Raw genomic sequence first — 57,671 nt, forward strand, 5'->3', positions numbered from 1 at the left:
ATGTAATGCGTGAAATTAGTGATTATCGAAATTTGTCAGCAGTAGGCGATTATGTTCAGCGACCCGCTACGCGACCGGTGACTAAATTTGAAAAGCGTGGCCAGCAGTTAGGCCATGGAGTATTTGATCTTATGTTTGAGAGGATAAAATAATGTCTAAACAGCGTAGCCTTCGTTTACGTAAAAAAAACTACATATAGACGAATTTCAAGAGGTTGGTTTCTCAGTAAATTGGTCTTTTCCCGCTAAAACGCCCGTTGATAAGATTGATAGTATGGTTGATACCTTTATTATAGAGCTTATTCAACCTAATGGTTTAGCGATGGACGCCAGTGGTTATTTAGATTGGGAAGGATTGATTTGTATGGAAAAAACTGGCAAATGTACAGAAGAGCATCGTAAATTAGTAGACGAATGGTTAAAAAATCACGGAATGAAAAAGGTGGTTACTTCTGAATTATTTGATATTTGGTGGGATTAATCAGCTTTAAATGTTATTAGACAGATTATTGTGACTAAGTGTTTTTGGCATGCTTTAATTTGTCTAAATGAAGAATCGATAGTTAAAGATTACTTTTTTGGTGTAAATAAGTCTATCAATAGATTTTTTTACTATAAAAACTGTATTTTTAGTTAATAATTAAAGAAAAATAAATGTATTTTATAACAATTTTAAATTTAGTTTTTATATCTTTTAATTGAAGATGGTTAATCAGCAAATTGGCAAATAATATGCTGTCTTATTTTTTTTAATTTTTCATACTAAATAAAGAGAAAATTAAATTCATATTAACTGATTGAGTAAAAAGAATAAATTATTATTCTAATATTTCAATTTTAAGTAATAGATATTGTTTTTTATTACAACAATATATTTTTAATAGCTTTATATCAATCAAACTGGTTGTCTACCATTCCATTTATTATACAAATATAAAAAATATTAATATATTTTTCAAATAGCTAATAGTAGTATGCTTATAATATTTGCTAAAACTAATATTAAATTAGTATTTAACTAGCTATCCATTTTTATATTGTATTCATTAAACTGTTTAAATATATTAATTTTAATTGATGCTTAATGTTGGGTGGTTATGTTTTATATAATAAGTTAAAATTTTATTATGTTTTTTATATTATAGTGAATGCTAGATTTTTTTGTCATTAACTTAACTAAGTGATATTTAGCTGTATAATAGGTACTTGATAATTATGAGTTTTGAAATTAATTCAATTTTTTAATCATCAATTGAATGAATTTTAAGCATAAATAGGAAATAGATAAAAATTATTCTAATTAATAGATTATATTTTTATCATGATAATTTATAGGAAATAAAAATAATATCGGATAGTATTAAGATATGAAAACTTTAAACACAACGCTTTCTAATACATTACTCATAGATATTTTACAACAGGTCCGTGCTCTGATTGGACAAGGAAAAGTAGCAAATTATATCCCAGCGTTAGCAGAAGTGCCGAATCATCATTTGGCAATGGCTGTTTGTACTGTCGAAGGAGAGATATTTTCAGCCGGTGATGCATATGAGCGTTTTTCTATTCAGTCAATTTCTAAAGTACTTGGTCTTACCTTAGCGATGACCCGTTACCGGGAAGATGAAATTTGGTGTCGGTTTGGTAAAGAGCCGTCAGGATTACCCTTTAATTCATTGGTACAATTAGAAATGGAAAAGGGGATACCGCGGAATCCTTTTATTAATGCCGGGGCTATTATTATTACTGATATGTTGCAGTTTCGGTTTAGCACAGCTAAGCAACGAATGCTGGAGTTTGTTCGTTCTCTTACCGGTCAAACGGATATTAGTTATGATAACCAAGTTGCGAAATCGGAAATGGGGCATGCGAGTCGCAATGCAGCAATTGCCTATTTAATGAAATCTTTTGGTAATTTCAAGAGCGATGTTTTAGCGGTATTAGTAACTTATTTTCATTATTGTTCGCTAAGTATGAATTGTGTGGAATTGGCTCAATGTTTTAATTATTTAGCCAACAATGGACGATTATTAAATAATGATCAGATCATCACACCAATTCAAGCCCGACAAATTAATGCCTTGATGATGACTGGTGGTATGTATGATGGTTCTGGTGAATTTGCTTTTCGTATTGGAATGCCGGGTAAATCAGGTGTTGGTGGTGGAATCATTTGTGTTGTGCCTAATGCTTTTACAGTAGCGGTATGGTCACCTGAATTGAATAAATCAGGGAACTCTTTGGCAGGTTGTGCTGCCTTAGAATTATTATCGCAACGAATAGGTCGCTCCGTTTTTTAGTATATGGCAATACAAAGCTGTGGGTTAAAGGAGAAAATATGTTACGTATTATACTAATTGTTTGCACATTATTGATGGCAGCTTTTGTCGTAGCGAAAGATCATCAATGTTCTGTAAATCTTAAAGATGACATTATTATTACCAAACAGCAGATACAAGTAAAAGGTGCCAGTGGGAATTTGCAGATCACACCTGATGGTGAAGTTACCTTTAATAATAAAGTATTGCCGTTAACCCCGATGCAAAGAGAACATGCTGTTGCTTATCAAAGCGTGGTTCGTGCAGATTTACCATGGATCAAACAGCATACTGAGCAGAAATTATTTGAAGCTAAGCAAATACTCGATAATCTGGTTATTCGGGTAATGGGACAGGACAGTCAAGTGAGAAATCGCTTAAATACACTAAAACAAAATTTGGATAAGCAGATTGATAAGGTTATTGAACAAAGCGCCGATAGCCTGATCTTTCATCATCAGCAGTTAAAAACGATTGAAGCTGACAGCCGTATTTTACTCAATGAAAGTTTAGGTGGAATATTGCAAGATAGTATTAATGAAATGGGGCGTAAACAATTATTGACGGGTGGTGATGCAAACCAGTCGCTGCAAAATTTGCTGGGTGGACTAAGCGGATTACAGCAGGATTTAGAATTAGAATGGAAAAAGCAGGAAGATAATTTTCGCCAGTTTGGTCAACAGGTTTGTCATACAATTGCCCATATGGAGCAGCTTCGTATTGATCTATTAAATAAGTTGAAATAATTTTTTAAACTATCACATATTTTATTTTAAGCGTGCAATTTAACCAAGTTATTACTAAATTAAGCGTTTAATTTGATCGAGTTTATCCAATCAATAAAGTTTAATCTGGTTTTTATCTGTTATTGTTGCAGATATTAGTCAGGTTAAGCTCAATATTCCCATTTTTCATTTTAGCTAAATTTAGCCTGACAAAATAATGTCGCTGTACTTGGGATATGAAAGTGACAAAAATCAGCGTAATACCCGATATAGCAATCCTAAAAATTAGTATAATTTGTAGGCATAATAATGCTTATCGTTAAATAAACGGTTTCGATAGTTATTAATTTCAACAAAAATAGAATATTAAGTATAAAAATTAATGATAAAACCTTTTATATGAAATAAATCACTGAAAAATTTATTTTTGATAGGAGTACAATGCATGTCTACCATATTGAATTTAGGCAATAATTACAATTATAACTTTAGTGAAAGTCGACTTAATCGCGTTATGAATGCAGAAACATTGGCTGAAGCGCAAATATGGGGTTATGGGATCGGATTAAAGACCTTTTTCACGGTGGCGTGAAGCGGCAAGCAATAGAGATATTATTTGATCATATTAATCAGCCGGCATGCCATGATACTTCACCAAATAAACAACTACTGAAATTTGAGCGATTGATTGATTTAGCCAAACCTGAACACAAAAAAGATTTTACCATTGATGCTGATCCACCTAATGTATATGGTAAATGGAATTATCGATTACAGATCGCAGAACATACTGTATATCAAGCTAATGAGATAGTTGATAGTTCAACCACTTCTTATGGAGCTTTTTGTGCAGTTATGACAGGTATGGCTTTTCGCCAATATATATCTGATGATCCTGATATTTTTGGTAGTGGAAATGATAGTAATGATGACTATATTAGGGCTAGTATCCAATGTATGAGTGATAATGAAAAAATACGCCAGCAGCTTGAAAAAGACCTAGACAACCCGAAGTATAGCCATAAAAATTTTTGTGCAATCGAAGAAGTTGCTGATTCAGCAAAATTTATTGCCCGCTTCAAAGAGGGGAGTTTAGAATTTTCTAATAGAGATAATTTACACGGTGAATTTAGAGATGCTCTTTTAAAGAATGCATTGCAAAGTGGAAATTATCACAATTTGAGAGAATTGTGCTTACAAGGTAATAATCGTACAGGGCAAAATACCATGCTAAAGTATGCAGTAGCTCCTCATATTGATATTTTCATTCAAAGTCTGACAAAGGGTAATCCCATTGATTGGCCGAATGGTAGGTATGATCCCATTAAGGTTTTAATTGAAAATAAAAGTCCTCTTATCAGTGCGGAAACTATTCAATCACTAAATGAACAGGTTATTGGTGATACGACATTAGGTAAATTATTTGGCATTCCTCAACCTGATATCGATGATGCAGATGGTAAGCATAGAAATACTATAGTGGATAAAAGAGTATAGTTGATTAGAAAAGTAGAATAATATACCGTCATTTACATCCCACCCTAAATGGGATGTAAATGGCTTTATAAAAATAGTGTTAACAAAGAATTAAGAAATAATTTGCCTTGTTCGGTGATCTGCCATCTCAATTTTGTTTCTGTGATATAACCTTGCTCCAGCGCGTTATCAAGTTGACGACGAATGATATTTTCCGCTAAACCGGTGTAATCAATAAAATCCTGTCTTGGTACTGTCTCAAGCAAGCGAAAACGATTCATAAAGAATTCAAAAGGCCTATCTGGTTGGTTTACTTCCTTTTGCTGATAGAGATAGTTCCCCGATAGATAGCCACGGGGATGTTTCGTTTTCATTGTTCGCAAAATACGACCATCGGCAAAAGAGATTTTTCCGTGTGCGCCACAGCCAATTCCTAGATAATCGCCAAAACGCCAATAATTTAAATTGTGCTGACACTGATAGCCAGGCTTGGCATAACCAGATATTTCATATTGTTGATATCCGGCTTTATTAAGTAGCTGATGTCCTTCTGAAAAAATCTCCCACAGCGCATCATCATTAGGTAATACTGGCGGGCAGGAGCCAAAATGGGTATTCGGTTCAATCGTTAATTGATACCAAGAAATGTGGGGCGGAGATAAATCAATTGCTTGTTGCAGATCAGAAAGTACCTGTTCAAGTGACTGATCAGGTAAACCATGCATTAGATCGAGATTAAAACTACGTAAATTTAATGTTGAAGCCAGACAAGCGGCTTGGATAGCTTCTTCTGGGCCATGTATTCTGCCTAATCTTGTGAGTTTATCGGCAGCAAAACTTTGCACTCCAATAGAAATCCGATTAATACCAGCTTGTTGGTATTGGCTAAAACGTTCAGCCTCAACGGTGCCAGGATTTGCCTCCATGGTGATTTCGGCATCAGCTGCCAGCGATAATCTTTGACGTATACCATCAAGCAAAGATTGCATTGCCTTAGCGTCGAGTAGGCTGGGTGTACCGCCACCAATAAAAATACTCTTAACTTGACGACCATTTATCAGTGCAAGGTCAGCCTGAAGATCGGTTAGTAGATGTGTGACATATTCTTGTTGGGGCAACTCACCTTTTAGTGCATGTGAATTAAAATCACAATAAGGGCATTTTTGCACGCACCAGGGAATATGCACATACAGACTCAATGGCGGTAATTTAAGCATTAGTTAAAAATCCTAATAACATTTTTAATGCTTGCCCACGATGCGATACTGCATTTTTTTGCACTTTGGTTAATTGAGCTGCGGTAAGTTTTAGTTTGCTGTCATAAAAAATCGGATCATAACCAAAACCGTTGCTACCTTTAGGTTCATGGGTTAGCACACCTTGCCATATACCGTGACATATAATCGGTGTTGGGTCGGCAAAATGGCGCAGATAAACGAGTATACAATGGAATTGAGCTTGGCGTTGGTTGTCCGGAATATCTTTCATGATGGATAATAGTTTATGCAAATTTTTTTCGTCAGATGCATTTTCACCGGCAAAGCGAGCTGAATAGATCCCCGGCGCACCTTTTAACGCATTAACCGAAAGGCCTGAATCATCGGCAATGGCCGTGAAACCAGAGGCTTTTGCCGCATGGCGTGCTTTTAATATCGCATTTTCAACAAAAGTTAGCCCAGTTTCTTCAATTGCACTAATAGTTAATTCAGTTTGGGCAATAATATTTAAGTTACACTCTTTTAACAGTTCAGCGAATTCACTTACCTTGCCGGCATTACCCGTTGCTAATACCACTTTATGCATGAAATTTGCTCACCTTTACATTAAATAGCCAACTGAATAGAGTATGTTGGTAATAGTCGGATCAATGAATAGCAGAATATCCAGGCGCAGATAATTTAAAGCAATCAAAATCAGCATTACAATCATGACTGAGAAATCTAACCCGCCCATAGCAGGGATAATACGACGAATAGGTGACATTAAAGGTTCAGTTAATTGCATAAGCATATAATCAATAGGATTACGACCTTGGCTTATCCAACTAAGAATAGCTCGAATTAAGATCAGCCAAAAAACTAACTTGCCGGCATAAGTTAATAATTGAATAAAGCTAATAGGTAATAGCGCTATGCTGATTAAAGCAAGCATGTTCGTTGCCCACATGACAAAAAGAATATTGGCTATGGTAAGAATATAGGCGACCAATAAAGTTGCGGTATCAATCGCTCCAATGGCAGGAATAAAGCGCCGTAAGGGTCCTACAATTGGTTGGGTTGTTTTGACCACAAATTGGGAAAATGGATTATAGAAATCCGCTCTGACCCATTGCATCCAAACTCGTAGCAATAAAATAATAATGTATAGTTGAATAATGGTTGGTACGATAAAAGTTAAAAATTGCATTTAATTATCCTGATAAATCAATATTGTTTTTCCATTTCTTCAGCGCGGCGGATTGCAGCACGCATTGCGTTGGTGACAATTTGAGCTAAATTAGCTTGATAAAACTGCTCTAAGGCTTTAGCCGTAGTGCCGCATTTCGAAGTCACTTGTTCTCTTAGTGTCGCAAAAGAGAGATCTGATTTGCTTGCCGCCAGAGCAGCAGAATCTTGGGCGGTATATAAAACCAGCTCTCTTGCTGTTTTACTATCAAAACCAAGTCGTTCAGCCTCCTGTTGCATTAATTCCATAAATAGGAAAAAGTAAGCAGGTGCACTACCAGTAACGGCAATAATATCATTAATTGCGGCTTCGTTAGTCAGCCAGAAAACTTTGCCAACACTTGCCATTAGTTCTGTGGCAAAAGTTTTATCATTCTCTGAAACTGAATCCATGGCATACAAACCACTAACATCTTGGCCTACTAGAGATGGCGTGTTAGGCATAACACGCACCAGATTTATGTTAGGCGCGAGATATTGTTGATAACGTTTCACCGGAATTCCAGCAGCAATTGTCAAAACCAATTTATTGGCAAAATTAACCTGTTCTTTTAGTGATTGACAAACAGTTTCCATAATCTGGGGCTTAACAGCAAGCATAATAACATCTGCATGTTTGCTTGCATCACCGTTATCGCTTTTTCCGTGTATGCCATATTTTTTTACCAGTTGATCGCGATTTTTGGTGGTGGGGGAACAGACTGTGATGTTATTTGCCGGATAGCCAGCTGAAATTAATCCGGCAATAATCGCGTGAGCCATATTCCCAGCGCCGATAAAGGTAATTTTTCGCTGTTGCATTATATTGCTCCTTTTATTGATTGCCTTGATTTTCAAATTGATTCATTATCGGGAACCAAAAATAGCTGTGCCAATTCTGACTAATGTTGAACCACAAGCAATTGCAATATCAAGATCTGCGGTCATGCCCATTGAAAGTGTATCAATATCTGGATATTGTTTTTTTAGCAGATTGAATAAATTTTCCATGCTACGAAAAATTGACATCTGTTGGCTAAGCTCATTATTTGGCGCTGGAATTGCCATTAAACCACGTAATTTTAGGTTTGGTAATAATACAATTTCAGCCGCTAATTTATCTAACTCTGCTGGTGTTGTGATACCTGATTTACTTATTTCATCACTGATATTAATTTGGATTAGCACGTTTAGTGGCGCTTTATTTCTCGGACGCTGATTATTTAATCGTTGTGCTATTTTCAATCTATAAATAGTATGACACCAATCAAAATGCTCTGCTACTAATCGACTTTTATTGGATTGTAGCGCGCCGATAAAATGCCATATTAAATTCTGTTTGTTACTAAAGTAGGCGATTTTTTCTATCCCTTCTTGCAGATAATTTTCGCCAAACTGGTATTGGCCCGCATTGATAGCCTCTTGAATTGCATCACAAGATTTAGTTTTACTGACGGCCAGCAGAGTAATATCTTCGGGCTCTCGATGATATTTTTTGGCCGCTTGTATAATGCGATTTTTGACATTAACCAGATTTTGTTGGATTGTATTCATAAAATTTAGATGCTAAATAAAAATGAAATAGGATAAAAATATAATCTCATTGTCACGGCTATGCGTGACAGTTTATTGTAATTATGCTGATTAAGCATGTTGTTCAAACCAACTTTCTAAAATAATGACAGCAGAAATGGAATCAATCTTACTTTTATTTAACGCCCGATAGCCACCCTGATTAAATAGTTGTGCTCGCGCTTCTATTGTTGTTAAGCGTTCATCGTGTAATGCAACTTGGATACCAAAGCGCCCATGCAGACGATTAGCAAATTTACGGGCTTGATTACTTATTGGCTGCTCTGTTCCGTCCATATTGAGAGGAAGTCCAACGATAGCCAGTTCAGGTTGCCACTCTTGTATTATTTTTTCAATGTCTAACCAGTTGGGCTTACCATTTTTTGCTTTTATTGCAGTTAAAGGGCGTGCAGTTGCTGTAATTTTCTGCCCAATGGCGATACCTATACTCAGTGTACCGAAATCAAAAGCAATAATTGTTCTGTTTGCCATTATGCATGACCCGCTTGATTTGAAATATTAAAGATATCAATCCCAATTAAAGCAGCGGTTTCACGCCAACGTTCAGAAATGGGGGTGTGAAAAATGATATTGCTATTTGCTTTGGCGGTTAGCCAACTATTTTCCATTATCTCTTTTTCCAGTTGCCCTTGTTCTCAGCTTGAATATTGCAAGGCAATAAGTGTTTTTTCTGGTTGTTTGGTAGTTCCTAAAGTTTCGAGAATGTCTTTTGACGTTGTGATCATAATTTCATCAGAAAGCTTTAAGGTAGAACTAAAACTATTTTGTGGCGAATGCAGAATAAAACCATGAGCTTCTGCGATCGGGCCACCAGAAAAAACCGGTTGACTTAATGCAGTTATACTGATCGTATTCTGTCGTTTTAATGTTTAAATTTTTTAATATACTATTGATTGAAATTTGTTCTATTTGTCTATTGATAACGAGACCCATAGCACCTTTATGCTCACAGATATAAACCACCGACTTTTGAAAATACGGATCTAATAACGTTGGCATGGCAATTAGAAAGTGGTTTTGTAAATTCATATTATTAAACTTATTTTCCTGAATTATCAATAAAATATACCTGAATTAAAAGTTAAAAAAATAATTAATGAAACACATTCGCGATTGTTTAAATTTTATTTTCGACTGACTGTAAGATATTAATATTTTATAACAATAGAAAACATTTATAGTATCCTATCTTAATTATTCAGTTAACTGTAGTGTTAGCTGTGGTTAATTTACTGTTTTTGCAGCCAGTCGTTTTTCTATTGCATCAAATAACATACCTGTAATTGATATAGCCGAAAATGCTGCTTCAATTTCACGTATACAGGTAGGACTGGTAACATTAATTTCGGTTAAGTGATCACCAATAATATCTAAGCCAACGAAAATTAATCCTTTTTCCTTTAATATAGGTGTGGCCGTTCTGGCAATTTTCCAATCACTTTCTGTCAATGGTCTTGCTTCACCATATCCTCCTGCCGCTAAATTTCCTCGTGTTTCACCTTGAGCAGGAATACGAGCTAAGCAATAAGGAACTGGTTCACCATCGACAACCAACACCCGTTTATCACCTTGCTTGATAGCAGGTAAGTAATCCTGAGCCATACAGAAGCGCTGGCCATGTTGAGTTAATGTTTCAATAATGACACTGGCATTAGGATCATCTTTCTTTAAACGGAAAATCGATGCGCCACCCATTCCATCTAGAGGTTTAAAGATGACATCACCATGTTTTTGATGAAATTCTCGCAGTTTTTTATTATTTCTGGTTACTAACGTATCAGGTGTTAATTGAGGAAACCAGGCGGTAAATAATTTTTCGTTACAATCCCGCAGGCTTTGAGGTTTATTGACAATTAGACTACCCGCTTGTTCTGCCCTTTCAAGAATGTAAGTGGCATAAATATATTCAGTATCAAAGGGGGATCTTTACGCATTAAAATAACATCAAGATTTTTCAAAGCAATATCTTGTTCAGTACCAAATTGATACCATTGTGCAGTATCTTGTTTGATGTTGATCAGTTGTCTGGTATGTCCGTATGCATCACCTTGTAATAAATAGAGATCGTCCATTTCCATATAGTGAATTTCATATCCACGGCGTTGTGCTTCTAATAGCATAGCGAAACTACTATCTTTTTTAATTTTTATGGTTGAGATGGGATCCATCACAATACCTAATTTGAACATTTTGTCTCCTTAACCAAGATCGCCGAAGCGAACTTGTAATGCTGTGATTGCAGTTAACGCAGTGGTTTCTGTTCTTAATATCCGAGGCCCAAGTAGGATATTAGTAAATTGGTAGCTAGTTGTCATTATGATTTCATCTGGCGAAAGCCCACCTTCTGGGCCAATGAGTAACCTAATTTTATTTACCGCTGCGGGCAGTGTATTAATACTTGATTGGGCTTTAGGATGGAGATTAATTTTTAATGCATTATCTTTTTCTGTGCACCAAGCTTCAAGAGGCATAACTGGACGAATTAAGGGGATTTTGTTATGTCCACATTGTTCGCAAGCAGAAATGGCAATATTCTGCCATTGTTGTAGCTTTTTACTGAGTCGCCCAGGCTCTAATTTAACATTACAGCGTTCAGAAATAAGTGGAGTAATGATATTGACGCCCAGTTCTACTGATTTTTGAATAGTGAATTCCATTTTTTCCCCACGAGAAATAACTTGTCCAAGATGGAGATCTAAAGGGGATTCTCTGTTTGCAATTGTCGCCATCCCGAGCTGGACTTTAACTGACTTTTTATTAATCTCAAGTATTTGCCCTATGAAAATAGAATTACTGCCATCAAATAACTCAATATTTTGTCCTACACTCATACGTAGAACTCGACTAACGTGGTTAGTGGCATTATCGCTTAATCGTATTATTGCGCCTGATTCTAATGGTTCAGGATGATAAATCCGAGGAACGCGCATAGCCATGCTTCCTTATAAACTCGATGCTAGCAAAATATTGTGCCTATAATAAAGATGGGAGAATAAACTAGCAAGCTGTCTCGTTAGCCATTGATTTTCCTTTTTTATTTTGCGTAAAAATTCGCAAAAATTCGCTTACAACCGGATTATTGTTAATATTTATTGTAGAATTGTTATAAAGCGTTGTTTTTTTATTTATGGATATTGGGAAAGAATGCTGAGTGAATAATGCGGTTTTTTCAAAAAGGAATTTGAAGATGGCAACATGGCTCACCACTTTTTCGTATTGGCTGTTGATTCAAGCATTTGTTATAACAATTATTTTATTATCATTAAGCCATTTATTAGTTAGTTATTTTACCCCTTTATCTATTTAATTATAGATCGCATGACTCACCTAGTAGATATCTCATTTTTATTACTCTTTTTTATTCCTTTCACTATCATATTTTTGCTGATCACAAATCTTAGCCATATAGTGATTTTACTTTTTTTGTCTGGTTTAGCGTATTACTTGGGTTTATTGATCATCAGACAGGTTATTTGCCAGATTTATTAGTCTATCCATTACTTGTATTAGCGTTGCTTTTTCATGCCATGCAATCTAATGAACAGTTGTTATTGGCTATTTATGGTGCCTTGGTTAGTTATTTAATATTTTGGTTTATTTATGGTTTTTTTAAATTAGCTATTAAGCGTAGAGGATTAGCACAAGGAGATATTAAACTTGTGGCGGCTTATGGGGCTTGGTTAGGGGTATATATTTTACCTTATTTAATGCTATTATCTGCTTGTCTTGGCTTACTTAATTATTATATTCTTTTATGGAGCAAGATACGCTATCAGCCAGATAAAATTGCTTTTGGCCCTGAATTAGCTAGTGCAGGTATTAGTTTAATGTTGATTAAATATTTTAAAGAAGATTGGCTCATAAAAATTATTCTCTAACAAGTTAGCATGTCGATATTTGGGGCTGGGTAACTTTGTTAAACTTAGACTAGTATTTTTTATTGAAAAGAGACTTTATTAATTTTTATGTGCTTTTAACTCGTTAGATGAAATATGAGGAAAGTTAAAATGAAAAAAGCAAGTTTGTTATTATTTTTTCTTCTCTGTTGTTCATTTTCAATTATGGCATCTGTGCCAGATGGTATTATGGTATTTGCCAGTCAAAAAGAAGACGGTAGTATCTCTTCGGCGAAAAAAACCTATTACACAAAAACATTTGATGTTACGGTGGTAAATGCGTCTGAAAAAGATATTGATCTATCTAAATATTGTTTTTAAGTTTTTTTAGGTTCAAGAGAATTTAAGGTAGATACTATTGATGAGAATTTACATAATAAAGTGCTAAAAAATAACAAAAGTGCAAAAAGCTTGATAGTATTTGCATCTATTAATCGTGATATTACTAAAGACTCCATTTTAATTGTTTTCAAATTTATTATGCTAAATAAACAATAGTTAACCTTTTTTCATCCATGGAAAAACATAAATAATTTTTATGATAAGGAAGCCGCCGATAAATTTTCCAGATAATTTTGCCATAGTTGTGGTTGAGTAAAATATTTATCTAAATTTATTACCATCAGGTTTTCATTATGCTGAGCAATTAGGGTCGGAAAACCGGAACGAGCAACTTGATGTAATAAGGTACGACTTGATTGGATATGCTTGTTTGTTGGTTCATCTTTATTTATGGCAAAAGTTTGTTGAAATAACTGTTTGTCTAGTCCAATCTGCTGGGCTAATTGCAATAAAATGTTTTCGTCACTAACCCGAAGGCCATCAATATAGAGCGCTGTTTGGATGGCGTTTAACATTGCTAAATTTTTATTTGCTAATTTATCAGCGGTAATAATTGCGGTTATCGGTGGTAATGAATCAAGTATTACATCATTTTGTTGTAACATTTGGTGATAATTATCTCCAAATGTTTGACCCGTTATACCAGCTATCTGCTTATCAGTATCCAACAAAAATTGACGCCATTGATCGTCTATTTTTACTCGGTTGTGGCCTGTCAGCATACCACCACCATGAAGTTGTAGTTTAATATTCGGCTGACTAGCTGCAATTTCTATCAATGGACACGCGCCATAACACCACCCACAGAAAGGATCAAAGATATAGTGTAAGGTTATTGGTGACATTTTTTCCTCGCGAAATTATTGTGGCCATTTCATTTCCCCCTTCAATACTTTGGCGCTTAATTCAAGACTAGCAGGATCCTTTAAATTTGGGTAAGCTTGCTGCATTATGTCAATAACTTCAGTTGAATTTTTACTTTTTGCTAAAACTTTTTCTAGTTTTTTCAAATAGTTTTGTGTAAAAGTAACGGTAGTAATATCTTTTGCTGATGGCTCAAGGTAATGACCGGGAATAACGACTTTTGGCTTAAGTTGTTTGATACTTTCAAGGGCTTGTTGCCAGTGTTGGTGAGATGCTTTGCTTTGTGTATCAGTCGTCCAGACATGGATATTGTCAGAAACAAGTACGCCACCAACAACAGCTTTAAGTTTTGGGATCCAGACAAGAGTACGATCAGGTGCGACACTTTTTAATCCCTGAATTTTAATTTTTTCACCATCAACCACTAATGTATTACCTTGTAACACTTCAGGAACAATAATCTTGGTTGGTGCCTGTTCTTTCAATATAGGTCCCCAATAGGCCAGTTTACCATCTTTGGTCGCTTTTATCGCTTTAACAGTTTCGGCAGTTACTAATACTTTTACGTTAGGAAAAGCTTTAGTAATGACCTCTAGTACAAAATAATAATCGGGATCAGAATGACTAATATAAATTGTTGTTAGTTTTTTATTTGTTTTTTATACGATTAACTAATTCTTCCGCATCATTTTTTTGAAATTGTGCATCAATAAGGATTGCTTGGTGATCACCACTAATAATTTCAGAAGAGACGGCAAAAATACTTTTTTCACCTGGATTGTAGACTGACATTTTCAAATTAGTGGCTTGAACTAATGCGCTGAAAGTAAAGAGAGTAGCCATTGTAATGATGGAAACAACTTTCATAATGTTTTCCTTAATACTGAATGTTTAATCACTTATAGCAAATAGTAAAAATTGGAAGAAAAATAATACAATTGACAGTAAAGTGTGGCAAAAAATGAGTATCCACACTGGATAGCAACACCATTTCACCAGATTTCTTACCTTTATTGCCCCAGTAATTTGGTGGCATAAAAATTTAGTTTGTCTCTAATAACCATTAATGTTTACAATTATCCAGCAAATAGTATTTTAGTCGCTAGTTTGGCAAATTTCGCCCATTTATAAAAGAGTATTACTGTGGATCGACAATTTATCAATAAAACAGTTAACCAAGAAAACCATCCTATTGTCTCAGCATGACAGATTATTAAATAATCAAAAAATAATCTAATTATGTTTAATTATCATTGTGTTAATTAAAAATAAGTTAGTAATATTAAGATTATTACTGAATTCCATAAACTTAAGTTGGTTAATGGGTCAGATTAAAAATAATCAATAATGAAAGGCAGTCAGTAACTGAGTTTCAAATTCTTTAATCGTAATTTTTAGGCATTGAATAAATCGTTCGGTAAGTTCAGAAGAAGGCCGATGCATTGGTTTAATTAAATTGACAGTGAAAGGAATGGGTTTAATAAAAGGTCTGATGCAAAGGCTATCAGGATCATGTTGTAAAAAATCGATAACGGTAAATGGGTTGACGATTGATATACCTAATCCTTCCCTTACCATAGCACAAACAGAGGAAGCATTATGGACTTCCATTATCATTCGTCGGCTAATATGTTGTTCTGCAAAAATGTATCAATGGCTTGTCGATAACTATCCGTTATTGAAAGACTAATAAAAGCAACATTATTAAAGTCTCTAGCGGTTAAATATTTTTTTACTCAGTGGGTGCATACGAGGTAACACAACGACTTCATTTAGGCTAGTTAAAATATCACCATAGGTGCCGGTGGGTATTTGCCGATGTTCTGTCAAACCGATATGATAATGTTGTGCCGAAAGCCATTCCTCTAATATAGGTGACTCTTGGGAGGTAATGGTAAAGTTAACTTCAGGGTAATTGAGTAGAAACCGCTTACAGGCTTTAGGTAATAACGACTGACTAAATACCGGTAAACAGGCAACTGAAAGTTGCGTGTCTCTAAATTGTCTGATAATTTCCGCCATATTATAGATCCTTTCTAATCCATAATAAGAACGTTCGACTTCTGCGAATAACCTTAATCCCTAAGCCGTTGGCAATAGCCGTCCTTTGATCCTGTCAAATAACTTAAATCGTAACAGACTTTCTAGACGACTAATTTCACGGCTGACGGTAGGCTGAGATGTTCTAACTAATTGTGCTGCATCGGTAGGTTTTTGGTGGTCATGACCGCGCGAAAAATTTCTATATGACGCCAGGAAAAAGTTTTCATTTACATAACTCGCTGCTCTTATCTATATCCTATATGAATAGACTATAGCTAAATAGATATTTTTAATCCTTATTTTCTCTATTAATAATAAAAAAATGAAAAAATAAATTAAGGTTATCAATGACAACGTTTGCAACCACCATAAGTCGATATTTGACGGCAGAACAATTGATTAAACTGTCCGCTCAATTCGGGACTCCTATTTGGATCTATGATAGTGAAGTCATTACACAGGCGATTAAGCAGTTAGCTGCGTTCGATGTGATCCGTTTTGCACAAAAAGAGTGCTCCAATATTCATATTTTACGTTTGATTCGTCAACAAGTCGTGAAAGTTGATGCTGTATCATTAGGCGAAATCGAAAGGGCGTTAGTTGTAGGTTTTCGCCCAGGTAGAGAACAAGCCGAAATTGTATTCACCGCAGATGTCATTGAAAAGCAAACTATTGAGCGTGTAATAGAGTTAGATATTCCTGTTAATGTCGGCTCTATTGACATGCTCGTTCAATTGGGAAAAGCCAAAGGACATCATCCTATTTGGTTACGTATCAATCCAGGATTTGGCCATGGTCATAACCAAAAAACCAACACCGGTGGAGAAAATAGTAAGCATGGTATCTGGTTTAGTGATCTGCCATTAGCGATTGAAAAAATTAATCAATATCAGTTAACGCTGGTCGGTATACATATGCATATTGGTTCTGGGGTTGATTATTGCCACTTGGCTAAAGTCTGTGAGGCAATGGTAGAGCAGGTCATCTTAAGTGGCTGTGATATATAAGCAATTTCAGCTGGAGGGGGATTGTCGATCCCTGATAATTTAGCTGAAGAGCGAATTGATATTAACCATTATTTTGCTTTGTGGCATGATGCTCATGAACGTATTTCAGCTCATTTGGGGCATCATATCACATTAGAAATTGAGCCTGGTCGTTACTTGGTAGCAGAATCTGGCGTGCTTTTAACTGAAGTAAGAGCAATAAAAAGAATGGGCAAAAATCATTATGTATTAGTTGATAGTGGTTTTAATGATCTAATGCGTCCTGCTATGTATGGTTGTTATCATCATATTTCTGTCTTGCCAGCGGATAATCGAGATCTTACTGACGGAAATTTACGTGAAACACTAGTAGCTGGTCCTTTATGTGAGTTTGGTGATGTTTTTACCCAGACAAATACCGGCGCTGTTGTTCCTCGTTTATTACCTGAAATTTATGTGTGAGATTATTTAGTCTTTCATGATACTGGTGCTTATGGTGCTTATGGTGCTTATGGTGCTTATGGTGCTTATGGTGCTTATGGTGCTTATGGTGCTTCAATGTCTTCTAATTATAATAGTCGACCGTTAATCGCTGAGGTAATGTATTTAAATGGTGAGGTAAAATTAATTCGTCGGCGTCAAACATTGGCAGAATTGTTGGCATTAGAAACGTGTTTGATAAGTAGTGCTTAGGGAGCTTAAAGCCCCCTGCAAGTTCTACAATTATGCCGCTTGTTCTTTATCTAATGGGGAACTATTTTTCTGTTTGTCAGATTTTACTCGCTACGGCCAGTGCATCATATTCAAATTCATCAACATTGATCGATCTTAAACGGCTGGCTTCTGCTTTACGTAAAATGTCAGCTTCTTGTTGGCTAATTTTACCATCGGCGAGTGCTTGTTCGGCAAGTTTATCTAAATTGATAAAGTGTGGTTTATGGCTAGCTTGACTGGTCAAACGTTCAAAAATTGGCTCGGCGGCAATAATATCTGATAATGCGGCATTAATTATGCCATGAGGGTTATGCTCACTTGGCGTCATATATTGACCGCGACCAATACGCTCACGTGTTTCTTAGGGTGTCATCATAATTTTTGCTAGTTTATGATCAAGTTGATCGTTAGGTGGCGCATAACGATAACCCAATGGAAAAATGATAATACGGCTTAACATAGCAACCAGACGATTGGGAAAGTTTCGTAGCAGTGCTTGCATGGCTTTTTCTGATTGAAATAGACAATCTTTTATACTCATTCAACAATAGGTAAATCCATTGCTGGGCGGCCATCATCTTCAAAACGTTTTAGTGTGGCGGATGCTAAATAGAGGTGGCTTAAAATATCGCCTAAACGGGCAGAAATCCGCTCACGGGGTTTTAACCCGCCACCTAATACGCCATAGAAATATCAGTAAGTAAGGCAAGATTAGCACTTTGGCGATTTAATTGCTGATAGAAGCGGCGAGTATTATCTTTTGTTGGTGCTTTGCTTGTTCTGCCGTTTGTTATACCCAAGTAGAAACTGCGCAATAGGTTACTTATTGTATGACTTAAATGGCTAAAGAGTAATTTATCAAAGGCAATAATATCGTTATTTTGTGTTGCGGCTATTTCATGCAAAATATAAGGATGACAGCGAATAGCCCCTTGACCAAAAATCATCATACTGCGTGTTAAAATATTGGCACCTTCAACGGTGATAGCAATAGGAGCTCCTTGATAAAAGCGAGCAAGAAAATTTGAGGGACCTAGACAAATTCCTTTACCACCAGCAATATCCATCGCATCAATACCACCAGCAATATCCATCGTATCAATAATGGCTCTTTGGCCTCGATGGGTACAGTGATATTTCACAATTGCAGAGAGGACTGCTGGTTTTTCGCCAGATATAATTGCCGTCGTAATTAACGTTGAAGCGGCATCCATTAAATAAGCATTAGCAGCGATCCGTGCTAAAGGTTCTTCAATAAATTCCATTTTTCCAATAGGTACTTTGAATTGACGGCGAATATAGGCGTATGCACCGATTGCCAGCGCGACACTTTTTAAGCCACCCGTGGAGTTAGATGGAAGCGTGATGCCACGACCAATAGAAAGCATTCCATTAACATACGCCAGCCTTGGCCGGCCATTTTGGTACCACCGATAATATAATCAATCGGCACAAAAATATCTTTACCGCGCGTAGGGCCATTTTGGAAAGGGATATTCAAAGGAAAATGGCGATGGCCAATTTCTACTCCTGCAACATTGGTTGGGATTAGTGCGCAGGTAATGCCGAGATCGGTTATATCGCCAAGTAAATGTTCTGGATCATAAAGTTTAAATGCTAGCCCTAATACCGTAGCAATCGGCGCTAATGTAATATAACGTTTATTCCAATTTAAACGCATACCTAATATCTGTTGGTTTTCCCATTCGCCCATACAGACAACACCAGTGTCAGGGATAGCTCCTGCATCAGAACCGGCTTCAGCGCTTGTTAAAGTAAAACAGGGGATCTCTTCACCGCTAGCAAGTCTAGGAAGATAATGCTGTTTTTGTTCATCGGTGCCATAATGTTGTAAAAGTTCTCCTGGGCCTAATGAGTTAGGCACACCTACAGCAATGGCTAATATGTTGGAAACTCCGTCCAATTTTGTAACACTAGCGCTTGAGCATAGGCAGAAAATTCGAGGCCACCATACTCTTTTTTGATGATCATAGCGAAAAAACGTTGTTGTTTTAAATGTTGCCATAATTCAGTAGGTAGATCGGCTAGTTCATGGCTAATTTGAAAGTCATTAGCCATACGGCATGCTTCTACAACTGGGCCATTGAGAAACGCTTGTTCTTCAGTTGTTAATTGCGGTTTTGGATAATTATGTAATTTATCCCAATCAGGCATACCTTGAAACAGATCACTTTCCCACCAGGTTGTGCCCGCTTCGATGGCTTCTTTCTCGGTTTTTAACATGCAAGGGATAATTTTCTGAAAAATTTGTAAGACTTTGCTAGAAATGAATGAGCGACGTACTGGGAGATAGACTAATGGAAATAATACCGCCGCTGCGAGCAATAACGTCCAAAAAATACCATAAATCAGCACTAGCCATAATTAAACAATAAGCAAGTATAAGTAAGCTACTAAATAGTAGATTTGCTTTGTGATAGCAAAGAATTCCGATTAAACCAATAAATAGAAAAATAGTGAGTAGAGCCATAATGGTACTCCCTGATTATGATTAAGCTGAGTCATCGGAGGTCATATCTGTGTTTTTCTTATCTTTAATCTATGTAATTTTATTTATCAATATTTTTACATATTAATTACAATGAAGTTCACAAATTATTTATTGAGCTTAACTTGGTTGTGATAAGTAGTATTGATACTTCTTTCATAAAGTTTAATCTGTTACTCTGGGATTGTTGAGAAAATAATATTTTATTAGGAGTAAAAATGATGTATCAGAAGCTTATTTGTGCTGAATTAAAAGAAGCGGAGGTGACATTGAACAATTTTCTTAATAACAGAGAAAATATCGAAGCGATTGAACAAGCCGCGATTATGTTGTCAAATGCCTTTAAAGCGGGAGGAAAAGTATTATCTTGTGGTAATGGAGGCTCGCATTGTGATGCTATGCATTTTGCAGAAGAATTAACCGGACGTTATCGTGAAAATCGTCCAGGTTATCCAGCAATTGCGATTTCTGATGTTAGTCATCTCTCTTGCGTTGGTAATGATTTTGGTTATGACTACGTTTTTTCCCGTTATATAGAGGCTGTCGGTAAAGAAGGGGATATATTATTTGCACTCTCAACATCAGGTAATTCTGGCAATATCATCAAGGCAATCGCTGCTGCACGTGCTAAAAAGATGCAAGTGATCACATTGACAGGTAAAGAGGGCGGAAAAATGGCAGGAACCGCTGATATTGAGATCAGAGTACCTCATTTTGGTTATGCCGATCGGATCCAAGAAATTCATATTAAAGTGATCCATATCTTAATTCAGCTAATAGAAAAAGAAATGGTGAAATAATATTGCTAGGTAATATTGTCGGGTAGAAATGTGATTAGTTAGCTTGATTATGCTTAGATTTGCAAATTTCATTCTGGCATACATAAAGGAGGCATTATGTGTGAATTGCTTGGTATGAGTGCTAGTGTCCCGGACAGATATTAATTTTAGTTTAAATGGTCTTATCCCGCGAGGAGGTCAGACTGGGCCACACAAAGATGGTTGGGGGATCACTTTTTATGAAGGTCGAGGTTGCCGAACGTTTAAAGAACCCAAGCCATGTTATCAATCGCCTGTTGCAGGCTTTGTGCAAGAGTACCCGATTAAATCAGAGGCAGTTATTGCGTATATTCGCCAGGCGAATCGGGGCGATGTGTTATTAGAAAATACCCATCCTTTTACCAGGGAACTGTGGGGCAGAAATTGGACTTATGCACACAACGGCCAACTTGAGGGTTATAAAAAATTACCAGTAGGGCACTATCGGCCAATTGGAAAGACGGATAGTGAGTGGGTATTTTGTTGGATTTTATATCAATTGACAGAAAAATACCCTAAAAAACCGACAAACTGGTTAACTGTATATCGGTTTATTGCCAAACTGGCTGATCAATTAAAATTGATGGGGGTACTTAATATGTTGATTTCAGATGGACAATATATGATGGCCTATTGCTCAACTGATTTGCATTGGCTTACCCGCAAAGCACCTTTTGGTAAGGTAAAATTGCTTGATAATGATATTGAAATCAATTTTCAGCAACATACACAAACAACTGATATAGTCTCAGTGATTGCCACCAAGCCTTTAACTGGTAATGAGAATTGGCACCGAATTCAGCCGGGAAGTTTTGTTTTATTCCATTTTGGTAAGCGCATATTGTAGCCTTTCATCTGCTGTAGCTGGCGATGATTGATGGTTAGGAAATTTGTTTACTAAGTATTGTCTTTGCTGAATATTAATTACTGGCAATTGATTTGTTTTAGTAAAATATTCATACGCGGGTTGCAGTTGTCGCCAGAAGGTATAGTAACGTGAAGAATTACGATGGCGATTCATATTGTTAGAAGTCATTTTAAATGGATATATATTGACCATTTTGTAATGCATTTTCCACATAACGATAGATTTCATTTATATAGCGATCAGTCATCGCGTAGCAGCCAATTGATTTACAGCCACCATGTACCATCAAATAAGCGCTAGTATAGCTATGAGTCTGGTCGTATTTATTGGGAAAACCTAAATAAAAGCGCGATAATATTTGCTATCAGGTTTTGATTGTGAGCGTGTGATGCGATAAAACCCTTCTGGACTCTTTAAGTCACCTTGTCTTTTCTTAGGTCCTAATCCACCAGAGAAATTACAGATTGGATAACTTTTAAATAGTGAAAATAAGCCTTTTTCATTTTTAGTATAGAGTTCTAGCACTCTTTCTTCTTTGAAAATTTGAATAAATATTGAATTATTTAAATATTTTTTGCCGTTATTACTGCTATCTAATGGGTAATATAGCTTTGTCGCTGAGTAGCTATCATTGATAAAAAATGACAGGGAAAAGATCCCTATGCTAATAAAAAAAAGAGAGTTTCATAAGCTTCCATACAAAAGTGATGTATTGTACAAAAAAATACACAAATATTAATCATATATTTGTATTGTAGTTTTTTATATTAAAAATTAATAATTTTGTCTCCTGTCATTTTTGGCTTATTTTGCCAAAAATTCTGACATTCTTCGAAAAAAATGATTTAAATGATCGCTTTTTGCGAAGTGTTCTCAATATATTAAAAAATTTATTCTTATTTGCTTGAACTAAATCACTTGTTCTATCAGACAGAAAGTGAGGGAACTGATAAAATCATCTGCGTTAAAATAATAGGTAAATTGTAATTAATTAGTGGATATTCATTAGCTGGCTTGTTTCAATTATTCAACAGCCTTTTGATTATTGGTTGCTATCTGATTTCATTTGAAACCGTTAGCTTAGGGTTTAACTGATAAATTTGTGCAATTCTTATGATTAAAATTAAAAAAGGACTCGACCTCCCGATTGCAGGAGTGCCCGCTCAAGTAGTAGAGGATGGCCCTGTTATTCATCATGTAGCAGTATTGGGTGAAGAGTATATAGGGATGCGTCCTTCAATGTTGGTGAAGGAAGGTGAGCAAGTTAAAAAGGGGCAAATTCTTTTCGAAGATAAGAAAAATCCAGGCGTATTTTTCACCAGCCCGGCTTGTGGCGCTATCATAAAAATCAATCGAGGTGAACGCCGAGTTCTTCAATCTATTGTTATTGAAATTAATGGCGATGAGCAAATCGTATTTAACCGCTATGATAATAATCAAATCGATACATTAACGTATCAACAAGTAGAAGCTAACTTACTTCAGTCAGGTTTGTGGACAGCATTGCGAACGCGTCCTTTTAGCCATACTCCAGTGCCAGGTACTAGCCCAAATTAACTGATAATGAAAAAATTATTTATAAGCAATTTATTGGACCACATCCTGCAGGGTTAGTCGGTACCCATATCCATTTTCTAGAGCCGGTAAGTATAGAGAAAACTGTTTGGCATTTAAATTATCAAGATGTGATTGCGATTGGTAAACTTTTTACAACGGGTCATCTTTATTCGGATCGCGTTATCTCACTTGCTGGGCCTCAAGTTAAAAAGCCACGTTTAGTTCGTACTTGTTTAGGCGCTGATCTCTATGAGTTAATTGATGGTGAACTAAAAATAGGCGAAAATAGGATTATTTCAGGGTCAATCTTGTGGGGCAATAAATGTGATGATACTCGGGGTTATTTGGGAAGATTCCATAATCAAGTTTCGGTATTGAGTGAAGGACGTGAAAAAGAGTTATTTGGCTGAATTGCGCCTGGAATAAATAAGTTTACTATCACCCGTACAACACTTGGCCATTTCCTGAAAAATAAACAGTTTAATTTCACCACGACGACCAATGGTAGTGAACATTCTATGGTTCCTATTGGTAATTATGAACGTATTATGCCACTTGACATTATGATTGCTTATTTATTACGAGATCTGCTTGTTGGTGATTTAGCCAGCTCACAGCAACTTGGTTGTTTGGAACTGGATGAAGAAGATTTCGAGCTGTGCACCTATGTATGCCCAGCCAAATATGAGTATGGTCCTGTACTACGTGAGGTATTGGCCAGAATTGAGCAAGAAGGTTAACTACATGGGCTTAAAAAATTTATTTGAAAAGTATGAACGTCATTTTGAACACGGTGGAAAACTAGAAAAATACTATGTGCTCTATGAAGCTGTGGCAACTATTTTTTATACTCCGGGAACCATCACACATGGGAGTTCCCATGTTCGTGATAGTATTGACCTAAAACGAATGATGATTTTAGTCTGGCTGTCGGTTTTTCCAGCCATGTTTTGGGGCATGTATAATGCGGCGCACAAGCGATCCCAGCTCTTTATCAATTACATAGTGAAGCTGAGTTGCAAAAGATCCTTGTTTCTGATTGGCACGATAGAGTCGCTCAATTTTTGGGCGCTTCATTAACTCCAGTGGCAGGCTGGGTAAGTAAAATATTTCTTGGGTCAGTATATTTTTTACCTATCTATATGGTTGTTTTTTTGGTTGGTGGTTTTTGGGAGGTATTATTTTCGCTGTTCCGTGGTCATGAAATCAACGAAGGCTTTTTTGTCTCTTCTATTCTGTTTGCCCTTATTGGCCGCCTACTATACCGTTTTGGCAGGCGGCATTAGGTATTACGTTTGGTATTGTTGTGGCGAAAGAAATTTTTGGCGGTACTGGGCGTAATTTTTTCAATCCAGCATTAGCTGGGCGTGCATTTCTATTTTTTGCTTATCCAGCTCAAATTTCAGGTGATTTAGTTTGGACTGCGACAGATGGTTACTCTGGCGCTACGCCATTATCTCAATGGGCTAGGGGCGGAGATCATGCACTAATAAATAATTTGACACATAAGCCTGTTACCTGGATGGATGCTTTTTTGGTCAATATTCCAGGCTCAATTGGTGAAGTTTCAACATTAATGATCTTAATCGGTGGAGCGTTGATTATTTTTTGCCGAATAGCTTCATGGCGTATCGTTGTCGGTGTAATGTGTGTTCTCATCAGAGTTATTAATCCTGCTTATCCGGAAGGGATGATGTTGGCAATTTTGTTTGCTAACTTATTTGCGCCTCTGTTTGATTATCTGGTAGTTCAGGCAAATATTAAACGGAGAAAAGCTCGTGGCTAACAATAAAATAAAAAATCCAAAAGATAGCATCGGCAGAACATTTCTTGTGGTATTTATTCTGTGTTTAGTGTGTTCAGTAGTTGTATCTGGTGCAGCGGTAGGTTTGAAATCTAAACAGCAAGCGCAAAAATTATTAGATAAGCAACGTAATATTCTTGATGTTGCTGGTTTACTCAAACCAAAAATGTCAGCTGAAGAGATACAATCTCTTTATAATACTCGTATTAGCGCTAAGATTTTGGATTTCAACACAACTGAAATATCAAATAGTAATGGCAACTTCGATCTTAACAGTCAGCTACGTAATGATGAAACCCGAATTGCATTATCTCCTGAACAGAATGTTGCTAAGATCCGTTATAGAGCCAACTCGGCAGAAATTTATTTAGTCAACGATGATAATGGAAAAACCATCGCACTGGTATTACCGGTTTATAGTTCTGGTTTATGGTCGGTAATGTATGCTTTTATCGCTGTTGATATGGATGGAACGACATCACGAGGTATAACTTATTATTCTCATGGTGAAACGCCAGGTCTAGGTAGAGAGGTAGATAATTTACAATGGCGCGCCCAATGGATTGGTAAAAAACTTTATAATCAACAAGGGAAACTGGCGATAAAAATTGTGCGTGGTGGAGCATTAGATGGTCCCTCTAGTATCGATGGCCTATCAGGGGCAACACTGACATCAAACGGTATCCAGAATATGTTTGATTTCTGGTTGGGTAATAATGGTTTTGGCCCATTCCTGAATAAAGTACGCAAAGGAGAGTTAAATCATGGCTGATAGTAAAGAGATTAAACGCGTGCTAATTGGACCTTTATTGGATAACAATCCTATTGCATTGCAAGTTCTAGGTGTTTGTTCGGCTTTGGCGGTAACGACTAAATTAGAAACCGCCCTGGTGATGGCCATTGCTGTGACTTTAGTCACTGGTTTTTCTAGTTTTTTTATCTCATTGATCCGTCATTATATTCCTAATAGTGTGCGAATTATTGCTCAAATTACAATCATAGCTTCTTTAGTTATCGTTGTAGATCAAATCCTGCGCGACTTACGCTTATGAAGTTTCTAAGCAACTTTCAGTGTTTGTCGGTTTAATTATTACTAATTGTATCGTCATGGGACGTGCTGAAGCTTATGCAATGAAATCACCACCAATTGAAAGTTTTATGGATGGTATTGGTAATGGTTTGGGATATGGTGCTATTTTAATTTTAGTTGGTTTTCTAAGAGAACTATTTGGTTCAGGTAAACTATTCGGTATTACTATTCTGCAATCGGTTCAGAATGGTGGTTGGTATCAGCCAAATGGCTTGTTCCTGCTTGCACCAAGCGCGTTTTTCATCATAGGTATGTTGATTTGGGGACTGCGCACATTGAAACCTTCACAGGTTGAAAAGGAGTAACTGACGCAATGGAACATTATATCAGCTTGTTTGTTCGAGCTGTGTTTATTGAAAACATGGCTCTTGCCTTTTTTCTGGGGATGTGTACATTTTTGGCGGTTTCTAAAAATGTCAAAACAGCCTTTGGATTAGGAATTGCAGTTACTGTTGTTCTGGGTATTTCAGTACCTGCGAATAATTTAGTTTATAATTTCATTCTACGTGATGGTGCCCTGATAGAAGGCGTTGATTTAAGTTTTTTAAACTTCATTATTTTTATCTGTGTAATTGCCGCATTAGTACAAATTCTAGAAATGATTTTGGATCGTTATTTTCCCGCCCTTTATAACGCATTAGGTATTTTTCTACCACTAATAACCGTTAATTGTGCGATTTTTGGTGGTGTCTCGTTTATGGCTCAGCGCGAATATAATTTTAGTGAATCTATTGTTTATGGATTTGGTTCAGGATTGGGATGGATGCCGGCCATTGTTTTATTGGCATCTATTCGTGAGAAAATGAAATATCCAGATACCCCATCGGGTTTAAAAGGTTTAGGGATCACCTTTGTCACTACTGGTTTGATGGCATTGGGTTTTATGTCTTTTTCCGGTGTACAGTTATAAGGGTGAATATAATTCATGGATATTATTATTTTTGGTGTAGTAATGTTTACCCTAATTTTGTTAATTCTAACGGCAATGATTTTATTTGTCAAATCTAAGTTAGTAAACACAGGGGATGTAAAAATTGAAGTTAATGGTGACCCTGAAAAGAGTTTTGCTGCGCCAGCAGGTGACAAGCTATTAAATATGTTGTCCAATCAGGGAATTTTTGTTTCATCTGCCTGTGGTGGTGGAGGTTCTTGTGGCCAATGTCGGGTGACAATCAAGCATGGTGGCGGTTACCCTGCCTACTGAACTTGCTCATATTAATAAGCGTGAAGCTAGAGCTGGATGTCGTTTGGCTTGCCAGGTTAATGTAAAATAGGATCTGGAAATCGAATTACCTGAGGAAATTTTTGGTGTAAAAAAATGGGAATGTGAAGTTATTTCGAATGAAAATAAATCGACTTTCATTAAAGAATTAAAATTGAAAATTCCAGCAAGAGAAGTTGTCCCATTTCGGGCAGGTGGCTTTATTCAGATCGAATGTCCTCCACATAGAGCTTCTTATGCTGATTTTTATGTACCTGATGAATATCGTGAAGATTGGGATAAATTGAATTTATTTCGCTATTTCTCTGAAGTAAAACAGCAGACAGTAAGAGCTTATGCGATGGCAAATTATCCAGAAGAGCATGGGATAATTATGTTAAATGTCAGGATAGCAACACCTCCGCCGAAAGCTGCCGATTTACCTCCGGGTATTATGTCTTCATACATTTGGTCATTAAAACCAGGCAACAAAGTCACTATTTCTGGGCCATTTGGTGAGTTTTTTGCTAAAGAAACCAATGCGGAAATGATTTTTATTGGTGGTGGTGCGGGTATGGCACCAATGCGGTCACATATTTTTGATCAATTAAAGCGTTTAAAATCTAAACGAAAAATCAGTTTTTGGTATGGGGCTCGTTCAAAACGTGAATTATTTTATGTTGAAGATTTTGATCAATTGGCTGCTGATAATGAAAATTTTACCTGGCATGTTGCGCTATCAGATGCAATACCTGAAGATAACTGGCAAGGGGTATACTGGCTTTATTCATAATGTTTTATATGAAAACTATTTGAAAGATCACCCAGCGCCAGAGGATTGTGAGTTTTATATGTGTGGTCCTCCTGTGATGAACGCCGCAGTTATTAAGATGCTTAAAGATTTAGGTATTGAAGATGAAAATATTTTATTAGATGATTTTGGTGGTTGATTGTTTCCGGTATTTTAACTTTTTTTGTCATCATGGACTTAATATGCTTAAAAAATTTTATGCTAAAAAATAAATTATTCAATTGGATTATTGCCTTATCTACTATTTTCATGCTTTGTGGTTGTTTTGAGACAGAGCAAAAGAGTATTCAAGGGCAAACGATGGGAACTTACTATGTTTTTAAGTATGTTAGTGAATCATCTCATCCTTTTTGGGAAACATTGCGTGACGATATTGATAGCCGTTTAGAAGAAGTTAACAATCAAATGTCAACTTACCGCCCTAAATCTGAATTAAGCCAATTTAATCAATTTCAACATGTAAATACGCCATTTCCTGTTTCGTTAGCCATGATGACAGTGATTAAAGAAGCGATTCATATTAATAAATTAACCAATGGTGCGCTCGATATTACTATCGGACCATTAGTTAATTTATGGGGATTTGGCCCGGAAGGAAGGATAACCAAAGCACCACCGGAAGAGACGCTGCAGTTGCGCCGGCAATGGATTGGTATTGATAAACTTGCGATTAGAGGTAATAGCCTGATAAAAAAAATACCTCAGCTCTATATAGATTTGTCAGCTATCGCTAAGGGTTACGGCGTTGATGTTATAGCAGAATATTTAGAGTCACAAAATATTGATAATTATATGGTCGACATTGGTGGTGAAGTCCGCACCAAAGGCCATAACGGTAAAGGTGTAGCGTGGCGTATTGCGATTGAAAAACCTTCGGATAAAGAGCTAGAACAGTCGGTACAAGAAATTATTGAGCCTGGAAATATGTCAGTTGCTACCTCTGGTGACTATCGTAATTATTTTGAACAAGATGGAGTTTATTATTCACATACGATTGATCTGAAGACCGGTAGACCTATTATTCATAATTTGATTTCTATTACTGTTATCGCCCCGACTTGCATGGTGGCAGATGGTTTATCTACTGGCCTAAATGTGTTGGGGGCTGAAAAAGGAATGGAGTTAGCTGAACGTTTAAATTTACCGGTTTTCATGGTCGTTACGACTAATAAAGGTTTCGAAGAACGTTATAGTTCAGCATTTAAACCTTATTTAATAAAAAAAATGTAGCGGAGTTATTATGTTAAAAATATTTATCGCTACTTTGGTTTTTTTCCTGCTTGCTTTTATTACTATGTCACTTGGCTATATTATTAAACGCAAGCAACTTCAAGGAAGTTGTGTTGGATTAAGTAATATAGGCATTGAAAAAGTTTGTGATCGCCCGCAGCGATGTGAGCTTCGCAAGAAACGTATAGCAATGGAAAAGCGTCAAAAGCATCAGCAGATTAACAACCGTATTATTTAATAAAAAATCTCGTTATTAATAGTAATAACGAGATTATTAATATTTTGATTTTTTTATTATCTTATATCTTTAAAATATTTAGGTGAATCGACCATAACTTCATCTGCACCTAGCTCTTTAGCCAGTTTATAATGAGCTTCATCTTTTATGCCAAATAAAACGATATGTGCACCACCGCTGGCGCGGAAACATTTCATTGCTTCATGAACCCAAACTAAATCTGAGGATGATCGAGCTTCACCAAGAGTATATTTTCCACAATTTCTACTTTATGTCGCAGTTCCAGTCCATACCAGCGCTGAGTATTAACTTTTTTATCAATCAAACAATGATGATTCATGGTAATATTTGCCAGAATATCACGCGTTTCATCACGACTTTCAAAACGTTGTACATGATCAGATAAAGCATTCAAGAAAGCTTGGTTGGTGGAATAAAAGCGAGTACGTCGAAAAGCTTTTTCTTCTTTTAACACTTTTTCAATTGCTTTTGCTTGTTCGTAAGGATCGGCATCGGGAGATTTTAGATCGATATAGAAATCGGTCGCTGGAAACTGTTGCAGTACTTGCTTCAAGGTCGGAATGACTATTCCTTTATTACAATAAAGATGGTTATGACGGGAACCGAAACGGTAGCAGGCATCAGCCTTTATAAGCTGCTGCGCAGAGTAAGAGGAAACCGGGCCACTTCTATTGGTTAATGTATTTAAATCAGATGGACGATATAATACGGGGACTTTATCACTGGAGAGTTGTAAGGTGATCCATATTTTATCGTCGCCGTTTTTCAATGCCTGAGCAATGGCAGAAATGGTATTTTCTGGCGCATCGGCAGTTCCTCCACGATGCGCAACGATTTTCGGTGAATTTGCTAAGGCAGTAACTGAACAGAGCAAAAGCAGTACAGCTGTCATATTTTTATGCATTATTTTCTCCATAAGTTGTGTGTATGAAAAATATTATAAATTAATTTTATTATTAAAGTAGAAGATTAAATATAAATTAATATAGCAGATTTTTATTATTTTTTATCGTAAATTTAATGATATAACTTCACGTTATATTAGTTATAAAACTATTTATTTCTTAATTATAATTAAATCTTAAATAATATTTTCTTGTCAGATAATTTTTATATTCTTAAATGAAAATAACATATTTTTTAAAAGTATTTTTATGCTTCTAATAGTAAATTTTTATTCCATCAGATGAAATTTAAATACTATATATTATTTAAAAAATAGTAAAGATAAACTGTCCAATCTTTATTTTACAATTAGATTATATTAATATATCTTAACTTTTAATATAATTTTTTATATATTATTGTATTAAAAGGATTTTATTATTTCCATTTGTGACATTATTAAAGTTTTATCATGATAAATTATTCCTTAATATAATAGAGGAAATAATTAAAATAAATATATTTTATCATCTGTTATTTTTAATTTAAAATGATTTAATAATGATAATGTCTATAGCTTAATATAAAATAGGATATTAGAGTTATAGTGTATTAGATGGACTTATTGGGTTGTATATTATAGAAAAATAGTATTGTTGAATTAGTTAAATTAAATAAATAATAGTAAATATTATTATTTATTTTGTATTATTAATTAAATAAGGCTGTTAATTATGAAAATTTATACCTTTAATAAGACAGAAAAGGATCCTTTTTGTCGTGGGAAACAGATTGGAGAATGTTGGGCAACACAAATAAAACAGATTGTAATGCTATATTTAGATTTTTTTCTCGTATTGGCATAACTATCAATCAGGTCAGAAAAATTGGCGAGAATAGCTTATCTGCCTTGGAGTATTGGTGTCCAGATTTGGCAAGTGAAATTGAAGCAACGGCTCTTGGCGCAGATCTTCCCGTTTGGTATTTGGCAAGTCTCAATGCACGAACTGAAATTTTATCAACCAAAGCAACGTCATATTTAGGTGAATGCTCTATCGCAATTTATGCAGCTCCTGATACTAATATGCCACAAACTATACAAACTTGGGATTGGCATGACGTTTTAGCACCTTGCGGATTACTGACTGAATTGCAGAATAAAAAAGGAATGCGATTTAAGCTTTTTACCGAATTTGGCATGTTAGGTAAAATTGGTGTTAATAGCGCTGGATTAGGATTACATTTTAATATCTTACATCATATAAGCGACAATGATTCTGGTGGAGTGCCTGTACATGCAGTAGCTCGCCGAATATTAGAAGAAGCAACAACCATAGAAGAGGCCATCGCTTTAGCATTTTCTGCGCAAGTGAGTGCATCGTCAGTATTAAGTATATTTTCCCATCGTGCTGAAAGATGCAGAGCGGTAAGTATTGAGTTAAGCCCATTTTCGGACAGCGATCATTTATCCGCAACAAAATGATTGGTTACTACATACTAATCATTTTCTGGCATCTGAATTAGTTTCGGGGGAACGCACTACTGATGATGCTACTTATAAACATTATGAGCATCTTAAAATAGTCGCTAGTGATATGAAAAATAAAGGCATTATAGAGTCTGCTGCGGCAATGTGTGGTCCCGAAGGTGAGCAGTCACCAATTTGTTTTTTACCTGATAGTTCGCAACCTGATACCGAGCGTTGGGAAATTTTATTGACAATTAGTATTAATACTAAAAATTGTATATTAAAATATGCCGCAGGCAATCCTTATCAATTATCTCAAACAGGTTACCGCTCTTTTTAGCAACAAAATTTATTTAGTATATTAAAAAAGTAATACATTATTTTAATAAAATATTTTATGGTCATAATCCTATTATTGAGTTGTTATTTTCTTTAAAGTTTTTTATTTACGATTAATAAAATCATCACTATACTGTTTATTTAAGCAGTGTTATTGGGAGAAGGTTGTGCACAAAATTATCCATATTGATATGGATTTTTTATGCAGCTATAGAAATGCGTGACAATCCTTCTTTGCGCAATATTCCTCTAGCGATTGGCGGTAGAGCGGATCGGTGTGGGGTAATTTGTACAGCTAATTATATGGCTCGACGTTATGGTGTGCATAGTGTAATGTCTACAGCTTTAGCACCTAAACGTTGCCCACAATTGAGAATTATCCCTGGCCGCATGTCTTTATATAAAGAAATATCATGGCAGATACGGCAGATTCTGCTCGATTTTACGCAATTGGTTGAGCCTATTTCTTTAGATGAAGCTTATCTTGATGTGACAAATAGTCCCCATTATCACGGTTCCGCAACCTTGATAGCTAATGCGATTAGACAGCGCATTAGCTATCAATTATCGCTTACGGCATCAGCGGGTATCGCACCGGTCAAATTTCTCGCTAAAATTGCTTCCGATATGAATAAACCTAATGGGCAATATGTTATTACTCCTGATCAAGTGGCCAATTTTATTTATCCATTACCATTAAGAAAAATTCCTGGTGTTGGTAAGGTTACGGCACAGCGGTTGCAAAAATGGGATTGGAGACCTGTGGCGATATTCAACAATTTGATTTGATTACATTAGTGAAAGAATTAGGTAAATTTGGTCAAATTTTATGGGATCTTAGTCATGGCGTAGATCCACGTAGCATTAATAGTGAGCGTTTACCTAAATCAGTTGGGGTAGAGCGTACTGTTGCTAAGGATATTTATCAATGGGATGACTGTATGAAAATTATTGAACGACTTTATCCAGAACTTGAGACTCGATTAGCAAAAATTAAACCGGAGCTTAGCATTGCAAGTCAAGGCGTTAAGATGAAATTTACCGATTTTCAGTTAACGACTCAAGAGCATAGTTATCCGATTTTAAGTAAAGGTGATCTTATCCAAATAGCGCAGCAAATTTGGCAACAGAGGCGAGCAGATCGCGGTGTTAGATTAGTAGGTCTACATATCACTTTACAAAATCCACAGATAGAAAAGCAGTTAATACTGAACTGGTGAAAAGCAGGCTAGTTTAGCCTGCTACAATTATTAACCTTTTTCAGGTATTGATTTAAGTACTGATGTTAACAGTTGCCAGTATTTCTCGACACTTTTAATGTTAGCTCGCTCGTCGGGTGAGTGGGCGCCATATATCGTTGGCCCAATGGAAACCATATCCATTTGAGGATAAGGTTTTTTAAATAGTCCACATTCTAAACCAGCATGGATCACCATGATCTTAGGTGTTTTGCCAAATAGTTGCTGATAGATATCGCTAACAAGTGCCATGACCGGGGATTTCGGGTTTGGTTTCCAGCCAGGATAACTGCCTTTATGTTCACATTCCGCACCGGCAAGCATCGATAATGATGTCAACATGTTAATAACATAATCTTTGCCCGTTTCAATTAATGAGCGAATTAAAAAAGTAATTTCGGCCTTTTTTTCATCCATATTAACAACGCCGGTATTGAGTGAAGTTTCAACAACCTCTTTGATGTCGTCACTCATCCGAATAACACCGTTAGGCGCAGCATTGAGAAAGTGTAATAAACGAAATTGACAATCTGCGGTTAGCGCAAATAATTCTGTTGTTGTCTCATCAAGGGTAATGACTAAGTTTTTTTCAAGCGCGGCAAATTCAGATCTTAGCATCGCTAGATAGTGATTTTTACTGGTTTCTAAATTAGCTGCTACTGATATGGGCACAGCAATAATTGCTTCACTCTCACGAGGGATCGCATTACGTAAGCTACCCCCTTGAATATGAATGAGCTTTAATTGTAATTCACTGGCATGACCAGCTAGAAAACGCGCCAATAGTTTATTCGCATTAGCTAATCCTAAATGAATATCACCACCCGAGTGACCACCGGTTAATCCTTTAAGTGTTATTTTGAAGATTATATGATTAGCTGGAATGGCTTCTCTTGCCAATTTAAAGGTAGTAGTAAAATCAACGCCGCCGGCACAACCCATGTAGATTTCGCCTTCTTCTTCGGAATCGGTATTGATCAGGATATCTGCTTGTAGCCAATTTGGCTGTATGCCAAAAGCACCAACCATGCCGGTTTCTTCCGTCATGGTGAGTAAAACCTCTATTGGCCCATGTTTAACATGCTCATCATCCAGTACAGCTAAAGCAGAGGCCATACCGATGCCATTATCTGCACCTAATGTGGTACCTTGCGCTTTCACCCATTCATTATCTACGTAAGGACGGATAGGATCCTGAGTAAAATCGTGCTGAGTATCACTGTTTTTTTGTGGCACCATATCCAAATGGGCTTGAAGCACGACAGGTCGAAGATTCTCCAAGCCGGCTGTAGCCGGTTTGCGAATAAGAATATTACCGACTTTATCGCGTTCAACGCTAAATTTTTTGCTCTCCGCCCATTGAATAATATAGGAAGCAAGTGCTTCTTCATGTCCAGATGGATGAGGAATTGCACAAATTTGTGCAAAAATATCCCAAAGCGGCTGTGGTGAAAGCTGTGAAAGTTCAGACACGTTTTATCTCCTATTACTACCCTTATTATTAAGATTGCTAATTAATTCCGCAGTCTTGGTAAATATTATTTATTTTATTAATTCAGAATATCACCTTCTAACATCTATTCCTTTAGTTAATTGTGATATTATTAATTAATTTCTGGTTTTTGTTATTACAAATCACTATAATCTCGGGCAATATTTTTTCCACTAATATGCTTTTCTAAAATTGTCTCTAGCCGTTGGGCTCAGAATTTTATGAGTGAAAAATACATCGTAACATGGGATATGTTGCAAATGCATGCCCGTAGTTTGGCACAATGCTTACTACCTGCCAAGCAATGGAAAGGCATTATTGCGGTTAGCCGCGGAGGACTTGTTCCAAGTGCTATTGTTGCTCGTGAATTGGGTCTACGCCATATTGATACGGTCTGTATTTCAAGTTACGACCATAATAGCCATAAAAAACTTAAGGTTATTAAGAGAGTGGACGGTGATGGTGAAGGTTATATTGTGGTCGACGATTTGGTCGATACTGGCGGGACAGCGCAAGCTATCAGGGATATGTATCCCAAAGGCTATTTTGTGACTATTTTTGCTAAACCCGCTGGGCGTCCATTAGTTGATAATTATATTATTGATATACCGCAAAATGACTGGATAGAACAACCTTGGGATATGGAAAAAGAGGTTTTTATTAAGCCGCTTTGTGAACAATAATAATTATTTTATTTATTTCGCTTTGATTCGTGAAATAAAGTATATGATATAGGGATGCTAATTGCATCCCTTTTTCATTGCTAAAGTTTTTAACTGAATAAAGTCAATATGAGTGAAAAAAATCTGTCAGAAAAGCTGTTTAAGCCTAAATCAAAATTGAAACAAACTGAGACCTCTGTTCTGGTGACTTATAGCGTGCCTAAAACGCATTTATTGAAGCATAGCTCAACATTCGAAGGGACGAGTTATGTTAGTTGGTATCGTATGCTTAACCGGCTAATATGGATTTGGCGTGGCAACAATGGGCTGGCAGAAAAAAGCACTTGAATTGCCAACAAAAATAGCAGCACGCCAAGCTTGGTTACGGGCAACTAATTTATATAGTATTGCCGCATATCCTCATCTTAAAGGTGATAATCTTGCCGAACAAGCGCCGTTATTAGCTAATAAAGCTTATGAAAATGCAGCGCAATTGACCGATTTTCGACTGAAAACAATTTCTTTCAAAATAGCGGATGGTAAAAAAGAGGTGATTGGTTTTTTACATTTACCGGATACCAGCCAAGGTCCGTGTCCCACGATTTTAGTTTGTGGCACATTAGATAGTTTACAACTAGATTATTACCGCCTTTTCAACAACTATCTGGCCCCGCAAGGTTTTGCTATGTTAACCCTGGATATGCCATCAATTGGCTATCCTATTAAATATAAACTTTCTCAGGATACTAGCGCGCTGCATCAACAGGTACTTAATCAATTAGCTAATATTCCATGGATCGATCATACTCGAATAGGTGTAATTGGTTTGCGTTTTGGTGCCAATATTGTGCACTTCGCTTAGCTTATTTAGAACCCAAACGCTTAAAAGGTGTTGCAGTTTTAGGGCCCATCGTCCACAGCTTGCTTACTGAACAAAAATATCAGGATCAAATACCGGTAATGAATATTGATCTCTTTGCCAGTCGATTAGGTTTCTATCAGGTAGATGAAGCTATTTTACGTTCAGAACTAAGTTGTTATTCGCTAAAAAAACAGGGATTATTAGGGCGTCGCTGTTCTGTGCCGTTTATGGCTGTCAACTGGCAAAATGATATTTTTAGTCCTAAAGAAGACGCACAACTTATCGTACGTTCGTCCATTGACGGTAAGTTATTGACTTTACCAACCAAGCCGTTGTATCAAAATTTTCATCAGTCACTTTCTAGAGTAGTGAGTTGGCTGAAAAGCAAAATTGAATAATCGTTGTGATTACTTGATTATTTTTCCTTATTTGCTAAAAAAGTAGCTTAACAACAAGGAGATCCTTATTATGGCTTTAACTTCAAATTATTCTAAAAGTAAATTATTGAAGCATTTTGACAGGTTAGGACCTTATCTCCGCGAATCTCAATGTCAGGATGATCTCTTTTTTTTCGACTGCCTTGCTATTTGTGTTAATGCAAAGACTGCTCCAGAAAAGCGTGAATTTTGGGGATGGTGGTTGGAATTAAGACGAGAACTTGACGGATTTGTATATCATTATAAATTAGGTATGTTTGATAAAGCGGGTAATTGGCAGCATATCGAAATTAATAAATCAAATATTATCAAGTCGCTTGAAGAGACATTGCAAGAATTCCACAAACGTTTAAGTGATTCACTTAATACATTGGAATTAACATTAACCCCTTGCCCCAAAATGGTTGCAATTAATATATAGCTTATATTGTTGGCAACTATTGTAAAATTAACTTTTCATTAAAATTGCGTTATGTAAGTTGGCATAACGCTTCTTACTTGGTAAAACTGATGACTAAATATTTATTGTTATAGAGAGTTAATGGCAGAAGCATGATGAACAATAGCCAAACTTTGGTGATAAAATTAGGAACAAGTGTATTAACGGGTGGATCGCGTTGTTTGGATCAGGATTGTATTGTTGAATTAGTGCGACAATGCGCACAGCAGCATGAAAATGGTCACCACATTATCATTGTCACTTCGGGTGCAATTACTGCTGGCCGAGCTGGAATTGAAGTGATTATTGCCGCCGGTGATAAGCCTAATGTGATCGCAAATGTGCTCGAAGGTGCAAGTAGGAACAAAATTTCATCGCTTAAAAACGCTGATGGAAAACCGAAAACGGTGGATTTTTGGCGCGCCTCTGGCGGGTGGAATTGTTGTCGATGAGGGTGCTGCTTTGGCTATCCAGCAAAAAGGCAGCTCATTATTACCAAAAGGAATAAAGAAAATTAGTGGTAATTTTTCGCGCGGCGACGTTGTGCGTATTCTTAATTTATTAGGCAAAGATTTAGCACATGGGGTGACTCATTATAATGGCGATGCTTTACGCCTAATCGCAGGATATCATTCGCAAGAAATTAATCGAATTTTGGGTTATGAGTATGGTGCTGTTGCTGTTCACCGCGACGATATGATAGTGAGTAAATGATGTTGGAAAAAATAGGCAAAGCGGCTAAACAAGCTTCATGGTACCTGGCAGGGTTAAATACAAAACAGAAAAATAATGTCTTAATGGATATTGCTGATTGCCTGCAACAACAGAGTGATGCAATTTTAGCTGCTAATGCTCAGGATATGGAAGCCGCAAAAGCTGGCCATATGAGTGCAGCTATGCAAGACAGACTATTGCTAACTGTTGAGCGATTAGATGCTATTGCGAATGATGTAAGAAAGCTATGTCAATTAGTTGATCCGGTTGGATGTATACTCGATGGCGGCTTATTAGATAATGGCTTAAATATACAACGTCGATGTGTTCCTCTGGGCGTGATTGGTGTTATTTATGAAGCGCGTCCGAATGTAACGATCGATGTTGCCTCGTTATGTTTGAAAACCGGTAATGCGGTAATTTTACGTGGTGGTAAAGAGGCCTCACAGACTAATCAAGCAATCGTTAAAGTTATTCAGCAAGCGTTGCAACAAAATGATATTCCACAGGCAGCGGTTCAATCTATTGATGATCCAGACAGAAAATTAGTAACCCAATTGCTGAAAATGGATCGCTATGTAGATATGTTGATCCCGCGTGGTGGTGCAGGTTTACATAAGCTATGCCGTGAACAATCAACCATCCCAGTGCTCACTGGCGGTATTGGTGTCTGTCATATTTATGTCTATCAGCATATTGATTTTAACAAAGCACTACCACTGATCGTGAATGCTAAAGTGCAGCGTCCAAGTGCATGTAATTCATTGGAAACGTTATTAGTTCATAAAAGTTTTGCAGCTACATTTCTACCGCTTTTGGCTGAGCAAAATGTGACGCTACATGCCAGTCGGCATGCGATATCCTATTTAAAGTCAAGCCCGGCAAGCGTTGTTGAAGTGTTGTAGCAGAATTACCGTGATGAATGGTTATCGCTTGATGTTAACGTTACAGTCGTCAACGATATCGATGCTGCGATTAATCACATTCGGGATTATGGAACGGCCCATTCTGATGCTATTTTGACCTAATCAATTCAACAAGCTGATTATTTTGTTCAGAGCGTTGATTCTGCGGCGGTTTATGTTAATGCCAGTACGCGATTTACAGATGGCGGACAATTTGGTTTAGGTGCAGAGGTTGCGGTAAGCACACAAAAACTGCATGCAAGAGGTCCGATGGGATTAGATGCATTAACAACCTATAAATAGATTGGTTATGGATATAATTTAACACTTTCTTGAGTCATTACTTCACGATTTTTTGAGCCACACTGTTGTTGTGTTGCTTTATTTTAATCGTGGAAATTTAGAATTTTTACTTTTGTAAATTTTAAATCTCGCTTGTAAGCTGACATATATATATATTCTAACTAATTAAATAAATTATCGATTAGGACGACTTGATATGCTTTATCTTATTGGACCAAGAGGTGCAGGGAAGACAACAGTAGGAAGAAACGTTAGCTGAATCTAGGATGTGTCATTTTTTTGATACCGATTTGTTAGTTAAACAAAATGCTAAAATAAGTATTGCCGAGTTAGTTGAACGAGATGGTTGGGATTGCTTTCGTGATTTGGAGTCCAGCGTGTTGCGATCAATACAACAGCCAAACTCAGTGATCTCAACGGGAGGAGGGATTATTTTACTGAAAGAAAATCGTGATTTTATGAAAAAAAATGGCTGTATTATTTATTTACAAGCTCCATCTGATGTATTGATTAGGCGTCTGTCTGCTGATCCTGAAATTTCACAACGACCAACATTAACAGGTAAGCCCTTAGCAGAAGAGATAGCTGAAGTAATGAATGAAAGAGAAGGTTACTATTTAGATACCGCTGATTACATTATTGATGCCGCCTTACCGACGACAAAAATTGTTTACCAAATAGACCATTTTTTGCAAAACGATAAAAAATACTTTGTATGATCTCAATTTTGCCATGTTAGTCATCTTCGGTGAAAGATGTACTCTAAAATGATCAATAACATTAAGGAGTAAGGAAAGAGATATGCTGATAAAATTATTGCGCGCAATATTTCAGTTTTTTTTCGCGTGACTGTGGTTGGTGAAATAAAACTTAAAGAATATGAGCGATGTTTAATAACACCTATTCATGTCTCTTTTTTAGACGGGATTCTACTCGCTCTTTTTTTACCTATTCGCCCCCGCTTTTTGCTGTTTATTCATCTATCGGCACACCACGCTTTATTAAATTATTAAAACCCTATGCCGATGTTGTTCCGCTTGATCCTGCCAACCCAATGGCTATTCGAACTTTAGTTAGAGAAATAGAAAAAGGGCGTCCGATCGTCATTTTTCCTGAAGGAAGAATTAGCGTTCATGGTTCACTGATGAAAATTTATGATGGTGCTGCTTTTGTGGCGGCAAAAACAGCTGCTAAAGTTATTCCGATTAGCATTGATGGACCTGAATTAAGTTATTTCAGTCGATTGAACGGCATTTTTAAGCTTAAATATTTTCCTAAAATAACATTAACGATTTTACCAGCAACAAAAATTACCATGCCTGAGGCGAAACGAGCGGCAGACCGTCGTCGGCTGGCGGGAGCACAACTTTATAAGATTATGAAAGAGGCTCGATTGCATAGCCGTTGCTAGCAAACATTAATGGAAGCTTATTTTGCTGCGATGAAACGTTTTGGCCGTTTCACGGATTGTATCGAAGATATTAGTCTTAAAGAAGACAGCTATCAAAGTTTTCTCAAGAAAATCTTAGCGGCTGGGCTTATTATTGAACGTTATACCAAACAACATGAGCATATCGGTTTACTTTTACCTAATGCAACAATGACGGCGGCGACTATTTTTGGCGCAATATTACGTGGCCGGATCCCTGCCATGATGAATTATACTGCTGGTAGCAATGGCTTAAAAAATGCCATCAAAGCGGCATCCATTAAAACAATTTTTAGTTCTCGTCAGTTTATTGAAAAAGGTAAGTTATCACATTTGCCTGAACAGGTTACTGAAGTCAATTGGATTTTTTTAGAAGATCTGCAAAATACCCTGACTTGGCAAGATAAAAAGTGGATCCTATATCACTTACTATTGCCAAAAAAGGCGCTTATACCAGCAAAACCAGATGATGCGGCATTGATCCTTTTTACCTCAGGATCGGAGGGAACGCCTAAAGGGGTAGTTCATAGCCATACCAGTTTATTGGCTAATGTAGAGCAAGTTAAAACAGTGGCTGATTTTACCCCTAAAGATCGATTTATGCCCGCATTACCCCTTTTTCATGCTTTTGGGCTGACGGTAGGTTTATTTATTCCTATTTTTTCAGGTAGTCATGTCCTGCTTTATCCTAGTCCACTATATTATCAGGTGATCCCAGAATTGGTTTATGACAAAAATTGCACAGTACTTTTTGCTACTCCTACTTTTCTGGCACATTATGCCCGTTTTGCTCACCCTTATGATTTTGCGCGCGTCCGTTATATTGTTGCAGGGGCTGAAAAACTTATTGAAAGCACAAAAAAATTTGGTTCGACAAATTCGGTATCCGAATACTTGAAGGCTATGGCGTGACCGAATGCTCCCCCATTGTATCAATCAACGTTCCTATGGCGGCTAAAGTTGATACTGTTGGTCAAATTTTGCCTGGTATTGAAACCAGACTACTGCCGGTGTCAGGTATTGAGAAAGCCGGCCGTTTACAGTTACGCGGCCCAAATGTCATGAAAGGTTATTTACGAGTCGAGGATCCTAATCATTTAGAATCGCCTCCTGCTAAAAACAGTCAAGGAGAGAATGAGGAGGGATGGTATGATACCGGTGATATTGTTGAACTTGATAATAATGATTATTGTATTATCCGTGGTAGAGCAAAACATTTTGCAAAACTAGCAGGTGAAATGGTTTTACTAGAAACAACAGTCGAGCATCTTGCTGGCAGTTTATCATCCCATGCTCAGCATGGCGTGGTTATCAAAACTACCAATAATAAAGGTGAAAGCCTGATTCTATATACCACCGATAACACATTAGATCGTCGTCGATTATTAGCGGCAGCAAAAGAAAAAGGATTACCTGAATTAGCCGTACCAAGAGATATTCGCTACCTAAAAACATTTCCTGTACTTGGCAGTGGGAAACCGGATTTTGTGGCGTTAAAAAAATCGCGGATGAGGAGTCTTGATGAAAGATTTAATAGTATCGCCGCCGCTATTAACTAGAGGTATAAAAGCGCTACTTTTATCTCAATTTTTTCTGCTGTTGCTGATAATGCCCTATTATTTGTCATTTTAGCGCAACTCAAAGCCGCGCTTTATCCCGACTGGAGCCAACCTATCTTACAAGTGGTGTTTGTTTTTACTTATATTATATTAGCGCCTTTTGTGGGACAAATAGCAGATTGTTTTGCTAAAGGTCGGGTCATGTTATTAGTTAATATTAGTAAGTTGATCGGAGCGGTAGGCATTCTGTTAGGACTGGATCCTTTTCTCTGCTATGGTTTAGTTGGCATTGGTGCTGCAGCTTACTCGCCAGCAAAATATGGCATCTTAGCTGAGCTCACCACTGGCAATAATTTAGTTAAAGCAAATGGTTTTATCGAAGCTTCGACAATAGCGGCAATTTTGTTTGGTTCTGTTGCGGGTGGTTTTCTTGCCGATATCGATCTGTTATTTGCTTTAGCTATGAGTGTCCTGTTTTATGTAATTGCGGTGGTGATTAATTTATATATTCCTCGATTAGCGCCGGCTGAAAATAAACAAAAATGGGTTTTTCGCCAGCTAATTTTGAATTTTATTGGTCTATTTAAAACACTTTGGCGTGATCATGGCGAGCGATTTTCTTTAATTGGTACCAGTCTTTTTTTGGGGCGCCGGTGTAACACTGTGTTTTTTATTAGTGTTCTGGGTGCCAATAGCACTTAATATTACCGATAATACTACACCTACATTGCTGAATGGGGTGGTGGCAATAGGTATCATCATTGGTGCCGGATTTGCGGCACATATCATTACACTCAATAAAGTTAGTCGCTGTATTCCGGTAGGGATCTTTATTGGTGTGATAATTATTATTTTATCAATGCAACAACATCTTTTTTCTACTTATTTGATCCTTATTATATTAGGTGTTTTAGGTGGTTTATTTATTGTTCCGCTTAATGCTTTGCTACAAGAAAAAGGCAAACAGACGATTGGTGCAGGTAATGCTGTCGCTATTCAGAATTTAAGTGAAAATACCACTATGCTAATTATCTTGGGCTTTTATTCATTAGCGCTCAAAACCAGGTATTTCTATTATTACGATAGGAATATGGTATAACCTTTGCAGTAGCAATTGGCATCCTCTGGATTTGGTATCTATATCGCAAGATGTATGAAAAAGGAAAATGGCTAAAATGAATAGTGAGCAGCTGCTCTATGAATTAAGTAATAATCTTGCTAATAGCCTAAAGAAACAGGGTAAAACAATAACTTGTGCAGAGTCATGTACAGGAGGATGGATTGCTAAAGTCATTACTGATATTTCAGGTAGTTCTTCCTATTTTCAGCGAGGTTTTGTTACTTATAGTAATGAAGCTAAGCATGATATGCTAGGTGTGAGTAAAAATACGTTGCATAAATATGGTACTGTTAGTGAACAAGTTGTCATAGAGATGGCAGAAAGAGCGTTAGCTAGGGCTAATGCTGATTTTGCGGTTTCAGTTAGCGGTATTGCCGGCCCTGATGGTGGTACTGATGAAAAACCGGTTGGTACAGTTTGGTTTGGTTTTGCTAGCAAATCTTTTTCTGTTGCAAGGATAGTAACTCGTTGTTGCTTATTTAAAGGCGATCGTATTCAGATCCGACGCCAAGCCGTGATATTTTCATTAACAACACTATTGAAAGAAATAATCAAAAATTAACTTGATGCTGGATGGTTATACAGTATAATTATCAACAACCGATATCAAATCGTCTTATCTGCAGTGAAGTATTATCTTCACTTGATTGCTCGGGGGAGTTAAACAATGGCTATTGATGAAAACAAACAGAAAGCACTCGCTGCCGCATTAGGTCAAATTGAAAAGCAATTTGGTAAAGGATCAATTATGAGCTTAGGTGAAGATCGTTCTATGGATGTAGAAACTGTCTCTACGGGTTCATTATCTCTTGATGTCGCCTTAGGTGCAGGAGGCTTGCCATTAGGTCGTATTGTTGAAATTTATGGCCCAGAATCTTCCGGTAAAACCACGTTAACATTACAGGTTATTGCGGCAGCTCAACGTGAAGGTAAGACTTGTGCTTTTATTGACGCAGAACACGCTTTAGATCCTATTTATGCCAAAAAACTTGGTGTTGATATTGATAATTTACTTTGTTCACAGCCGGATACGGGTGAACAAGCACTGGAGATTTGTGACGCTTTAACACGGTCTGGGGCAGTAGATGTTATTATTGTCGATTCTGTAGCAGCTTTAACACCAAAAGCTGAAATTGAAGGTGAAATTGGTGATTCACATATGGGGCTAGCTGCTCGTATGATGAGTCAAGCGATGCGTAAGTTAGCCGGAAATTTAAAAAATTCTAATACACTATTAATTTTTATTAATCAGATCCGAATGAAAATTGGCGTTATGTTTGGCAATCCTGAAACAACCACCGGCGGAAATGCGTTAAAATTTTATGCTTCAGTGCGTCTTGATATCCGACGTATTGGTTCCGTCAAAAATGGTGAAGAAGTTATTGGTAGCGAAACTCGCGTTAAAGTAGTAAAAAATAAGGTTGCGGCTCCTTTTAAACAAGCAGAGTTTCAAATCTTGTACGGAGAAGGGATTAATATCTATAGTGAGCTTATTGATTTAGGTGTGAAGTATAAATTGATTGAAAAAGCGGGTGCCTGGTACAGTTATAATGGCGAGAAAATAGGTCAAGGCAAAGCAAATGCGACAGTTTATTTGAAAGAACGCCCACAAATTTACACTGAATTAGATAAAAAATTACGGGCTATGTTGCTTAATCACGCTGGTGAATTTAGTAGTGCCGCTTCTGATTTTGTGACAGAAGCGGTAGAGGAAACTTCATTACCAGAAGAATTTTAACTTAATAAATAAAATTGATTAAATCTATGGGCTATATTCGATCTGGATATGGCCTTTTGCTTATTATAAATTAGTTATTAATACAAGTTAGATTGAATTATGATTTGAAACACACTTTAGTAAAATAGTCTTGGAATTTACAATATTATTAACAATTAATGGATATGATTAGTTCATTTTTTACAAAAAGTGCTTTGTTTTTTTATATATAGCAAATTGTTATTATTGGCTTAATATATTCAGGCGCAGTTTTTGATTAATTTGTGTTAGACTTACGCTATTGCTTTCCTTAATCTTCTATTTAGCTGATAACTATAGCTTATACGTAATTTAAACTAAGTGAAATTAGCCACTGGAGTTATCTATTGGCAATTATCTTTCTAAATGTAGATGGAGACAAAATTTAACCGCTTTGTCCCGATAATAGGAAAATAAATATAATGAAATGGTGTTAATGTAGTGTTAGTTTCCCTGCATAATAGTTAAATCGTTTTATGTTAAACTAATCAGACTAGTCGTTGTTGTATTAGTTAGAAAACGATATATTTAGGGAAAGATGTACCTATAAAGCCTGAGCATTTGAGCGATGTATTAATACTCGTCAGTTAGTAGATCCTTGTCACCGATTTAGTCATAAAACAATTTAAGGATTTCTCAGGTTTGCCAGGTAAAAATGCCGTAGGTAACTTGATTGATGATAAAAATGTGTTTATCACATCAAGTCATAGATCTATTTTTCCAGCTTGATTTCAGGATAATTATGAGTAGTAAAAGCACCGCTGAGATCCGTCAAGCGTTTCTCGACTTTTTTCATACTAAAGGGCATGAAGTTGTACCTAGTAGTTCATTAGTACCAAATAATGACCCAACATTATTGTTTACTAATGCAGGCATGAACCAATTTAAAGATGTATTTTTGGGATTGGATAAAAGAGCTTATTCTCGAGCAACAACCGCACAGCGTTGTGTTCGAGCTGGAGGCAAACATAATGATTTGGAGAATGTTGGTTATACCGCTCGCCATCATACTTTTTTTGAAATGTTAGGTAACTTCAGCTTTGGTGACTATTTTAAACAGGATGCAATCAAATATGCCTGGGAACTACTGACAAGTGAGCAGTGGTTTAATTTACCCAAAGAGCGACTTTGGATCACCGTTTATCACACTGATGAGGAAGCTTATAAAATTTGGCAGCAAGAAATTGGTATTCCTGCTGAGCGTATTATTCGGATAGGTGATAATAAGGGTGCCCCTTATGCTTCTGACAATTTCTGGCAAATGGGGGATACCGGTCCTTGTGGCCCTTGTACAGAAATTTTTTATGATCATGGTGAACATATTTGGGGAGGGCCGCCAGGGTCACCTGAAGAGGATGGTGATCGCTATATTGAAATCTGGAATATTGTTTTCATGCAATTTAACCGCCAGTCTGCTGGCAGTTTAAAGGCACTTCCAACACCTTCTGTTGATACAGGCATGGGGCTTGAACGTATTGCCGCAGTATTACAACATGTTAACTCAAATTATGAGATTGATTTATTTCGTCAATTAATTGCTGCTATTGCTAAAGTGATTGCTTTATCGGATCTGAATAATAAATCATTACGCGTCATCGCTGATCATATTCGATCAAGCGCTTTTCTTATTGGTGATGGTGTATTTCCTGCTAATGAAGGACGTGGATATGTATTGCGTCGTATTATTCGTCGAGCGGTTCGTCATGGATATATGCTAGGAGTGAAAGAGATATTTTTCTATAAATTAGTTGCACGATTAATTCAGGTAATGGGTAACGTAGCTGACGAGCTAAAATCTCAACAAGCAACGATTGAAAAAACATTGAAGAATGAAGAGGAACAGTTTGCTCGTACTTTAGCGCGTGGATTGCAACTACTGGATGACGAATTAGCACAATTACAAGGCGACACTTTAGCTGGTGAAATCGCATTTCGGCTCTATGATACTTATGGGTTCCCATTTGATTTAACCGCTGATGTTTGCCGTGAACGCGATATTAAAGTCGACGAGTTAGGTTTTAACGCTGCGATGGAGCAGCAAAGAGATCGAGCTCGAGAGTCGAGTGGATTTGCGACCGATTATAATGATGCCATTAAAGTAGATAGTCATAGTGATTTCTCAGGCTATGAAAATAACAACCAACAAGCTACAGTAACGGCTATTTTTCATCATGGTAAGCCTGTCAATGTATTAAACCAAGGTGAAGAAGGGATTATTATTCTTGATAAAACCTCTTTTTATGCTGAGTCAGGTGGTCAGGTTGGTGATAGCGGTATACTTAGCAATAGCCATTGTCAATTTGCTGTGTCTGACACACAAAAATATGCTCAAGCAATTGGACATATTGGTAAGGTAATGACTGGCTCAATAGCGGTAAATAATTCGGTCGACGCAGGAATTGACATTGAACGTCGTAACGCTATTCGTCTCAATCACTCAGCTACCCATTTGTTGCATGCCGCTTTGCGTGATGTATTGGGAAATCATGTAAGCCAAAAAGGATCTTTAGTGAATGAGAAATATTTGCGTTTTGATTTTTCTCATTTTGCAGCAATGACGCCGATGCAAATACGCCAAATAGAAGATATCGTAAATTATCAAATTCGTAAAAATGACCCTATTATAACGACATTAATGGATTTAGAGGCGGCAAAAGAAAAAGGTGCGATGGCGCTTTTTGGTGAAAAATATGATGCACAGGTACGCGTTCTTAGTATCGGCGATTTTTCTATTGAGTTATGCGGCGGCACTCATGCCAATCGGACTGGCGATATAGGATCATTTCGTATTAGCAGCGAATCGGGTACGGCAGCGGGAATTCGGCGGATAGAAGCTATAACCGGACAAGTTGCTATAGATGATCTTCACCAGCAATCTAATTTATTGGCTGAAATTGGCCAATTAATGAAAGGTGATGCTAATAATCTAATGGAAAAAATTAAAACGACATTAGATAAAGTTAAGTTATTAGAAAGGTCGTTAGATCAATTAAAAGGGCAACAAGCTGCCCAAGAAAGCGTTTCTTTAAGTCAACAAGTTAAAAAAATTAACGGAGTTAGCTTATTAGTTACTCAGTTAAATAACACTGAGCCTAAACAGCTACGTATCATTGTTGATGACTTAAAAAATCAATTAAAATCAGCAATTATTGTGCTTTCTACTATAAGTAATGATAAAGTCAGTCTAATTGTTGGTGTAACCAATGATTTGACTGCTAAAATAAAGGCTGGTGATTTAATTTCATTTGTTGCGCAGCAAGTAGGCGGAAAAGGGGGTGGTCGCCCTGACATGGCTCAGGCGGGCGGCTCTAATATAACAGCACTTCCTGCTGCATTAGCATCAGTTGAAGAGTGGGTTAATTCGCGCTTGACATGAATTAACCATGAGGGTTGCATAACTTAATTATGCAACCTTTAACGGATTGTTTTTAAATGACTTAAGTACAAAATTATATTTTTAACTACAATATTAGTATGATGATTGCTTTAGGTTAAATAATTTAGGTGAATATCATTGCTTTACGTTTTCACGGTGTGTGATGGATAATAGCGGGGAAACCTAGAGACCCGACTCTTTTTAATTTTCAAGGAGCAAAGAATGCTTATTCTGACTCGTCGAGTTGGTGAAACGCTCATGATAGGCGATGAGGTAACAGTAACGGTGCTGGGTGTAAAAGGCAACCAGATACGTATAGGGGTTAATGCACCCAAAGAGGTTTCTGTTCACCGTGAAGAAATTTATCAACGGATCCAAGCTGAAAAAAGCCAGCCCAATAATCAGTAATTTTTAGTAAAGTGTTCATTCTTAGGTATATGTTAATTATATTTATAGAATGAGCGTGGTTTCTTATTGCCATCTATTTTATGTCTGTATTTTTCAAGCTTAGTATCCTATAAAACCAATTAGATAGATTGTAAAAAATGTCTTTTTTTAGTATTTTTTTACATTATGAATCAAATGCCGGATTTTAATTGTTAGATACCAACGCATTTTTTAAATACTTACAAATAAATCAATAGATTATTAGCTGACATAACTTATAAAAAGAAAATATTTAGGTTAACTATTTTACTCTGGAATAGTTTTCTTTATTAAAGGATAATAACCTACTTTTGATCTGTTTTTTCTGTTAATCTTCCTGTTTTGACGATTTTTTATTGGTCAATATAGAATGCCATATTATTTTATTTCGTTGTTAAACTACTCATCTTGATTGTGAAATGTGCAAACGAACTAAAGAACGTAAAAAGATCGGAAAAATTGTTTGACTTCTAAGTCTGGGAAAGTAATATGGGCGCAACGCAACAGAGAGATGGTTTGAGATTGTCTCATTGCTTATTCGGTGGTGAGGTGGCCGAGAGGCTGAAGGCGCTCCCCTGCTAAGGGAGTATGTAGTTAATAGCTGCATCGAGGGTTCGAATCCCTCCCTCACCGCCATTTTGATAGTGCATCCATAGCTCAGCTGGATAGAGTACTCGGCTACGAACCGAGCGGTCGGAGGTTCGAATCCTTCTGGATGCGCCATATCATGAAACCCTGTCAATTAACGGCAGGGTTTTTTGTTTTATAATTAAAATGTGTTTGTTAATAAAATATACGATTACTTTAGTGATTTGCTCTAGATAATCTAGACGGCGACAATTTTAATTATTTACGCTAAAGTAACTTTTTTGAAAGTAAAAATAACGAACGGATAACGGGAGGGCAATTTGATCCCGAATGTATCAAAAGCGCTATCATGGTTAGAGGCACGTCCTAATATTTTACATGGTCTTCGTCGAGGTATTGAACGTGAAACACTGAGAATTACACCAACAGGCGGACTGGCTAAGTCTCTTCACCCTGATAGTTTAGGGAAAGCGTTAACTCATCCATGGATCACGACTGACTTTGCTGAAGCTTTGTTGGAATTCATCACCCCAGTTGATAATAATATTGGGCACGTTCTAGCATTTTTAAGAGATTTACATCGTTATACGGCACGTCATCTTGATCATGAATTGATGTGGCCACTAAGTATGCCTTGTTTTATAGAGAGCCAAGATAACATTAAACTGGCTCAATATGGTGTTTCTAATATTGGTCGTTTTAAAACTTTATATCGGGAAGGATTAAAGAATCGTTATGGGGCGTTAATGCAAACAATTGCAGGGATCCATTATAATTTTTCTTTACCGATTGAATTTTGGCAAGCGTTGGTTGGTGTTAAGGATGCCGAAAGTGGTAAGGATGAAATTTCTGCTGGTTACTTTCGACTCATTCGTAATTATTATGGCTTTGGTTGGGTTATCCCCTATTTATTTGGCGCCTCGCCTGCAATTTGTGGTTCTTTTTTGCATGGAAATGCCAGGCATCTTCCTTTTGAGAAGACAGCTAAAGGAACCTATTATCTCCCTTATGCCACATCGCTACGAATGAGTGATTTGGGATATACCAACAAATCCCAAAGTGATCTGAAAATCACCTTTAATGATCTAACGACTTATGTTACTGGTCTTAAGCAAGCAATAAAACAGCCTTCTCCCGAGTTTACAAAATTAGGTATATACAATAAAGATGGTAAACATTTGCAACTGAATACCAATATTTTACAAATTGAAAATGAGTTATATGCGCCGATTCGACCCAAACGAGTGCTTATTGGTGATGAGTCGCTATCCGATGCACTGTTAAACAGAGGAATCGAATATATTGAAGTTAGAACTTTGGATATTAACCCATTTACTGCCATTGGTATTGATGAAGCGCAAATCCATTTTCTTGATCTTTTTTTAATCTGGTGTGTATTAGCGGATTCGCCTGTGATGGATGAAAGAGAATTAAATTGTTGTCGCACGAATTGGAATCGAGTGATCCTTGAGGGTCGTAAACCTGGACAAATAATCGGTGTGGGTTGTGGTGAGTCAATGAGACCTTTAAAAGAGGTAGGGCAGATATTATTTGATGATTTAATTAGAGTTGCTGATGCGTTAGATGTTAGTGGCAATACACGATATCGTGAAATTTGCTCTCAATTGATGGCAATGTTTGAAAATCCAGATCTTACTTATTCTGGCCAAATATTATCCCCGATGATTGAACAAAGTATTAGTCAATATGGTTTGCAATTGGCTAAGACCTATCATCAACAATTAAGTAATGAACCTTATGAAGTGATTACTGAAACTGAGTTTGCTAATGTTCGTCACACCTCGATTAGCGAACAGTTTGCAATTGAACAAACGGATAAAATAAGTTTTGAGCGTTACTTAAAGGCCCATATTGGGTAAGAATAAAGAAATGGCCACTTCAAAGTGGCCAAAATAAAATCTCTTAGAGAATAGGATGATAACAATTTTCGCGTCTTGCTTAAGTAAGACTTGCGATATGAAAGGAAGTTCCATTTATTTTGTAAAAAATTAATTTTTTGGAGATCACAGTAATGCCATTACTTGATAGTTTTATGGTTGATCATACCCAGATGAAAGCACCTGTTGTGCGTATTGCTAAAACGATGAAGACTCCTCATGGTGATGCGATCACGGTATTTGATCTTCGTTTTTGTGTGCCAAACAAACAGCTATTAACGGAGAAAGGCATCCATACATTAGAACATTTATTTGCCGGTTTTATGCGTGATCACCTCAATAGTAGCGATGTAGAGATTATTGATATTTCACCGATGGGCTGTCGTACAGGATTTTATATGAGTTTAATCGGCCAGCCTAATGAATAATCTGTTGCTGATGCCTGGAAAATGGCTATGCAAGATGTACTTAAAGTGACGGCTCAGAATCAAATACCTGAGTTAAATAAATATCAGTGTGGTACTTATGAAATGCACTCTTTAGTTGAAGCTCAGCAAATTGCTCGCAATGTGATTGAAAGTGGCATTGTGGTTAATAAAAATAACGAACTAATGTTATCGAAAGAAAAGTTAACGCAATTATCATCATAAAATAGCCTATAAAAAGCGGCTAAAATGATAGCTAGGATGGTTTTTGTTCTATCGTAAAGGGCAGGTCAATCGGCATTGCTCTAACTTGTTTAATCACGTTGCCATTGATAGCTAATACTATAAAACGGTACTTACCTATTAAGATTTCAGTATTTAGCATTGGAATGTCACCTAGCTCTTCTAATAACAGACCATTGATAGTTCTGGCGCCGTCAACCGGTAAGTGCCAATCAAAAGCTTTATTGATTTCTCGTATATTAGCAGTACCATCAATTAATACAGAACCATCGGTTTGTGGTAAAGCTTCCTCAGCTAAACTGGGAGACATTGAGGTGGTAAAATCACCAACAATCTCTTCAAGAATATCTTCTACTGTTACCAGCCCTTGAATATCACCATATTCATCAACAATAATACCTACTTTTTCATTATTACGTTGAAATTTTATTAGCTGTGTATTTAATGGCGTACTCTCTGGAATAAAATAAATTTTATCCGCAGCTCTGATTAGATTTTGCTTGTTAAATTCTTTCTTTTCGACCATTAGTCGATAGGCTTCACGAACACGTAACATGCCGATAATATCATCAAGGGTATCTCGGTAAAGAACAATTCGACCGTGTGGTGAATGAGTTAATTGGCGGATAATCGATTTCCATTCGGTATTAACGTCAATCCCAACGATTTCATTGCGAGGAACCATAATGTCGCCTACAGTAACTTTTTCTAAATCTAAGATTGAGATCAACATATCCTGATTACGGCGAGAAAGTTTACTTTTGGATTCATTAACAATCGTACGCAATTCATCTTTGCTAATCGCATCACTGCTAATAATGGGTGCTTTAATACCAAAGAAACGCATAAACATAAGGGTGATGGTGTTAAATAACCAAACAATGGGTAACATCAATTTCTGTAGCGGTTTAAGTAGAAGACAGCTAGGAAAAGCCACTTTTTCTGGATAGAGTGCTGCCATTGTCTTTGGTAGCACTTCAGCAAAAACCAGGATCACAAAAGTTAAGATACCAGTAGCGATGGCAACACCAACATCACCATAAAGCCTCATACCAACAATAGTTGCTAACGATGAGGCCAATATATTAATCAGATTATTACCAATCAAAATAACACTGATTAGGTGATCTGGTTGTTTTAATAGTGATTCAACGCGACGAGCAGCTTGATGGCCATGTTTGGCTAAATGGCGTAATCGATATCGATTAAGGGTCATCATTCCTGTTTCTGAGGCAGAAAAATAGGCTGATAAGATAATCATGACAATAAGTATGATGATTAAAGTACTTGTTGAGACCTGCTCCAAGGTAAAATTCCTATGTTGTTCATTAGTTAATCATAAAATAGTCTAAAAAATTAAATGACGATTACATGTTGTAGTAATCGATTACCAAAAAAAGCCAATGTTAAAATAAATGCGCCAATCAGATTAAAAACAATCACCCTTCTACCGCGCCATCCGTGATGAAAGTGACCCCATAACAAAATAATGTAAATAACCCAAGCACAAATAGATAAAATAGCTTTATGGATGTTTTCTTTATTAAAAACATTATCCATAAACATCATTCCTGTCCCGAGGGTGAGTGTCAGTAAAATGACCCCAACTTGTATAATGTGGAACATTTTACGTTCAATAACCATTAATGGTGGCATATCAGGTGTAAATATTAATTTTTTATTTTTTAATTGATAGTCTAATAAAGCTAACTGTAGGGCATATAAAGAGGCAATTATCAGGGTTGCATAGCCTAATAATGCTAGCCCGATATGAATAAAAGTCGCCACACTTGCTTCTAAGTGGATAATAAACTCACCGGACTTAATGGTTGCTAATAGTAAGTTGATAATAGACAAACTATAAACGATTGGTAGCAGGAACCAGGCGCGGTCGTTAAAGGCAACAATGGTCATAATGATACTGATTAACAAACTGACGATAGCGCCTAAGTTTAATAAAGTTAAATTCTGACCCCCGCTAACAAAGATCAATGTTTTTAATGCGATACCATGACTCACCAGAGCAATAACCGCTAATATGAGTGTCAGCCTGGCATAAAGTTTTTGTTTACCAGCCAAAGCTGGCATGATGAGTATCACGCTCAAAAAATAGGTACTAATGGCGATAATAGCGAATACTGGCATAATATTTTATTTGTTAGCTAATTTATTAAATGTGAGTTAGTTAGTATAGCGTTTGCCAGCATTGCCTCCAACAGTTGTTCACTATTCTTATGAAACTCGATGCAGAGATTGAATTATCATCGTGTTATAATAAAAATTAACTAACAGCAGATCCCTTTAACAGAATTGAGTTAAGCACATGTTTGATAATTTAACTGACAGACTTTCGCGTACATTGCGCAATATTAGTGGCCGTGGAAGATTGACTGATGACAATATTAAAGAAACATTACGTGAAGTTCGCATGGCGTTATTAGAAGCTGATGTTGCTTTGCCAGTCGTACGCGAATTTATTCAATCGGTAAAAGAAAGTGCAGTAGGTCAAGATGTCAATAAAAGCCTAACACCAGGCCAAGAATTCGTTAAAATTGTGCAAAATGAGCTCATTAAAGCGATGGGCGAGGAGAACAGTGCTTTAAATTTAGCGGTACAACCTCCCGCTGTTATTCTTATGGCCGGCTTGCAAGGTGCGGGTAAAACCACCACTGTGGCTAAATTAGGCAAATTATTAAAAGAAAAACAGAAGAAAAAAGTTTTAGTGGTTTCTGCTGATATTTATCGTCCTGCGGCTATTAAGCAATTAGAAACACTCACTCAAACAGTCGGGATTGATTTTTTTCCATCAACTGCCAGCGAGAAACCCGTTGAAATTGCGACTAATGTGCTACAACATGCAAAATTAAAATTTTATGATGTGCTAATCATCGATACTGCTGGTCGTCTGCATGTTGATGAAGCCATGATGGAAGAAATTCAGGCAATCCATCGCACTATTAATCCAATTGAAACCCTATTTATCGTTGATGCGATGACCGGGCAAGATGCCGCTAACACTGCTAAGTCTTTTAATGAAATGTTGCCATTAACCGGTATTATATTAACGAAAATTGATGGTGATGCTCGTGGTGGTGCCGCATTATCAATCCGCCATATTACAGGTAAACCGATTAAATTTTTGGGTATAGGCGAGAAAATTGATGGCTTAGAGCCTTTTTATCCTGACAGGATTGCCTCTCGTATCCTTGGTATGGGAGATGTCTTATCACTGATTGAAGAGATAGAAAGCAAAGTTGACCGTGAAAAGGCGGAGAAGCTTGCTCATAAACTTAAAAAAGGGAATAGTTTTGATTTAAATGATTTTCTTGAGCAGCTTAAACAGATGCGAGATATGGGTGGTATGGCGAGTATGTTAAGTAAAATGCCAGGCATATCGCAAGTTCCTGATGCGGTTAAGTCACAAATGGATGATAAAGTGTTGGTTAGAATGGAAGCGATTATTAGCTCGATGACCACTAAAGAACGACAAAAACCAGAGATTATTAAGGGATCACGCAAGCGGCGTATTGCAGCCGGCTCTGGCACACAGGTACAGGATGTTAATCGACTACTTAAACAGTTTGATGATATGCAGCGCATGATGAAGAAAATGAAAAAAGGCGGGTTGGCTAAGATGATGCGTGGGATGAAAGGTATGATGCCACCGGGTTTCCCTGGCGGTTAATAACCAGGGATTAAATAAACAATTCGTACTTTTGATTGCTTTTTATCTTAAAAAGAGTAGAATCTTGGGGCTTTTTATATACAACGAGACTCTATTCCTCGATAGGGTCTCGTTGTTTTGTTAACTAATGAGGATGTTATGGTAACAATTCGTTTAGCTCGTGGTGGCGCAAAGAAGCGTCCGTTTTATCAAATCGTTGTCACAGATAGCCGTAATGCACGTGATGGTCGCTTTATTGAGCGTATAGGCTTTTTTAACCCTATCGCATCAGGTAATGCAGAAGAGTTGCGTCTAGATTTAGATCGTGTTGAACATTGGGTTGATTTGGGTGCATCAGTTTCTGATTGTGTTTCGACACTGATCAAACAAGCAAAAAAAGCAGCTTAATTTACTACGGTGGTGGTGAGCAAAGAAGTTTGCCTTAAGATCCCTGTTAATCCTATTGTGTTAGGAAAATTAGGCTCTGCGCATGGCATTCGTGGTTGGCTCAGAGTTTTTTCATCCACCGAATATACCGAAGATATTTTTGAGTATCAGCCTTGGTTTATTCAACGTTCAGGTCAGTGGCAACAACTGGAATTAGAAGGTTGGAAACATCATAACCAAGATATTATCATCAAAATAAAGCATATTGATGATAGAAGTGATGCTAATTCAATGGCTAATTGCGAAATTATCGTCGATTCAGCACAACTACCTATACTTGAAGGTAATGAGTATTATTGGAAGGATCTGATTGGTTGCCAGGTCATAACTACTAAAGCTTATAGTTTGGGCTATGTTCAGGATTTAATGGAAACAGGCTCAAATGATGTACTGGTAATCAAGGCAAATCTGAAAGATGCATTCGGTACTAAAGAACGGCTAATACCGTTTCTTGATGAACAGGTGATCAAAAACGTTGATCTTACTACTAAGACAATTGAAGTAGATTGGGATCCTGGATTTTAAACGCCGATTGAAGGTTTTATGAGTGGAACGCAAGATGTGGATTGGGATTATTAGCCTGTTTCCTGAAATGTTTCGCGCAATAACCGAGTATGGAGTGATAGGTCGTGCAGTAAAAAATGGCCTATTGAATATACAGTGTTGGGATCCGCGAGATTATACTCACGACAGGCACCGTACTGTAGATGATCGCACTTATGGCGGTGGTCCAGGTATGTTGATGATGGTACAACCTCTTAGAGATGCCATTCATGCAGCAAAGTCTGAGATCGGTGAAGATGCTAAAGTAATTTATCTTTCACCACAGGGACGCAAACTTAATCAGCAAGGTGTTTGCCAATTGACGGCAAATAAAAAGCTTATTTTGGTTTGTGGTCGATATGAAGGTATTGATGAACGGATCATTGAAACTGAAATTGATGAAGAATGGTCAATTGGTGATTATGTTCTTAGCGGAGGAGAATTACCAGCAATGGTAATGATCGATTCAATTTCCCGGTTTATTCCTGGTGTATTAGGGCATCATGCATCAGCGGAAGAAGATTCTTTCATGACTGGGTTACTTGATTGTCCTCACTATACCCGTCCTGAGGTGTTAGAAGGTATGGAAGTTCCGAGTATCTTATTGTCGGGCAACCATGCTGAAATAGAGCGTTGGAGAAGAAAACAGTCACTAGGCCGAACTTGGCTTAGAAGACCTGAACTTCTAACAAGCCTAGCTCTGACTGACGAGCAGAGAATGTTGTTGGCAGAATTCCAACAGGAATATGAAGAACAGCAACGTATTAATTGAGACATTGTATCACACTGTCTTGTATATATCAGTTCACCTAGGGTAAGAGAGTAATTATGAGCAACATTATTAAACAGCTTGAAGAAGAGCAAATGAAGCAAAATATCCCTTCATTCCGTCCAGGAGATACCGTAGAAGTTAAGGTATGGGTGGTT

At 36.9% G+C, this 57,671-nt stretch carries 39 protein-coding genes, 2 tRNA genes and 23 pseudogenes (2 of these 64 cut by a window edge); 44 read left to right on the forward strand and 20 right to left on the reverse strand.

What is annotated here, in order from left to right:
- The 6 genes and pseudogenes from trmB to AC01GB_RS07945 all read left to right on the forward strand — a co-directional run.
- Window positions 1-152: the 3' end of a tRNA (guanosine(46)-N7)-methyltransferase TrmB gene (trmB, locus tag AC01GB_RS07920; RefSeq protein WP_474452353.1), read on the forward strand. It extends 568 nt beyond the left edge of the window; 152 of the gene's 720 nt are visible here — the last part of the coding sequence; its start codon lies beyond the left edge, outside the window; it ends in the stop codon at window positions 150-152.
- Window positions 152-480, forward strand: a pseudogene (locus AC01GB_RS07925) (YggL family protein). The gene trmB and the pseudogene AC01GB_RS07925 overlap by 1 nt, the downstream one beginning before the upstream one ends.
- Before the next feature lie 886 nt (window positions 481-1,366).
- Window positions 1,367-2,299, forward strand: coding sequence for a glutaminase B (glsB, locus tag AC01GB_RS07930; protein ID WP_474451381.1), 933 nt, complete (start codon window positions 1,367-1,369; stop codon window positions 2,297-2,299).
- Window positions 2,300-2,337: 38 nt separating this feature from the next.
- On the forward strand, window positions 2,338-3,063 hold the full coding sequence (locus AC01GB_RS07935) for a DUF2884 family protein (protein ID WP_474451382.1): 726 nt from the start codon (window positions 2,338-2,340) through the stop codon (window positions 3,061-3,063).
- 424 nt (window positions 3,064-3,487) lie between these two features.
- Window positions 3,488-3,634, forward strand: coding sequence for a hypothetical protein (locus AC01GB_RS07940; RefSeq protein ID WP_474451384.1), 147 nt, complete (start codon window positions 3,488-3,490; stop codon window positions 3,632-3,634).
- Window positions 3,589-4,539, forward strand: a complete 951-nt coding sequence (locus AC01GB_RS07945) for a hypothetical protein (protein WP_474451385.1) — start codon at window positions 3,589-3,591, stop codon at window positions 4,537-4,539. The genes AC01GB_RS07940 and AC01GB_RS07945 overlap by 46 nt, the downstream gene beginning before the upstream one ends.
- Window positions 4,540-4,604: 65 nt before the next feature.
- Here the strand turns inward: AC01GB_RS07945 and hemW are convergent, their stop codons facing one another.
- The 10 genes and pseudogenes from hemW to rsmE form a co-directional block, all read right to left on the reverse strand.
- Window positions 4,605-5,735 (reverse strand): radical SAM family heme chaperone HemW, encoded by a 1,131-nt coding sequence (gene hemW / locus AC01GB_RS07950; protein ID WP_474451386.1) that lies wholly within the window; start codon window positions 5,733-5,735, stop codon window positions 4,605-4,607.
- Window positions 5,728-6,321, reverse strand: a complete 594-nt coding sequence (rdgB, locus tag AC01GB_RS07955) for an RdgB/HAM1 family non-canonical purine NTP pyrophosphatase (protein ID WP_474451388.1) — start codon at window positions 6,319-6,321, stop codon at window positions 5,728-5,730. The genes hemW and rdgB overlap by 8 nt, the downstream gene beginning before the upstream one ends.
- A 15-nt stretch (window positions 6,322-6,336) precedes the next feature.
- A complete protein-coding gene (locus AC01GB_RS07960) occupies window positions 6,337-6,924 on the reverse strand; it encodes a YggT family protein (RefSeq protein ID WP_474451390.1) in 588 nt (195 codons plus the stop codon).
- Window positions 6,925-6,941: 17 nt separating this feature from the next.
- Complete coding sequence (proC, locus tag AC01GB_RS07965) at window positions 6,942-7,763, reverse strand: pyrroline-5-carboxylate reductase (protein ID WP_474451391.1); 822 nt, start codon at window positions 7,761-7,763, stop codon at window positions 6,942-6,944.
- 45 nt (window positions 7,764-7,808) lie between these two features.
- Entirely contained in the window at window positions 7,809-8,495 is a 687-nt protein-coding gene (locus tag AC01GB_RS07970) for a YggS family pyridoxal phosphate-dependent enzyme (RefSeq protein WP_474451393.1), read from the reverse strand.
- A 90-nt stretch (window positions 8,496-8,585) separates the two neighbouring features.
- Entirely contained in the window at window positions 8,586-9,005 is a 420-nt protein-coding gene (gene ruvX, locus AC01GB_RS07975) for a Holliday junction resolvase RuvX (protein ID WP_474451394.1), read from the reverse strand.
- Window positions 9,005-9,563: pseudogene (locus tag AC01GB_RS07980) on the reverse strand (YqgE/AlgH family protein). The gene ruvX and the pseudogene AC01GB_RS07980 overlap by 1 nt, the downstream one beginning before the upstream one ends.
- Window positions 9,564-9,758: 195 nt before the next feature.
- Window positions 9,759-10,421, reverse strand: coding sequence for a glutathione synthase (gshB, locus tag AC01GB_RS07985; RefSeq protein WP_474452354.1), 663 nt, complete (start codon window positions 10,419-10,421; stop codon window positions 9,759-9,761).
- Window positions 10,422-10,723: pseudogene (locus AC01GB_RS07990) on the reverse strand (glutathione synthase); the annotation flags it as partial. It lies immediately after the preceding gene.
- A 9-nt stretch (window positions 10,724-10,732) separates the two neighbouring features.
- A complete protein-coding gene (gene rsmE, locus AC01GB_RS07995) occupies window positions 10,733-11,464 on the reverse strand; it encodes a 16S rRNA (uracil(1498)-N(3))-methyltransferase (RefSeq protein WP_474451395.1) in 732 nt (243 codons plus the stop codon).
- A 501-nt stretch (window positions 11,465-11,965) separates the two neighbouring features.
- On the opposite strand from rsmE, the pseudogene AC01GB_RS08000 reads away from it, so the two are divergent.
- Window positions 11,966-12,412 (forward strand): annotated as a pseudogene (locus AC01GB_RS08000) (prepilin peptidase); the annotation flags it as partial.
- A gap of 129 nt (window positions 12,413-12,541) precedes the next feature.
- Window positions 12,542-12,928 (forward strand): annotated as a pseudogene (locus AC01GB_RS08005) (DUF4354 family protein).
- Window positions 12,929-12,966: 38 nt separating this feature from the next.
- On the opposite strand, the gene AC01GB_RS08010 reads toward AC01GB_RS08005, so the two are convergent.
- From AC01GB_RS08010 to AC01GB_RS08025, 4 genes and pseudogenes are all read right to left on the reverse strand, one after another.
- Entirely contained in the window at window positions 12,967-13,551 is a 585-nt protein-coding gene (locus AC01GB_RS08010; protein WP_474451396.1) for a DsbA family protein, read from the reverse strand.
- Between the two features lie 81 nt (window positions 13,552-13,632).
- Window positions 13,633-14,503: pseudogene (locus AC01GB_RS08015) on the reverse strand (MBL fold metallo-hydrolase).
- A gap of 474 nt (window positions 14,504-14,977) precedes the next feature.
- A pseudogene (locus AC01GB_RS08020) lies at window positions 14,978-15,658 on the reverse strand (LysR substrate-binding domain-containing protein).
- A gap of 60 nt (window positions 15,659-15,718) precedes the next feature.
- Window positions 15,719-15,928: a LysR family transcriptional regulator gene (locus AC01GB_RS08025; protein WP_474452355.1), complete on the reverse strand. Its 210-nt coding sequence runs from the start codon at window positions 15,926-15,928 to the stop codon at window positions 15,719-15,721.
- Window positions 15,929-16,026: 98 nt separating this feature from the next.
- On the opposite strand from AC01GB_RS08025, the pseudogene lysA reads away from it, so the two are divergent.
- Window positions 16,027-17,358 (forward strand): annotated as a pseudogene (lysA, locus tag AC01GB_RS08030) (diaminopimelate decarboxylase).
- A 76-nt stretch (window positions 17,359-17,434) separates the two neighbouring features.
- On the opposite strand, the pseudogene AC01GB_RS08035 reads toward lysA, so the two are convergent.
- Window positions 17,435-19,870, reverse strand: a pseudogene (locus tag AC01GB_RS08035) (acyl-CoA dehydrogenase).
- 239 nt (window positions 19,871-20,109) lie between these two features.
- On the opposite strand from AC01GB_RS08035, the gene lpcA reads away from it, so the two are divergent.
- Both lpcA and AC01GB_RS08045 read left to right on the forward strand, forming a co-directional pair.
- Window positions 20,110-20,688, forward strand: coding sequence for a D-sedoheptulose 7-phosphate isomerase (lpcA, locus tag AC01GB_RS08040; protein WP_474452356.1), 579 nt, complete (start codon window positions 20,110-20,112; stop codon window positions 20,686-20,688).
- Between the two features lie 96 nt (window positions 20,689-20,784).
- Window positions 20,785-21,553 (forward strand): annotated as a pseudogene (locus AC01GB_RS08045) (class II glutamine amidotransferase).
- A gap of 357 nt (window positions 21,554-21,910) precedes the next feature.
- On the opposite strand, the gene AC01GB_RS08050 reads toward AC01GB_RS08045, so the two are convergent.
- A complete protein-coding gene (locus tag AC01GB_RS08050) occupies window positions 21,911-22,099 on the reverse strand; it encodes a hypothetical protein (protein WP_474451397.1) in 189 nt (62 codons plus the stop codon).
- 588 nt (window positions 22,100-22,687) lie between these two features.
- Here AC01GB_RS08050 and nqrA point away from each other — a divergent pair.
- The 8 genes and pseudogenes from nqrA to nqrM all read left to right on the forward strand — a co-directional run bounded on the left by nqrA (window position 22,688) and on the right by nqrM (window position 29,505).
- Window positions 22,688-23,871, forward strand: a pseudogene (gene nqrA / locus AC01GB_RS08055) (NADH:ubiquinone reductase (Na(+)-transporting) subunit A).
- A 4-nt stretch (window positions 23,872-23,875) separates the two neighbouring features.
- Window positions 23,876-24,917, forward strand: a pseudogene (locus AC01GB_RS08060) (NADH:ubiquinone reductase (Na(+)-transporting) subunit B).
- Window positions 24,910-25,707 carry a Na(+)-translocating NADH-quinone reductase subunit C gene (locus tag AC01GB_RS08065; RefSeq protein ID WP_474451398.1) on the forward strand — a complete coding sequence of 266 codons (798 nt, stop codon included), beginning with the start codon at window positions 24,910-24,912 and terminating at the stop codon, window positions 25,705-25,707. Before AC01GB_RS08060 ends, AC01GB_RS08065 begins: the two are co-directional and overlap by 8 nt.
- Window positions 25,700-26,330, forward strand: a pseudogene (locus AC01GB_RS08070) (NADH:ubiquinone reductase (Na(+)-transporting) subunit D). The gene AC01GB_RS08065 and the pseudogene AC01GB_RS08070 overlap by 8 nt, the downstream one beginning before the upstream one ends.
- 8 nt (window positions 26,331-26,338) lie before the next feature.
- Complete coding sequence (gene nqrE, locus AC01GB_RS08075) at window positions 26,339-26,935, forward strand: NADH:ubiquinone reductase (Na(+)-transporting) subunit E (protein ID WP_474451399.1); 597 nt, start codon at window positions 26,339-26,341, stop codon at window positions 26,933-26,935.
- Window positions 26,936-26,950: 15 nt separating this feature from the next.
- Window positions 26,951-28,176: pseudogene (gene nqrF / locus AC01GB_RS08080) on the forward strand (NADH:ubiquinone reductase (Na(+)-transporting) subunit F).
- 59 nt (window positions 28,177-28,235) lie between these two features.
- The gene (locus AC01GB_RS08085; protein ID WP_474451400.1) at window positions 28,236-29,267 is read left to right on the forward strand and encodes an FAD:protein FMN transferase; all 1,032 of its coding nucleotides are present in this window, start codon (window positions 28,236-28,238) and stop codon (window positions 29,265-29,267) included.
- 10 nt (window positions 29,268-29,277) lie between these two features.
- Window positions 29,278-29,505, forward strand: a complete 228-nt coding sequence (nqrM, locus tag AC01GB_RS08090; RefSeq protein ID WP_474451402.1) for a (Na+)-NQR maturation NqrM — start codon at window positions 29,278-29,280, stop codon at window positions 29,503-29,505.
- Between the two features lie 56 nt (window positions 29,506-29,561).
- Here the strand turns inward: nqrM and AC01GB_RS08095 are convergent.
- Window positions 29,562-30,430 (reverse strand): annotated as a pseudogene (locus tag AC01GB_RS08095) (glycerophosphodiester phosphodiesterase family protein).
- Window positions 30,431-31,186: 756 nt separating this feature from the next.
- Here AC01GB_RS08095 and AC01GB_RS08100 point away from each other — a divergent pair.
- The 3 genes and pseudogenes from AC01GB_RS08100 (at window position 31,187) to dinB (ending at window position 33,438) form a co-directional block, all read left to right on the forward strand.
- The gene (locus AC01GB_RS08100) at window positions 31,187-31,894 is read left to right on the forward strand and encodes a C45 family autoproteolytic acyltransferase/hydrolase (protein ID WP_474451403.1); all 708 of its coding nucleotides are present in this window, start codon (window positions 31,187-31,189) and stop codon (window positions 31,892-31,894) included.
- Window positions 31,895-32,006: 112 nt separating this feature from the next.
- Window positions 32,007-32,219 carry a hypothetical protein gene (locus AC01GB_RS08105; RefSeq protein ID WP_474451404.1) on the forward strand — a complete coding sequence of 71 codons (213 nt, stop codon included), beginning with the start codon at window positions 32,007-32,009 and terminating at the stop codon, window positions 32,217-32,219.
- Window positions 32,220-32,385: 166 nt separating this feature from the next.
- Window positions 32,386-33,438: pseudogene (gene dinB / locus AC01GB_RS08110) on the forward strand (DNA polymerase IV).
- Between the two features lie 30 nt (window positions 33,439-33,468).
- Here the strand turns inward: dinB and AC01GB_RS08115 are convergent.
- Window positions 33,469-34,929 (reverse strand): aminoacyl-histidine dipeptidase, encoded by a 1,461-nt coding sequence (locus tag AC01GB_RS08115; RefSeq protein WP_474451406.1) that lies wholly within the window; start codon window positions 34,927-34,929, stop codon window positions 33,469-33,471.
- 240 nt (window positions 34,930-35,169) lie between these two features.
- On the opposite strand from AC01GB_RS08115, the gene gpt reads away from it, so the two are divergent.
- From gpt to luxS, 17 genes and pseudogenes are all read left to right on the forward strand, one after another.
- Window positions 35,170-35,631 (forward strand): xanthine phosphoribosyltransferase, encoded by a 462-nt coding sequence (gene gpt / locus AC01GB_RS08120; RefSeq protein ID WP_474451407.1) that lies wholly within the window; start codon window positions 35,170-35,172, stop codon window positions 35,629-35,631.
- 108 nt (window positions 35,632-35,739) lie between these two features.
- Window positions 35,740-36,870, forward strand: a pseudogene (locus tag AC01GB_RS08125) (alpha/beta hydrolase).
- Window positions 36,871-36,940: 70 nt separating this feature from the next.
- Entirely contained in the window at window positions 36,941-37,330 is a 390-nt protein-coding gene (gene crl / locus AC01GB_RS08130; RefSeq protein WP_474451409.1) for a sigma factor-binding protein Crl, read from the forward strand.
- Window positions 37,331-37,464: 134 nt separating this feature from the next.
- Window positions 37,465-37,581 (forward strand): annotated as a pseudogene (locus tag AC01GB_RS08135) (glutamate 5-kinase); the annotation flags it as partial.
- A gap of 36 nt (window positions 37,582-37,617) precedes the next feature.
- Window positions 37,618-38,062 (forward strand): annotated as a pseudogene (locus AC01GB_RS08140) (PUA domain-containing protein); the annotation flags it as partial.
- Window positions 38,062-39,270 (forward strand): annotated as a pseudogene (gene proA, locus AC01GB_RS08145) (glutamate-5-semialdehyde dehydrogenase). The pseudogenes AC01GB_RS08140 and proA, both read left to right, overlap by 1 nt.
- A gap of 266 nt (window positions 39,271-39,536) precedes the next feature.
- Complete coding sequence (gene aroL / locus AC01GB_RS08150) at window positions 39,537-39,989, forward strand: shikimate kinase AroL (protein ID WP_474451410.1); 453 nt, start codon at window positions 39,537-39,539, stop codon at window positions 39,987-39,989.
- Between the two features lie 93 nt (window positions 39,990-40,082).
- Window positions 40,083-42,258 (forward strand): annotated as a pseudogene (aas, locus tag AC01GB_RS08155) (bifunctional acyl-ACP--phospholipid O-acyltransferase/long-chain-fatty-acid--ACP ligase).
- Window positions 42,218-43,437, forward strand: a pseudogene (lplT, locus tag AC01GB_RS08160) (lysophospholipid transporter LplT). The pseudogenes aas and lplT overlap by 41 nt, the downstream one beginning before the upstream one ends.
- A complete protein-coding gene (gene pncC, locus AC01GB_RS08165) occupies window positions 43,434-43,940 on the forward strand; it encodes a nicotinamide-nucleotide amidase (protein WP_474451411.1) in 507 nt (168 codons plus the stop codon). The pseudogene lplT and the gene pncC overlap by 4 nt, the downstream one beginning before the upstream one ends.
- A 105-nt stretch (window positions 43,941-44,045) precedes the next feature.
- The gene (gene recA / locus AC01GB_RS08170; protein WP_474451412.1) at window positions 44,046-45,116 is read left to right on the forward strand and encodes a recombinase RecA; all 1,071 of its coding nucleotides are present in this window, start codon (window positions 44,046-44,048) and stop codon (window positions 45,114-45,116) included.
- A gap of 760 nt (window positions 45,117-45,876) precedes the next feature.
- A complete protein-coding gene (gene alaS / locus AC01GB_RS08175; protein WP_474451413.1) occupies window positions 45,877-48,510 on the forward strand; it encodes an alanine--tRNA ligase in 2,634 nt (877 codons plus the stop codon).
- A 222-nt stretch (window positions 48,511-48,732) separates the two neighbouring features.
- Window positions 48,733-48,918 carry a carbon storage regulator CsrA gene (gene csrA / locus AC01GB_RS08180; RefSeq protein WP_474451414.1) on the forward strand — a complete coding sequence of 62 codons (186 nt, stop codon included), beginning with the start codon at window positions 48,733-48,735 and terminating at the stop codon, window positions 48,916-48,918.
- Between the two features lie 561 nt (window positions 48,919-49,479).
- Window positions 49,480-49,572: transfer RNA gene (locus AC01GB_RS08185), tRNA-Ser, on the forward strand.
- A gap of 10 nt (window positions 49,573-49,582) precedes the next feature.
- Window positions 49,583-49,659: transfer RNA gene (locus AC01GB_RS08190), tRNA-Arg, on the forward strand.
- A 185-nt stretch (window positions 49,660-49,844) separates the two neighbouring features.
- Window positions 49,845-51,404, forward strand: a complete 1,560-nt coding sequence (gshA, locus tag AC01GB_RS08195; protein WP_474451415.1) for a glutamate--cysteine ligase — start codon at window positions 49,845-49,847, stop codon at window positions 51,402-51,404.
- A gap of 152 nt (window positions 51,405-51,556) precedes the next feature.
- Window positions 51,557-52,072, forward strand: a pseudogene (luxS, locus tag AC01GB_RS08200) (S-ribosylhomocysteine lyase).
- A gap of 31 nt (window positions 52,073-52,103) precedes the next feature.
- On the opposite strand, the gene AC01GB_RS08205 reads toward luxS, so the two are convergent.
- Together AC01GB_RS08205 and AC01GB_RS08210 are read right to left on the reverse strand one after the other, a co-directional pair.
- Entirely contained in the window at window positions 52,104-53,396 is a 1,293-nt protein-coding gene (locus AC01GB_RS08205) for a CNNM domain-containing protein (protein ID WP_474451416.1), read from the reverse strand.
- 50 nt (window positions 53,397-53,446) lie between these two features.
- Complete coding sequence (locus tag AC01GB_RS08210) at window positions 53,447-54,235, reverse strand: cytochrome C assembly family protein (RefSeq protein WP_474451417.1); 789 nt, start codon at window positions 54,233-54,235, stop codon at window positions 53,447-53,449.
- Between the two features lie 178 nt (window positions 54,236-54,413).
- Here AC01GB_RS08210 and ffh point away from each other — a divergent pair, with 178 nt between their 5' ends.
- From ffh to rplS, 5 genes are all read left to right on the forward strand, one after another.
- Window positions 54,414-55,775: a signal recognition particle protein gene (gene ffh, locus AC01GB_RS08215; RefSeq protein ID WP_474451418.1), complete on the forward strand. Its 1,362-nt coding sequence runs from the start codon at window positions 54,414-54,416 to the stop codon at window positions 55,773-55,775.
- Between the two features lie 138 nt (window positions 55,776-55,913).
- Entirely contained in the window at window positions 55,914-56,162 is a 249-nt protein-coding gene (rpsP, locus tag AC01GB_RS08220; RefSeq protein ID WP_474451419.1) for a 30S ribosomal protein S16, read from the forward strand.
- A 15-nt stretch (window positions 56,163-56,177) separates the two neighbouring features.
- A complete protein-coding gene (rimM, locus tag AC01GB_RS08225; protein WP_474451420.1) occupies window positions 56,178-56,726 on the forward strand; it encodes a ribosome maturation factor RimM in 549 nt (182 codons plus the stop codon).
- Window positions 56,727-56,760: 34 nt separating this feature from the next.
- Window positions 56,761-57,516 (forward strand): tRNA (guanosine(37)-N1)-methyltransferase TrmD, encoded by a 756-nt coding sequence (gene trmD / locus AC01GB_RS08230; protein WP_474451422.1) that lies wholly within the window; start codon window positions 56,761-56,763, stop codon window positions 57,514-57,516.
- 56 nt (window positions 57,517-57,572) lie between these two features.
- On the forward strand, window positions 57,573-57,671 hold the beginning of the coding sequence (rplS, locus tag AC01GB_RS08235) for a 50S ribosomal protein L19 (protein WP_032115480.1). 255 nt of this gene lie beyond the right edge of the window; the window shows 99 of its 354 coding nt (coding positions 1-99); its start codon is at window positions 57,573-57,575; its stop codon lies beyond the right edge, outside the window.

The sequence above is a fragment of the Candidatus Arsenophonus phytopathogenicus genome, assembly GCF_056113345.1.

Bases quoted from the DNA above. Each gene is read 5' to 3' on its own strand.
- glsB (WP_474451381.1), top strand. From the start codon at position 1,367: ATGAAAACTTTAAACACAACGCTTTCTAATACATTACTCATAGATATT.
- AC01GB_RS07935 (WP_474451382.1), top strand. From the start codon at position 2,338: ATGTTACGTATTATACTAATTGTTTGCACATTATTGATGGCAGCTTTT.
- AC01GB_RS07940 (WP_474451384.1), top strand. From the start codon at position 3,488: ATGTCTACCATATTGAATTTAGGCAATAATTACAATTATAACTTTAGT.
- AC01GB_RS07945 (WP_474451385.1), top strand. From the start codon at position 3,589: ATGGGGTTATGGGATCGGATTAAAGACCTTTTTCACGGTGGCGTGAAG.
- hemW (WP_474451386.1), bottom strand. From the start codon at position 5,735: ATGCTTAAATTACCGCCATTGAGTCTGTATGTGCATATTCCCTGGTGC.
- rdgB (WP_474451388.1), bottom strand. From the start codon at position 6,321: ATGCATAAAGTGGTATTAGCAACGGGTAATGCCGGCAAGGTAAGTGAA.
- AC01GB_RS07960 (WP_474451390.1), bottom strand. From the start codon at position 6,924: ATGCAATTTTTAACTTTTATCGTACCAACCATTATTCAACTATACATT.
- proC (WP_474451391.1), bottom strand. From the start codon at position 7,763: ATGCAACAGCGAAAAATTACCTTTATCGGCGCTGGGAATATGGCTCAC.
- AC01GB_RS07970 (WP_474451393.1), bottom strand. From the start codon at position 8,495: ATGAATACAATCCAACAAAATCTGGTTAATGTCAAAAATCGCATTATA.
- ruvX (WP_474451394.1), bottom strand. From the start codon at position 9,005: ATGGCAAACAGAACAATTATTGCTTTTGATTTCGGTACACTGAGTATA.
- rsmE (WP_474451395.1), bottom strand. From the start codon at position 11,464: ATGCGCGTTCCTCGGATTTATCATCCTGAACCATTAGAATCAGGCGCA.
- lpcA (WP_474452356.1), top strand. From the start codon at position 20,110: ATGTATCAGAAGCTTATTTGTGCTGAATTAAAAGAAGCGGAGGTGACA.
- nqrE (WP_474451399.1), top strand. From the start codon at position 26,339: ATGGAACATTATATCAGCTTGTTTGTTCGAGCTGTGTTTATTGAAAAC.
- AC01GB_RS08085 (WP_474451400.1), top strand. From the start codon at position 28,236: ATGCTAAAAAATAAATTATTCAATTGGATTATTGCCTTATCTACTATT.
- nqrM (WP_474451402.1), top strand. From the start codon at position 29,278: ATGTTAAAAATATTTATCGCTACTTTGGTTTTTTTCCTGCTTGCTTTT.
- AC01GB_RS08105 (WP_474451404.1), top strand. From the start codon at position 32,007: ATGAAAAATAAAGGCATTATAGAGTCTGCTGCGGCAATGTGTGGTCCC.
- gpt (WP_474451407.1), top strand. From the start codon at position 35,170: ATGAGTGAAAAATACATCGTAACATGGGATATGTTGCAAATGCATGCC.
- crl (WP_474451409.1), top strand. From the start codon at position 36,941: ATGGCTTTAACTTCAAATTATTCTAAAAGTAAATTATTGAAGCATTTT.
- aroL (WP_474451410.1), top strand. From the start codon at position 39,537: ATGTGTCATTTTTTTGATACCGATTTGTTAGTTAAACAAAATGCTAAA.
- pncC (WP_474451411.1), top strand. From the start codon at position 43,434: ATGAATAGTGAGCAGCTGCTCTATGAATTAAGTAATAATCTTGCTAAT.
- recA (WP_474451412.1), top strand. From the start codon at position 44,046: ATGGCTATTGATGAAAACAAACAGAAAGCACTCGCTGCCGCATTAGGT.
- alaS (WP_474451413.1), top strand. From the start codon at position 45,877: ATGAGTAGTAAAAGCACCGCTGAGATCCGTCAAGCGTTTCTCGACTTT.
- csrA (WP_474451414.1), top strand. From the start codon at position 48,733: ATGCTTATTCTGACTCGTCGAGTTGGTGAAACGCTCATGATAGGCGAT.
- AC01GB_RS08210 (WP_474451417.1), bottom strand. From the start codon at position 54,235: ATGCCAGTATTCGCTATTATCGCCATTAGTACCTATTTTTTGAGCGTG.
- ffh (WP_474451418.1), top strand. From the start codon at position 54,414: ATGTTTGATAATTTAACTGACAGACTTTCGCGTACATTGCGCAATATT.
- rpsP (WP_474451419.1), top strand. From the start codon at position 55,914: ATGGTAACAATTCGTTTAGCTCGTGGTGGCGCAAAGAAGCGTCCGTTT.
- trmD (WP_474451422.1), top strand. From the start codon at position 56,761: ATGTGGATTGGGATTATTAGCCTGTTTCCTGAAATGTTTCGCGCAATA.